At 64.2% G+C, this 54746-nt stretch carries 65 protein-coding genes and 1 pseudogene (1 of these 66 running past the window's edge); 21 read left to right on the top strand and 45 right to left on the bottom strand.

Going from position 1 to position 54746, the window contains the following annotated elements; genetic code table 11:
• Positions 1–331 carry the start of a dual-specificity RNA methyltransferase RlmN gene (gene rlmN / locus B4393_RS13015; RefSeq protein ID WP_078334516.1) on the bottom strand. Its footprint begins 800 nt before the window's first position, so only the first 331 of its 1131 coding nucleotides appear in the window; its start codon is at positions 329–331; its stop codon lies beyond the left edge, outside the window.
• Positions 332–354: 23 nt separating this feature from the next.
• Positions 355–933, bottom strand: a complete 579-nt coding sequence (locus B4393_RS13010) for a helix-turn-helix domain-containing protein (protein ID WP_078334692.1) — start codon at positions 931–933, stop codon at positions 355–357.
• Positions 934–1033: 100 nt separating this feature from the next.
• Between B4393_RS13010 and B4393_RS13005 the strand changes: the two genes are divergently transcribed.
• Both B4393_RS13005 and B4393_RS13000 read left to right on the top strand, forming a co-directional pair.
• Positions 1034–1972 (top strand): NAD(P)/FAD-dependent oxidoreductase, encoded by a 939-nt coding sequence (locus B4393_RS13005; RefSeq protein WP_078334691.1) that lies wholly within the window; start codon positions 1034–1036, stop codon positions 1970–1972.
• On the top strand, positions 1965–2618 hold the full coding sequence (locus tag B4393_RS13000) for a class I SAM-dependent methyltransferase (RefSeq protein WP_078334515.1): 654 nt from the start codon (positions 1965–1967) through the stop codon (positions 2616–2618). Before B4393_RS13005 ends, B4393_RS13000 begins: the two co-directional genes overlap by 8 nt.
• Here B4393_RS13000 and B4393_RS12995 read toward each other — a convergent pair.
• Complete coding sequence (locus B4393_RS12995) at positions 2615–3481, bottom strand: LysR family transcriptional regulator (protein WP_070940224.1); 867 nt, start codon at positions 3479–3481, stop codon at positions 2615–2617. The two genes, B4393_RS13000 and B4393_RS12995, sit on opposite strands and share 4 nt — an antisense overlap.
• A 166-nt stretch (positions 3482–3647) precedes the next feature.
• Between B4393_RS12995 and B4393_RS12990 the strand changes: the two genes are divergently transcribed.
• Complete coding sequence (locus tag B4393_RS12990) at positions 3648–4604, top strand: DMT family transporter (RefSeq protein ID WP_078334690.1); 957 nt, start codon at positions 3648–3650, stop codon at positions 4602–4604.
• Positions 4605–4613: 9 nt separating this feature from the next.
• Positions 4614–5318, top strand: a complete 705-nt coding sequence (locus B4393_RS12985; protein ID WP_078334514.1) for a hypothetical protein — start codon at positions 4614–4616, stop codon at positions 5316–5318.
• Here B4393_RS12985 and B4393_RS12980 read toward each other — a convergent pair.
• Positions 5315–5929, bottom strand: coding sequence for an ASCH domain-containing protein (locus B4393_RS12980; RefSeq protein ID WP_078334513.1), 615 nt, complete (start codon positions 5927–5929; stop codon positions 5315–5317). The two genes, B4393_RS12985 and B4393_RS12980, sit on opposite strands and share 4 nt — an antisense overlap.
• A 36-nt stretch (positions 5930–5965) precedes the next feature.
• Entirely contained in the window at positions 5966–6703 is a 738-nt protein-coding gene (locus B4393_RS12975) for a dienelactone hydrolase family protein (RefSeq protein WP_078334512.1), read from the bottom strand.
• A gap of 67 nt (positions 6704–6770) precedes the next feature.
• Between B4393_RS12975 and B4393_RS12970 the strand changes: the two genes are divergently transcribed.
• Complete coding sequence (locus B4393_RS12970) at positions 6771–7607, top strand: DUF6159 family protein (protein WP_078334511.1); 837 nt, start codon at positions 6771–6773, stop codon at positions 7605–7607.
• A gap of 121 nt (positions 7608–7728) precedes the next feature.
• Positions 7729–8517: a DUF6159 family protein gene (locus B4393_RS12965; RefSeq protein ID WP_078334510.1), complete on the top strand. Its 789-nt coding sequence runs from the start codon at positions 7729–7731 to the stop codon at positions 8515–8517.
• On the opposite strand, the gene B4393_RS12960 is transcribed toward B4393_RS12965, so the two are convergent.
• The 5 genes from B4393_RS12960 to pnuC all read right to left on the bottom strand — a co-directional run bounded on the left by B4393_RS12960 (position 8514) and on the right by pnuC (position 13849).
• Positions 8514–9392, bottom strand: a complete 879-nt coding sequence (locus tag B4393_RS12960) for a phosphatidate cytidylyltransferase (protein WP_078334689.1) — start codon at positions 9390–9392, stop codon at positions 8514–8516. The two genes, B4393_RS12965 and B4393_RS12960, sit on opposite strands and share 4 nt — an antisense overlap.
• Positions 9393–9412: 20 nt before the next feature.
• Positions 9413–9970 carry a ribosome recycling factor gene (gene frr, locus B4393_RS12955; protein WP_078278223.1) on the bottom strand — a complete coding sequence of 186 codons (558 nt, stop codon included), beginning with the start codon at positions 9968–9970 and terminating at the stop codon, positions 9413–9415.
• 79 nt (positions 9971–10049) lie between these two features.
• Positions 10050–10775, bottom strand: coding sequence for a UMP kinase (pyrH, locus tag B4393_RS12950; RefSeq protein WP_030094003.1), 726 nt, complete (start codon positions 10773–10775; stop codon positions 10050–10052).
• 109 nt (positions 10776–10884) lie between these two features.
• Positions 10885–13146, bottom strand: coding sequence for an RNA polymerase recycling motor ATPase HelR (helR, locus tag B4393_RS12945; protein WP_109558304.1), 2262 nt, complete (start codon positions 13144–13146; stop codon positions 10885–10887).
• 124 nt (positions 13147–13270) lie between these two features.
• Positions 13271–13849, bottom strand: coding sequence for a nicotinamide riboside transporter PnuC (pnuC, locus tag B4393_RS12940; RefSeq protein ID WP_078334509.1), 579 nt, complete (start codon positions 13847–13849; stop codon positions 13271–13273).
• A gap of 36 nt (positions 13850–13885) precedes the next feature.
• Between pnuC and B4393_RS12935 the strand changes: the two genes are divergently transcribed.
• Positions 13886–14515 carry a uridine kinase family protein gene (locus tag B4393_RS12935; RefSeq protein WP_078334508.1) on the top strand — a complete coding sequence of 210 codons (630 nt, stop codon included), beginning with the start codon at positions 13886–13888 and terminating at the stop codon, positions 14513–14515.
• A gap of 10 nt (positions 14516–14525) precedes the next feature.
• Here B4393_RS12935 and B4393_RS12930 read toward each other — a convergent pair whose 3' ends face one another.
• Positions 14526–15056 (bottom strand): MarR family winged helix-turn-helix transcriptional regulator, encoded by a 531-nt coding sequence (locus tag B4393_RS12930; protein WP_078278226.1) that lies wholly within the window; start codon positions 15054–15056, stop codon positions 14526–14528.
• 57 nt (positions 15057–15113) lie between these two features.
• On the opposite strand from B4393_RS12930, the gene B4393_RS12925 reads away from it, so the two are divergent.
• Positions 15114–15836, top strand: a complete 723-nt coding sequence (locus B4393_RS12925) for an SDR family NAD(P)-dependent oxidoreductase (protein ID WP_078334507.1) — start codon at positions 15114–15116, stop codon at positions 15834–15836.
• Between the two features lie 9 nt (positions 15837–15845).
• On the opposite strand, the gene B4393_RS12920 is transcribed toward B4393_RS12925, so the two are convergent.
• From B4393_RS12920 to rpsB, 4 genes are all read right to left on the bottom strand, one after another.
• Positions 15846–17228 carry a glycoside hydrolase family 1 protein gene (locus B4393_RS12920; RefSeq protein WP_078334506.1) on the bottom strand — a complete coding sequence of 461 codons (1383 nt, stop codon included), beginning with the start codon at positions 17226–17228 and terminating at the stop codon, positions 15846–15848.
• 26 nt (positions 17229–17254) lie between these two features.
• The gene (locus B4393_RS12915; protein ID WP_070940237.1) at positions 17255–17848 is read right to left on the bottom strand and encodes a TetR/AcrR family transcriptional regulator; all 594 of its coding nucleotides are present in this window, start codon (positions 17846–17848) and stop codon (positions 17255–17257) included.
• A 76-nt stretch (positions 17849–17924) separates the two neighbouring features.
• On the bottom strand, positions 17925–18743 hold the full coding sequence (tsf, locus tag B4393_RS12910; RefSeq protein WP_078334505.1) for a translation elongation factor Ts: 819 nt from the start codon (positions 18741–18743) through the stop codon (positions 17925–17927).
• The gene (gene rpsB, locus B4393_RS12905) at positions 18744–19592 is read right to left on the bottom strand and encodes a 30S ribosomal protein S2 (protein ID WP_078278231.1); all 849 of its coding nucleotides are present in this window, start codon (positions 19590–19592) and stop codon (positions 18744–18746) included.
• Between the two features lie 339 nt (positions 19593–19931).
• Between rpsB and B4393_RS12900 the strand changes: the two genes are divergently transcribed.
• Positions 19932–20381 (top strand): M23 family metallopeptidase, encoded by a 450-nt coding sequence (locus B4393_RS12900; RefSeq protein WP_078334687.1) that lies wholly within the window; start codon positions 19932–19934, stop codon positions 20379–20381.
• Here B4393_RS12900 and B4393_RS12895 read toward each other — a convergent pair.
• The gene (locus B4393_RS12895) at positions 20378–20611 is read right to left on the bottom strand and encodes a hypothetical protein (RefSeq protein WP_078334686.1); all 234 of its coding nucleotides are present in this window, start codon (positions 20609–20611) and stop codon (positions 20378–20380) included. The genes B4393_RS12900 and B4393_RS12895 overlap by 4 nt on opposite strands.
• Before the next feature lie 35 nt (positions 20612–20646).
• A complete protein-coding gene (locus B4393_RS12890) occupies positions 20647–21603 on the bottom strand; it encodes a TetR family transcriptional regulator (protein WP_078334685.1) in 957 nt (318 codons plus the stop codon).
• 158 nt (positions 21604–21761) lie between these two features.
• On the opposite strand from B4393_RS12890, the gene B4393_RS12885 reads away from it, so the two are divergent.
• The 3 genes from B4393_RS12885 to B4393_RS12870 all read left to right on the top strand — a co-directional run bounded on the left by B4393_RS12885 (position 21762) and on the right by B4393_RS12870 (position 25502).
• The gene (locus tag B4393_RS12885) at positions 21762–22169 is read left to right on the top strand and encodes an MmpS family transport accessory protein (RefSeq protein ID WP_078334504.1); all 408 of its coding nucleotides are present in this window, start codon (positions 21762–21764) and stop codon (positions 22167–22169) included.
• Complete coding sequence (locus tag B4393_RS12880; protein ID WP_078334503.1) at positions 22166–25105, top strand: MMPL/RND family transporter; 2940 nt, start codon at positions 22166–22168, stop codon at positions 25103–25105. The genes B4393_RS12885 and B4393_RS12880 overlap by 4 nt, the downstream gene beginning before the upstream one ends.
• Positions 25106–25268: 163 nt before the next feature.
• Positions 25269–25502, top strand: a complete 234-nt coding sequence (locus B4393_RS12870) for a hypothetical protein (RefSeq protein WP_078334502.1) — start codon at positions 25269–25271, stop codon at positions 25500–25502.
• A 3-nt stretch (positions 25503–25505) separates the two neighbouring features.
• Here the strand turns inward: B4393_RS12870 and B4393_RS12865 are convergent, their stop codons facing one another.
• From B4393_RS12865 to B4393_RS12855, 3 genes are all read right to left on the bottom strand, one after another.
• On the bottom strand, positions 25506–26420 hold the full coding sequence (locus B4393_RS12865) for a tyrosine recombinase XerC (RefSeq protein ID WP_109551287.1): 915 nt from the start codon (positions 26418–26420) through the stop codon (positions 25506–25508).
• Positions 26417–27247 (bottom strand): siderophore-interacting protein, encoded by an 831-nt coding sequence (locus tag B4393_RS12860; protein WP_078334501.1) that lies wholly within the window; start codon positions 27245–27247, stop codon positions 26417–26419. The genes B4393_RS12865 and B4393_RS12860 overlap by 4 nt, the downstream gene beginning before the upstream one ends.
• A gap of 74 nt (positions 27248–27321) precedes the next feature.
• Complete coding sequence (locus B4393_RS12855) at positions 27322–27909, bottom strand: TetR/AcrR family transcriptional regulator (protein WP_078334500.1); 588 nt, start codon at positions 27907–27909, stop codon at positions 27322–27324.
• 198 nt (positions 27910–28107) lie between these two features.
• Between B4393_RS12855 and B4393_RS12850 the strand changes: the two genes are divergently transcribed.
• Entirely contained in the window at positions 28108–28473 is a 366-nt protein-coding gene (locus tag B4393_RS12850; RefSeq protein WP_078334499.1) for a DoxX family protein, read from the top strand.
• A gap of 30 nt (positions 28474–28503) precedes the next feature.
• Here B4393_RS12850 and B4393_RS12845 read toward each other — a convergent pair whose 3' ends face one another.
• From B4393_RS12845 to B4393_RS12810, 9 genes are all read right to left on the bottom strand, one after another.
• Complete coding sequence (locus tag B4393_RS12845) at positions 28504–29397, bottom strand: LysR family transcriptional regulator (protein WP_078334498.1); 894 nt, start codon at positions 29395–29397, stop codon at positions 28504–28506.
• Between the two features lie 52 nt (positions 29398–29449).
• Positions 29450–29605: a hypothetical protein gene (locus tag B4393_RS27195; protein ID WP_109558316.1), complete on the bottom strand. Its 156-nt coding sequence runs from the start codon at positions 29603–29605 to the stop codon at positions 29450–29452.
• Positions 29606–29649: 44 nt separating this feature from the next.
• Positions 29650–30468, bottom strand: a complete 819-nt coding sequence (locus B4393_RS12840) for a YoaK family protein (RefSeq protein ID WP_078334497.1) — start codon at positions 30466–30468, stop codon at positions 29650–29652.
• A gap of 10 nt (positions 30469–30478) precedes the next feature.
• Positions 30479–31096: a carbonic anhydrase gene (locus B4393_RS12835; protein WP_078334496.1), complete on the bottom strand. Its 618-nt coding sequence runs from the start codon at positions 31094–31096 to the stop codon at positions 30479–30481.
• 516 nt (positions 31097–31612) lie between these two features.
• The gene (dprA, locus tag B4393_RS12830; protein WP_078334495.1) at positions 31613–32761 is read right to left on the bottom strand and encodes a DNA-processing protein DprA; all 1149 of its coding nucleotides are present in this window, start codon (positions 32759–32761) and stop codon (positions 31613–31615) included.
• Positions 32758–34257 carry a YifB family Mg chelatase-like AAA ATPase gene (locus B4393_RS12825; RefSeq protein WP_078334494.1) on the bottom strand — a complete coding sequence of 500 codons (1500 nt, stop codon included), beginning with the start codon at positions 34255–34257 and terminating at the stop codon, positions 32758–32760. The genes dprA and B4393_RS12825 overlap by 4 nt, the downstream gene beginning before the upstream one ends.
• 1 nt (position 34258) lies before the next feature.
• The gene (locus tag B4393_RS12820) at positions 34259–34621 is read right to left on the bottom strand and encodes a YraN family protein (RefSeq protein WP_078334493.1); all 363 of its coding nucleotides are present in this window, start codon (positions 34619–34621) and stop codon (positions 34259–34261) included.
• 103 nt (positions 34622–34724) lie between these two features.
• Positions 34725–34961, bottom strand: coding sequence for a hypothetical protein (locus B4393_RS12815; protein WP_078334684.1), 237 nt, complete (start codon positions 34959–34961; stop codon positions 34725–34727).
• Positions 34962–35110: 149 nt separating this feature from the next.
• Positions 35111–35863 carry a TetR/AcrR family transcriptional regulator gene (locus B4393_RS12810; RefSeq protein ID WP_078334492.1) on the bottom strand — a complete coding sequence of 251 codons (753 nt, stop codon included), beginning with the start codon at positions 35861–35863 and terminating at the stop codon, positions 35111–35113.
• A 189-nt stretch (positions 35864–36052) separates the two neighbouring features.
• Between B4393_RS12810 and mbp1 the strand changes: the two genes are divergently transcribed.
• The 4 genes from mbp1 to B4393_RS12790 are packed head-to-tail and all read left to right on the top strand — an operon-like array spanning position 36053 to position 37414.
• Positions 36053–36295, top strand: coding sequence for a microaggregate-binding protein 1 (mbp1, locus tag B4393_RS12805; protein ID WP_078334491.1), 243 nt, complete (start codon positions 36053–36055; stop codon positions 36293–36295).
• A 54-nt stretch (positions 36296–36349) separates the two neighbouring features.
• Positions 36350–36655, top strand: a complete 306-nt coding sequence (locus B4393_RS12800) for a GlsB/YeaQ/YmgE family stress response membrane protein (protein ID WP_070934968.1) — start codon at positions 36350–36352, stop codon at positions 36653–36655.
• Between the two features lie 41 nt (positions 36656–36696).
• Positions 36697–36984 carry a hypothetical protein gene (locus tag B4393_RS12795; RefSeq protein WP_078334683.1) on the top strand — a complete coding sequence of 96 codons (288 nt, stop codon included), beginning with the start codon at positions 36697–36699 and terminating at the stop codon, positions 36982–36984.
• A gap of 13 nt (positions 36985–36997) precedes the next feature.
• The gene (locus B4393_RS12790; protein WP_078334490.1) at positions 36998–37414 is read left to right on the top strand and encodes a hypothetical protein; all 417 of its coding nucleotides are present in this window, start codon (positions 36998–37000) and stop codon (positions 37412–37414) included.
• A 32-nt stretch (positions 37415–37446) separates the two neighbouring features.
• Here B4393_RS12790 and B4393_RS12785 read toward each other — a convergent pair whose 3' ends face one another.
• The 4 genes from B4393_RS12785 to rplS are packed head-to-tail and all read right to left on the bottom strand — an operon-like array spanning position 37447 to position 40063.
• Positions 37447–37752, bottom strand: a complete 306-nt coding sequence (locus B4393_RS12785) for a DUF2469 domain-containing protein (protein ID WP_005056986.1) — start codon at positions 37750–37752, stop codon at positions 37447–37449.
• 10 nt (positions 37753–37762) lie between these two features.
• Entirely contained in the window at positions 37763–38434 is a 672-nt protein-coding gene (locus B4393_RS12780) for a ribonuclease HII (protein WP_078334489.1), read from the bottom strand.
• 11 nt (positions 38435–38445) lie between these two features.
• Positions 38446–39678, bottom strand: coding sequence for a signal peptidase I (gene lepB / locus B4393_RS12775; protein WP_078334488.1), 1233 nt, complete (start codon positions 39676–39678; stop codon positions 38446–38448).
• A gap of 43 nt (positions 39679–39721) precedes the next feature.
• Complete coding sequence (gene rplS / locus B4393_RS12770; RefSeq protein WP_070935005.1) at positions 39722–40063, bottom strand: 50S ribosomal protein L19; 342 nt, start codon at positions 40061–40063, stop codon at positions 39722–39724.
• Positions 40064–40330: 267 nt separating this feature from the next.
• On the opposite strand from rplS, the gene B4393_RS12765 reads away from it, so the two are divergent.
• Positions 40331–41236: a serine hydrolase gene (locus tag B4393_RS12765; RefSeq protein WP_078334487.1), complete on the top strand. Its 906-nt coding sequence runs from the start codon at positions 40331–40333 to the stop codon at positions 41234–41236.
• On the opposite strand, the gene trmD is transcribed toward B4393_RS12765, so the two are convergent.
• The 5 genes from trmD to B4393_RS12740 all read right to left on the bottom strand — a co-directional run bounded on the left by trmD (position 41183) and on the right by B4393_RS12740 (position 43917).
• Positions 41183–41911 (bottom strand): tRNA (guanosine(37)-N1)-methyltransferase TrmD, encoded by a 729-nt coding sequence (gene trmD / locus B4393_RS12760; protein WP_078278255.1) that lies wholly within the window; start codon positions 41909–41911, stop codon positions 41183–41185. The genes B4393_RS12765 and trmD overlap by 54 nt on opposite strands.
• A gap of 10 nt (positions 41912–41921) precedes the next feature.
• Positions 41922–42443: a ribosome maturation factor RimM gene (gene rimM / locus B4393_RS12755; RefSeq protein ID WP_078334486.1), complete on the bottom strand. Its 522-nt coding sequence runs from the start codon at positions 42441–42443 to the stop codon at positions 41922–41924.
• 59 nt (positions 42444–42502) lie between these two features.
• Positions 42503–42745 (bottom strand): RNA-binding protein, encoded by a 243-nt coding sequence (locus B4393_RS12750; RefSeq protein ID WP_005081564.1) that lies wholly within the window; start codon positions 42743–42745, stop codon positions 42503–42505.
• 8 nt (positions 42746–42753) lie between these two features.
• Complete coding sequence (rpsP, locus tag B4393_RS12745; RefSeq protein ID WP_070934952.1) at positions 42754–43239, bottom strand: 30S ribosomal protein S16; 486 nt, start codon at positions 43237–43239, stop codon at positions 42754–42756.
• A 231-nt stretch (positions 43240–43470) separates the two neighbouring features.
• On the bottom strand, positions 43471–43917 hold the full coding sequence (locus B4393_RS12740; protein WP_070934950.1) for a nuclear transport factor 2 family protein: 447 nt from the start codon (positions 43915–43917) through the stop codon (positions 43471–43473).
• Positions 43918–43928: 11 nt separating this feature from the next.
• Between B4393_RS12740 and B4393_RS12735 the strand changes: the two genes are divergently transcribed.
• The gene (locus tag B4393_RS12735; protein ID WP_078334485.1) at positions 43929–44336 is read left to right on the top strand and encodes a PaaI family thioesterase; all 408 of its coding nucleotides are present in this window, start codon (positions 43929–43931) and stop codon (positions 44334–44336) included.
• Here the strand turns inward: B4393_RS12735 and B4393_RS12730 are convergent.
• Complete coding sequence (locus B4393_RS12730; RefSeq protein ID WP_078334682.1) at positions 44333–45352, bottom strand: LLM class flavin-dependent oxidoreductase; 1020 nt, start codon at positions 45350–45352, stop codon at positions 44333–44335. The two genes, B4393_RS12735 and B4393_RS12730, sit on opposite strands and share 4 nt — an antisense overlap.
• Positions 45353–45479: 127 nt before the next feature.
• Between B4393_RS12730 and B4393_RS12725 the strand changes: the two genes are divergently transcribed.
• Positions 45480–47663, top strand: coding sequence for a Nal1-like putative serine protease (locus B4393_RS12725; protein WP_078334484.1), 2184 nt, complete (start codon positions 45480–45482; stop codon positions 47661–47663).
• The gene (locus tag B4393_RS12720; RefSeq protein WP_109558306.1) at positions 47663–48538 is read left to right on the top strand and encodes a D-alanyl-D-alanine carboxypeptidase family protein; all 876 of its coding nucleotides are present in this window, start codon (positions 47663–47665) and stop codon (positions 48536–48538) included. Before B4393_RS12725 ends, B4393_RS12720 begins: the two co-directional genes overlap by 1 nt.
• Here B4393_RS12720 and B4393_RS12715 read toward each other — a convergent pair.
• The 6 genes and pseudogenes from B4393_RS12715 to B4393_RS12690 form a co-directional block, all read right to left on the bottom strand.
• Positions 48535–48798, bottom strand: a complete 264-nt coding sequence (locus B4393_RS12715) for a hypothetical protein (RefSeq protein WP_078278260.1) — start codon at positions 48796–48798, stop codon at positions 48535–48537. The genes B4393_RS12720 and B4393_RS12715 overlap by 4 nt on opposite strands.
• Position 48799: 1 nt before the next feature.
• Positions 48800–49867 carry an amidohydrolase family protein gene (locus tag B4393_RS12710; protein WP_078334483.1) on the bottom strand — a complete coding sequence of 356 codons (1068 nt, stop codon included), beginning with the start codon at positions 49865–49867 and terminating at the stop codon, positions 48800–48802.
• A gap of 5 nt (positions 49868–49872) precedes the next feature.
• Complete coding sequence (gene ffh / locus B4393_RS12705) at positions 49873–51444, bottom strand: signal recognition particle protein (RefSeq protein WP_078334482.1); 1572 nt, start codon at positions 51442–51444, stop codon at positions 49873–49875.
• Positions 51445–51552: 108 nt separating this feature from the next.
• Positions 51553–53934 (bottom strand): [protein-PII] uridylyltransferase, encoded by a 2382-nt coding sequence (locus B4393_RS12700; RefSeq protein WP_078334481.1) that lies wholly within the window; start codon positions 53932–53934, stop codon positions 51553–51555.
• A 36-nt stretch (positions 53935–53970) separates the two neighbouring features.
• Positions 53971–54309 (bottom strand): P-II family nitrogen regulator, encoded by a 339-nt coding sequence (locus B4393_RS12695; protein WP_005056967.1) that lies wholly within the window; start codon positions 54307–54309, stop codon positions 53971–53973.
• 16 nt (positions 54310–54325) lie between these two features.
• Positions 54326–54746: pseudogene (locus tag B4393_RS12690) on the bottom strand (ammonium transporter); the annotation flags it as partial.

Below are 54746 nucleotides of genomic sequence, written 5' to 3'. Positions count from 1 at the left end.
TGCCGTCATGCAAGCGCCACAAGGTCTTTCGGGTATCGCCGGAATCACACGCCACCTGACGCAGCGGATCAAGCAGGCGGGGAAACAGCGCTTCGCTCACGCCATCGCGTGCACCCGCCGGCAGGTCGGTCATCGTCGCGGGATCACCCACCAGCCGTCCGTAGTACTGGTTGGCGATCTGCTTGGCGCGAAATGCCGGAAGCCCCAATGCGGTCACCACATCGCGACTCTGCTCGAGGGTCATATCCGCCAGATGGCGCGGCGGCATGGCCCGGCGCGGCGCATCGAAGACCAGCGGCAACGGAGCAGCGGGACCCTCGGTGGCAGACATAGTGCTACCAGTATCTCAGCTGATCACTGGTCCCCGGAACCAGAACGTGCCCGCACATGCATTCGCTCCCCCTGCGGGCCGAAAATGTGCAATACCTCGACGGGTTTGTCGGTCGGATTACCGAACCAATGCGGGATATGAGTATCGAACTCGGCGGCCTCGCCCGCGGGCAGGATGAGATCAAGCTCACCGAGCAGCAGCCGCAACTTCCCCGACAGCACATACATCCACTCGTAGCCTTCGTGGACCTTCATATTCGGTTCCCCCTTCGGCGAATGGGGCGGGATGATCTGCTTGAAGCACTGCACGCCGCCCGGTCGGCGCGACAACGGCAGGTAGATCGATCCGTTCCGCTTGAACGGCTTGGGATGGACGCGCGGATCTCCCGTGGCGGGAGCGTTCACCAGTTCGTCGAGCGGAACCTGGTGCGCCTCGGCCAGTAGCAGCAGGAGCTCCAGGGTGGGGCGGCGCTGGCCGGATTCCAGACGCGACAACGTGCTCTCGGAGATACCCGTCGTCTCCGACAATTGCGCCAGAGTGACCTGACGATGCAGACGCAACGCCCGCAGCCGCGGCCCCAGGGCATCGAGCACCGCTTCCATGCGCTGATTTTGGTCGTCCATAGGGTCCATGGTGACCCTCGGGTTGCCACTTTGGCAAGAAAGCTTGCGTATCTCGCAAATCTGCGCCAATAGTGGTGCCATGAACAAACTCTGGGATGTCGCCATCATCGGTGGTGGGGCTGCAGGACTATCGGCCGCCATCACGCTCGCCCGGTCGCGGCGGTCGGTCGTCGTGATCGACGACCACCGCCCCCGCAACGCGCCTGCGGATCGAGTCCACAACTACCTGGGACGCGAATCGACACCCCCGGCCGAGCTATTTGGCATCGGTCGCGATGAGGCGGCGCAATACGGCGCGAGCTTCCTTGACGGGCGCGTCGCATCGATATCCCACGCGGACAACCATTTCAACGTATCGCTCGATGGTGAGCCCACCGTGCTCGCACGGCGGGTACTGGTGGCCACCGGAGCGGTGGATGAACTGCCCGATGTCGAGGGATTGGCGCAGCGCTGGGGCCGCGACGTTCTGCACTGCGCATACTGCCACGGGTGGGAAGTGCGAGATCGTGCGATCGCCGTGCTGGGCACCGGCCCCCTGGCAGTCCACCACGCACTGATCTTCCGTCAGGTCAGTGACGACGTCACCTTGGTGCGGCACAACGATTTCCCGTTATCGCGTGATGAGGCCGCCCAGTTGGCTCGCAGGGATATCGGCGTCGTCGACGGGCCGGTGGCACGGCTGCGAATCACCGATGACGCACTCTCCGGGCTCGAACTGGAAACCGGCGACACGGTTCCGTGTCAAGCACTGGTCGTGGCAACCGTGGTCTCGGCGCGCATCGACATGCTGGCCCCCGTGCGCCTTACCGCGCAGGAGATGCGACTCGGCGACCATCTCCTAGGGACCTACCTTCCGGTCACCAGGGGCGCCACCGCGGTTCCCGGTATCTACGCCGCCGGAAACGTGACAGACATCAAGGCACAGGTCATCACATCGGCGGCGGCCGGAAACGAAGCCGCCGCCGCCATCAACGCCGACCTTGCGGTCGCCGACGCCAGGGAGCTACAACATGCATGATCACAACAACCCGCCGTCCGACGAGAAGTCGTGGGACGAGTTCTACCAATCGCACGATGCGCTGTGGAGCGGGAACGCCAATCCGCAACTAGTGACTGAGATCTCGTCGCTGCCTCCGCGGACCGCACTGGACGCCGGTTGCGGTGAAGGCGGCGATGCGATCTGGCTCGCACAGCGGGGCTGGCAGGTCACCGGCATGGATTTCGCAGAGACCGCGCTACGCCGTGCCGCCGATAACGCCGTGAAGACCGATCCCGAGCTGGCCAACCGGATCGCGTGGGCCCAGGCCGACCTGACCACATGGCAGCCCAGTCGACAATTCGATTTGGTGACATCGCATTTCATGCACCTGCCAACAAAACTTCGTGAGCCGGTGTTCGCGGCGCTGGCCGCCGCCGTGGCCCCCGGGGGCACGCTGTTGATCGTGGGGCACCATCCGTCGGACATGCAAGCAGCGATAGGACGACCGGACTTACCCGACTGGTACTTCACGGCGGAGGACATCGCCGACACCCTTGACCCGGACCAGTGGAACGTCCTCGTCGCCGAATCACGGAACCGGACCTTCACACGAGACGACGAGGAGTTCGATATCGCCGACACGGTACTCCGAGCCGAACGCAAACCCTCAGCGGGAACGAGCTAGGCGATAGCCGCCGCTGCTCCCGAAAGAGCTTCGCGGGCAGCTTGTTCAACAGCGCTAAACACCACGGGGTCCAGCCCGCGGCGGCCGACGACCGATAGCGTCGCCAGGTTCGCCGCGGGCATGGAGTCCACGGGCGCAATGCCGTCGGGCAACCAACCGATGATGGGCAGCAGCGCCATGCCGAGTCCCGACCGCAGGCCCGCGTACAGCCCCGACAAATCCGGTGATTCACCGACGATCTGATACTGGCGACCCAGCGTGTGCAACGCACTGAACATGGGAGCGCGCAGGGTGCACGGTTCGGTGAAGGTCATGACAGCCAGGGGCCCACCGGAACTCACCCGGTAACCGCGCGCCGCCACCCATTGCAGACGAACGGTGCCCACCGCGTTGGCGCGGTCCAGGCCCGAACCGTCGAGTATGACTGCCAGGTCCATGGTTCCCCGGTCCACCGATTCGGCGAGATACAGATTGCGGTCGAACCGCACGCGCACCGACCAGTCCGGAAGATGGCTCCGCAAGGCCGTGGTGATGCTCGGCAAGATCAAGTCCGCACCGTGTTCGGTGACACCCAAAACCAGGGGACGCTCCCGGCCCGTCACCAGATCATCGACCGCAATGTCATGTGCGGCCAAGATTCGGCGGCCATGTGCCAACAACTGCGCACCTTTGTCGGTGAACACCACGCCGCGCCCGGAACGCCGGACCACCGGCTCCCCGATCGCCGCCTCCAGCTTGCGCACATGCTGACTGACCGCGGACTGGGTCAGGTGCAGCACCGCGGCGGCGCGGTGGAATCCGCCACAGTCCGCAACCGCGACAAGCGACCGCAGCGGCGCGATATCGAGCGTGGAACTCGCCATATCGACACCGTAGCCCGATCACAAGACCTGATCAATATTTCAATCTTCAGCAGTAGAGCATCGAGCTGGCACATATTTCGCTTCTTAATCGATAAGCATCAGCGATTGATTTTGATTGGTAATCATCGTTGGACACCGGCCACCTCGAGCCACCACCATGGCAGTCATGCAGAAGATGACCGTGCCCATGACGAGGTCCTCCGCCGCGGCACTCACGTTTCTGTACGCGCTCGGCTACCCGATCGGGGCGCTCTCGGTGTCCGCCATGACGCCGATGCTGGTGTTGGTCGCCCGCTTCGCGCTCGCCGGAACCATCCTGGCCGGCTGGGCGCTCGTGGCGAGGTCGGTCTGGCCAACCGGCCGGCAACTCGGCCACGTCATCATCACCGGACTACTCATGCAGGCCGTGCAGTTCTGCGCGCTGTACGAGGCCCTCGATCATGGGGCGCCGGCGGTATTGGGCGCGGTCGTCATCTCGATGAATCCCGTTGTCACCGCGGTGCTGGCCGCGATATTCCTGGGTGAGCGCCTCAACGGCCGGCGACTTGTTGCCCTCGCACTGGGCGTGGTGGCTGTCCTTGCCGCATGCGTGCACCGGCTGCTCGCCACCGGCGGAGTCGACACCGTGCTGGTGCTGCTCCTGGTCGCATTGTTGGGCCTGGCCGCGGGCGGTGTCTATCAACAACGCTTTTGCGCCGATGTCGACTTTCGCGTCAACAGCGCTATCCAGAACCTCGCCGGGCTGCTCCCGGCGGGCGCCTTGGCCCTCCTGACCCCCAGCGTCGTTCACGATGCATGGCAGGCGGCCGGCGCCGTGGCGGCGGTGGTGTTGCTCAACGCCACCCTGTGCACATCGCTGTATGTGCGGTCGGTGAGCAAGTTCGGTGCGGCCGCGGTGGCAATGCTGTTCTGCATCATCCCTGCCGTGGCCGGGTTGTTGTCCTGGATTCTGCTTGGCCAGCGGCTGGATGTCGGTATGGGAATAGGGCTGGTGATCGGTGCTCTCGCATGCTGGCTCAATGCTCGGGCAAGCCGGCCCGCCCAGGCCGCCGATGCTCCGCCCCGGCCGACAATCGAGGTAGCGACCGCCGCGCCTACCCCTGCGCCCGCGGCGGCCAGCTAGCCTGGCTGCATGCGTGCCCTGTTACGTGACGGTCTGACCCTGCTGGGAACACTGCTCCTGGTCGCCGGATGCTCCCAAGGAGCATCGGTTTCGCCGACCACTCCCCCATCAAGTCAATCTCCATCCAGCAGCACCACCAGCAAGGCGCCCACCACAACCACCACCAAGACTCCCGTCGACTTACCAGAGCCTGTGGCAGGTGCGCCGTATGACGCTGTGGCCCAGTGGATTTCCAAGGGCGCGCCGGTGAACGTCGCAAACTTCCACGCGGCCACCAGCCAGGATGGGCAAAAGACCGATCTCGGCGACAACGTCGCGTTCAAGACCCCGTCGGGCAAGACACGCTGCATGACCGACAACATCCAGCCGGGCACGCTGTCTTGCCTGGTCAACTTGACGAACCCGCCGAAAAAGCCTGCCGACACCGAGGGCAACTGGGTCCCGGGCTGGACCGATTTCAGCGGCCACCAGGTCACGGTGGGCGGACTACACGGCGACCCGGGCCCCTTCCAGAGCGGTGACGGCAATCCGCTCGACTACGGCGGCCGTCTGTCGTTCGGGGAGTTCAGTTGCCGCAGCGAGACTTCCGGGTTGTTCTGCGCCAACACCCAGGCCAAGTCCGCCATTCGGATCAGCGACGCCGGAATCGAGCCCTTCGGCTGCCTGAAGGAAGCCACCCCCACCGAAGGTAACGGAAGCGAATTCAGCTGCTAGCGCGACGACCGGGCCAGGTACTCCACACCGCGCGGTGAAAGCCGGTAGCCCACCGGCAAACTGAGCGTCAGACCCAAGTTCTTGAGCTTGCGCACGTGCACCTTGAAGGTCGCCAAATCGGGCCAGCGCGAGCAAGATTCGAGGTCCTTCGCACGCACTTCCGGGCGGTCGGCAATCTCTCGGAGCACCTCCCGGGTCCACGGACCGGGCTTGGCACTGCGATCCATCCGATCCAATCGGGCATCTATCTCGGCGAGATCTTCGACCGAGAGCGCCGCCGAAGAAGCCAGCTCCGCCCGCGGATCTGCCATATCGATCTTGCGAAATGCCAAGCGATACAATCGATCATCCCCATTTGCGCCGACATCACTTCGCGCCGCCGCGGCGGACGGGTACCCGGCCAATAACGCATCGGCATCGTCGATATCGCGTGCGATGATCGCGCCAACAGCATCAATTTCGATGAAGTCGAACTCGGCCATGGAGCGGATTCGGTCGGAGCCGACGCGATAGCGCCCGCCCACCTTCACCTGGGGGCGTTTCCAACGCCGATAGGCCACCGAGATGGTGCCGTCGCGGATTCCGGCCCGCAGCCTCGGTTCGAACAGCACCAGATCTCCTTGTCGCTCCGCTCCGACCGGGCCGGCCTACGAACCCAGGTGAGCGCCGTAGAGCTCTTCGAGGGCCTTCCAGTGTCGTTCCGCGGCGGCCTCGTCATAGGTGGCGTTGTCCGCGACGGCGAATCCGTGTTTGGCCGGGTACGTCTCGATGGTGTGGCGCACCCCGGCGTCGCTCAGTACCTGTGCCAGCAGCTGCTCCTGCTCGGGCGGGAAGGAGGCGTCCTCCTCGGCGGCCGCGACCAGCACAACGCCGGCGATGCGGTCGGCCAGGTGGTGTGGGCTGTTGGGGTCGTCGGCGTTGGCGAGATTGCCGCCGTGAAACGACGCCACCGCACCCACCCGATTCGCGTGAGTCGCCGCGATCCGCAACGAGATTCGACCACCCATGCAGTAACCGGTCAGGCCCACGGTGTGGCCGGTCACCTCAGGCTGGAGGGCAAGGAAGTCCAGAAAAGCGCCCGCGTCGGCGTCGATCCGGTCCGGGGTGAGCGTCCCCATTGTCGCGAACAGGCGGCCGCGCTCTTCCGGGTCGCCGAACGCGGTCGCCAAATCGAATGGCTTCCACGTGCCTTCGCGGTAATACACATCGGGCACCAACGCCACATACCCCAAGGCCGCGAGCCGATCGCCCATCTCGCGCATGACTTCGCGGGCGCCGCCGGCGTCGGGATAGAGGATCACCGCCGGGCCGGGCTGGTCGGGCAGGTGCAGGGTTGCCGGGCATTGCCCATCCGGTGTGGGGATCTGAACGTCGCGGCGAGGCATCTTTCCATCAAACCAGCCACCCGACCCGGTAGCTAGCGCACTGGTATCTTGGCCTGACTATCCGTCAATGACCAGGGGGAATCCGATGGCCTTTGCCAGCACACTGTCGACATCGTGGCGAATCTTCAAGACGTCGGCGAAGGTGTTGAGTTCGCGCAAGGAGCTCGCGGTTTTTCCCCTGCTGTCCGGCCTTAGCTCGTTGCTGGTACTGGTCGGGATGGTGACCCTGGGAGTCCTGCTATTGCCCGCGACGACCGGCGATTCGGTTCCGCCGCTCTTCTACCCCGTCTTCGCCATCGGTTTCTTCATCGTGATGTACGTCGCGACCTTCTGGCAGGCGGCACTGATCTCGCAGGCGAACGTCGCACTGGAGGGCAGAGATCCAAGCGTTGCCGCCGGCATCTCGGCGGCAAGCCAACGCGGAGGTCGTCTCCTCCCCTGGGTTCTCATCACCGGTGTTGTCTCATGGATCATCAGCGCCATCGAGGAACGGGTGCCCTTCATCGGGAGATTCCTCGATGTCGCGTGGCGCGTGGTCTCCTTCCAGGTGCTGCCCACCATCGTGCTGGAGAACCTCGGGGCGATCGACGCCATCAAGAAGACCAAGGAAACCCTCAAGCACGCCTGGGGGCAAAACGTCGTCGGCATTGTGGGCCTGAACTTTTTCACCGCGATGCTCTCACTACCCGGAATCGGCCTGATCTACCTGGGAGTGGCAGCGAACATAGCCGCCGTGACCGGCGTTTTGGCGGTGCTCGGTGTGCTCTGGATCCTGGTGGCCTCCGTGGTCGGTGCCGCACTCACCGGGATTTTCCAGACGGCGTTGTACCGATTCACGGTCGACGGCCAGGTACCGGGGCCGTTCGCTGGGGTGGATCTGCGCCAGGCGCTCAAAACGCGCTAAAAGTAGACAGGCGCGCGTGCGCAATCCCCGATCCGCGGGGCGCGCTGCCCGCATCCCTAAACCTCAGTTGTCACACTGGTAACTTATGTAACAAGAGTAACTAATTGCCAGGGGAATCGGTGTGGCTTCTTTCCATGCGCTGTCAGCATCGTGGGACATATTCAGATCAGCGACACGTCTCCCGTGTCGCCGCAAGGCACTCATGTACTTCCCTATCGCGGCCGCGATCAGCATCGCCGTGTTCATCGTCGCCCTCATCGCGCTGGGTCTGCTGCTACCGCCGAACATTGACAAGACCTCGCCGCAGTTCGTCCGGACCGCCTTGGCCATCGACTACGTCATCCTGTTGTATCTCGCGATGTTCTGGCAGACGGCCCTCATCACACAGACGAACGCCGCTCTCGAGGGTGAAGTGCCAAGCTTCGCCCGCGGCCTGGCCGCCGCGCGCCGCTACCGCACACGCCTGCTGCCCTGGGTGCTCATCGACACCGCTGTCACATGGGGCTTCGGCATCATCGACGAGAAGCTGCTGTACGTCGGCAGCCTCGTCCACGTCCTGTTCATCGGACGGTTCTTGGACCTGATGTGGCGGGCGGTCTCGTTTCAGGTGCTGCCGACAATCGTCGTGCGAGACGTCGGCGCCGTGGAGGCCACCAAAGCCTGCGCGAGGGCGCTGCGGCGCATGCTGTCCAAGAACATCCTTGCCCAGTTCGGCCTGCGAATCTTCATCCTGATACTGGTGTCGCCCGGGGTGGGCATGCTCTTCGCCGCCGCTGCGGTGGGACATGGAGTGTTGTCCGGAGTGCTCGGGCTGTCCGGAGGGCTGTGGATCGCGATCGCAGTGCTGTACGGAGCCACCGTCAGCGGCATCTATCAAACAGCGTTGTACCGAAGCGCCGACATCACCTAAATAAAGAGCGTCAACACGATCCAGGTAGCGACTGCCGATGGCAGCAGGGAATCAAGACGATCCATGATGCCGCCGTGACCGGGCAGTAGTGTGCCCATGTCCTTGATCCCCAAGTCGCGCTTGACCTGCGACTCCACCAGATCCCCCAGTGTCCCGGTGATGACGAGCATGACGCCCAGAGCGATACCCACGAACGGGTGATGTCCGAGGAGGAACGTCACCGCGAGCGTCGAGGCCGTGGTACCCACCAGCAGTGAACCCGCCAAGCCCTCCCATGACTTTTTCGGGCTGATCGCGGGTGCCATCGGATGCTTACCGAACAGGACGCCCGCCGCATATCCGCCGATGTCGGAGAACGTGACACCGAGCATCAGGCAGAACACCTGCTCCGCCCCGTTGTGTGGATAGACCAGCAGCGCGCCGAAGGACGCGAACAGTGGAATCCATGCGGCGACGAAAACCGTGACGGCGACATCACGCAGATAATTCACCGGCTGACTGCCCAGCCCCTGACTCAACAGTCGCCAAATCATGCAGACCACGACGGTCGCGGCGAAGGCACCGACCGAGCCCGCGGTTCCCCATGGCCAGGTCAGCCAGATCATGGCCTGTCCGCCGATGAACAGCGGGATGAACGGAACCAAGATATCGGCCTGCCGCAGCCGCTTGGTCACCTCCCACATCGCGATCCCCAGGAAGACCGAGATGATGCCGACCCAGATTTCCTTCTGGTACAGCAACGAAAAAATGATCAGGGCGGCCAGCGCAACCCCGACCCCGATAGCGGCCGGTAGGTTGCGTCCGGCCCGGGACTTCGCTCCCGAAGGGGGCGCAGGGCTGCTGCCAGGGGCCGGAGCCGCGTCGGTGTCTCCCATGGTCGTCATTACCGGCGGCCCTAGACCTCCAGTAGCTCGCCTTCTTTGTGTTTCACCAGCTCATCGATCTGGTTCACGTACTGGGCGGTGGTCTTGTCCAGATCCTTTTCCGCGCGGCCTACCTCGTCCTCGCCGGCCTCGCCGTCCTTCTTGATCCGGTTGAGCTCGTCATTGGCCTTGCGCCGGACGTTGCGCAAGGTCACCTTGGCGTCCTCGCCCTTGCCCTTGGCCTGCTTGACGAGCTCGCGACGGCGTTCCTCGGTGAGCTGCGGGATCGCAACACGAATGATGCTGCCGTCGTTACTCGGGTTCAAGCCCAGATCCGAGTTACGGATGGCCTCTTCGATGGCCCGAAGCTGGTTGGCCTCGTACGGCTTGATGACGACCATGCGTGCCTCGGGCACGTTGATGCCGGCCACCTGCGTGATCGGGGTCGGGGTGCCGTAGTAGTCGATGACCACCCGCTGAAACATGCCCGGGTTGGCACGCCCGGTCCGAATCGTCGCGAAGTCGTCACGGGCGACCGTTACGGCCTTTTCCATCTTCTCCTCAGCATCGAGAAGAACCTCGTCAATCACGATTGATCTCCCATCTGTGCGTGATGTTCGTCGCGCGAGCGGCTCATCAGTATTTGACGATCTTCGCGCAAGCGGCTCATCACGGTGTCACCAGCGTTCCGATCTTCTCACCTGCGACCGCCCTGGCGATATTCCCTTCGGTAAGCAGGTTGAACACCAGGATCGGCATGCGGTTGTCCATACACAGGCTGAAGGCGGTGGCATCGGCAACCTGCAGCCCGCGGTCGATGACCTCGCGGTGCGTGATCTCCGGCAGGAATTCGGCATCGGGGTTGGCGCGCGGGTCATCGGTGAAGATGCCGTCAACCGCCTTGGCCATGAGCACCACCTCGGCGCCGATCTCCAGTGCGCGCTGCGCGGCAGTGGTGTCGGTGGAGAAATACGGCAGGCCCATGCCTGCACCGAAGATGACGACGCGCCCCTTCTCCAAATGCCTCCTGGCCCGTAACGGGATGTACGGCTCGGCGACCTGCCCCATGGTGATGGCTGTCTGCACGCGTGTCACGATGCCTTCCTTCTCCAGGAAGTCTTGCAGCGCAAGGCTGTTCATGACGGTGCCGAGCATGCCCATATAGTCCGAGCGGGTGCGTTCCATACCGCGCTGCTGTAGCTGCGCACCGCGGAAGAAGTTGCCGCCGCCGATCACGACCGCAACCTCGGCACCGCTGCGAACCACTTCAGCGATCTGGCTGGCCACCCTGTGAACCACATCAGGGTCCAAGCCGACGGCTCCCCCGCCGAACATTTCGCCGCCGAGCTTGAGCAGCACCCGCTTATATCCGGTGCGGCTCACATCGCGAGTCATCACGCCTCCTCGGTACAGGCTCGACAAAGCCGTTGCACAAGCAAAGCCATCGGGCCCCGGATCCACCGAGTGCCGCGACGGCTCCATCTATCTCGCGGACCATCCTGCCCTATCGAGCGACGCTCGTTGGCACGACCCGGCGATCCGAACCTGGGCCGGTTGTGCTTTCGGTGAGACCGACAAGCGGCTGAGGCAGCGGCGCCACGTGCAGCACGCCCAGTCGCTGGGTGGCGCGAGTGAGCGCCACATAGAGCTCAGCGGCGCCGCGCGGACCGTCCGCCAGGATCCGTTCCGGTTGCACGACCAGCACCGCATCGAACTCCAGTCCCTTGGTCTCCGACGCCGGGACGGTGCCCGGCACACCCGGCGGCCCGATCACCACGCTGGTGCCCTCCCGACCCTCCTCGTCGAGCACGAATTCTTCTATGGCTTTTGGCAATTCGCCCTCGGCGAGATGCCTGGACCACGGCAGGACTCCGCAGGAACGGACGGATTCGGGCGGCTGAGTACCCGGCGCGAACTCGGCCAGCAGCGCCGCCGCGACGGCCATGATCTCGGCGGGAGTGCGATAGTTCACCGATAGCGGCCGGTACAGCCAGCGCCCGGGCACATACGGCTGCAGCACCACGTCCCACGACGTGGCACCGGCTACCGATCGGCGCTGAGCCAGATCGCCGACAACGGTGAACGAACGACTTGGGCAGCGGCGCATCAACACTCGCCAGTCCATTTCGGACAGTTCCTGGGCTTCGTCGATCACGATGTGACCGTAGGTCCAATCCCGGTCTGCCGAGGCACGCTCGACGAGGTCACGGGTGTCACGTTCGGTGAATCGTTCCGCGAGATCCTCGGCACCCAGCAGATCGGTGGCGAAAAGGTGGTCCTCGTCGTCCATCATGTCTTCGCGACCGGTCATCAGATCGAGAACACCCGCGGCGTACTCGGCTTCTGCCCTGCGCTCGCGTTCGGCGGCCTCTTCGGCCGCCTTGTCGCGGCCCACCAGGTCGACCAGCTCGTCGAGCAGCGGAACGTCTGAGACCGTCCATGCGTCGCCGACGACACGCGCCAGCGCCGGGTCCGCACCCGCAGCCCGTAACCGCTCAGGCACGGTGTAGAGCTCCGCTAAGAGGGTCTCAGGTGTCAGCATGGGCCACAGCTGGTCGAGGGCGGCGGCGAATCCCTCGTGGTCACCCAGTTCGTCGAGCAACTCGGCGCGCAGATGCTCCCAGGCCTTACGGTCCTCGCGGGTCAGCCACCCCTTACCGATGCGCGGGATGGCCCGCTCGGTGATCGCCCAGGTAAGCACATCCGTGAAGACCGTTCGGGCCTCGTTGTGCGGAAGCTTGCTCGCGCGCGCCTCTTCGATGGCCCACTGCGCGATATCGGCATCGATGCGCACCGTGACATCGGCGAGCTGAATAGGCAGCGGGCTCTCGGGCACCCGCTGCCGGTCTGCGATCGCCGCCGCGAGCACGTCCAGGATCTGCAGCGAGCCCTTGAGCCGCGCGGGCTCCGCCTCGTCCTCTGCCGTGACCTTGAGCCCCGGCACCAGATCGCCCGCCGTGGTGAACACCACGTTCGTCTCACCCAACGAGGGCAATACGCGCGAGATATGGCTCAGGAAAGCAGCATTCGGACCAACAACCAGCACTCCGTGGCGTTCCATCCGCTTGCGCTGGGTGTACAGCAGATAGGCCACGCGGTGCAGCGCCACCACGGTCTTGCCTGTACCGGGACCGCCCTCGATGACCAGCACGCCCGGATGATCGAGCCGAATGATCCGATCCTGTTCGGCCTGGATGGTCGCCACGATGTCGCGCATCCCGGCACCACGGGGCGCGTTGACCGCGGCCAGCAGCGCCGCATCACTCATGCTCCCGCGTTCCCCGTCGACATCTTCGCCCTCCGAGCGGCCGTCCGAACCGACCACAAGGACTTCGTCGATGAAGTCGTCGACGTGGCGTCCCCGGGTCCGGAACTGGCGCCGACGCCGGGTGTTCTCCGGGTTGGCACCGGTAGCGATGTAGAACGCTTCCGCAGCGGGCGCCCGCCAATCGATCAGCAGCGGTTCGTAGTCGTTGTGCTGATCCAGGAGTCCGATGCGCCCAACGTAGGAGCGCTCGCCGGTGACGGCGTCCAGCCGGCCGAAGCACAGCCCGTCATCTGCGACATCGAGGCGCTGCGCCAGGCTGGCCAGTGCGCGCACTTCGTCGTCGCGCTCGACCATCGCGGCACCGTTCTGCTGATCGACGGGCCCGCGCAGAGCGCTGCGGTACCTGCCCTTCACGCGTGCGCGTTCAGCGTCGAGCAGCTCATACAGTCCAGCGATGTACTCCCGCTCGGCCTGCAGTTCTTCTTCGTGCGTCGTCAACTCCGATTTGCCCCATTTTCCTTGTAGTCCATGGCATCTGACATTCAGCTCAGCGATTGTGCGGCATGACCCGGGCCTTGCCGCAAGCCCCCTTATGCGTTATATGTTGAAAGGGGCAGGTTATTCATACTGATTCGGCGGTCGCCACTGTGCGCAACTCTTTTCGCCAACTCCACAGGCCGACCGCGGCCATGATGCTCAGGAAAGCATAGAAGCCCGCCGTCAGGTTCAGCCCTTTGTAGAGGTAGACGCCCACCGAGAAGGTGTCGGTGACGATCCACAGCACCCAGTTCTCTATCCACTTCCGATTCATCATGAACTGGGAAACCACACTGAGTCCTGTGATAACCGAATCAAGCTGCGGGACATTGGAATCGGTGAAGGCAACCAGAAACGCGTAGAGACCCGCAATCAGGGCGGCCACGCACAGCGCCAACGGCAGCCACGCCGCTCGCGGCGTGCGCCGGACCACGACCCCCTGCCGGTCCTGACTACCACGCAGCCATAGATACCACCCCTGCAGCGCCAAAGCGATGAACATGATCTGCAGGGCCGCGTCGGCGTACAGGGTCTGTCGGCTGAAGACCACCATGTAGAACAGCGAGCTGACGATGGCCACCGGAAAGGTCCAAATATTTTGCCGGACCGCAAGGATGACGAACAGCACACCGGCCGCGCTGCCGATTAGCTCAGTCCAGTCCACGGCAACAGGTTAGCCGAGCACCAGTAAGCTCGCGCCATGACGACCCCGGACCAGCAGCGGAGCTTCTCGTGGCTGGCCGGGCTCATCAACAGAAGCGAGCCACGATGCGGCAACGTGCGTGTCGTCGCCATCGACGGTAGGGGCGCGGCCGGTAAGAGCACCTTTGCTGCGCGATTGCACACCGCACTGTCGGCGACAACCTTGGCCACGGCGGTCCTGCACACCGACGACTTTGCGTCCTGGGACACATTCTTCGGGTGGTGGCCCCGGCTTGAGGAGCAGGTGCTGGCGCCCTGGGCGCGCGGCGAGCAGGCACGATACCGACGCTACGACTGGGCGGCGCGCGAGTTCGGCCCGTGGGAGTGCAGCCCACCGCCATCGGTGCTGATTCTCGAGGGCGTCGGGTCGGGCCGCGCAGCCGCCGCCGACCAGTTGAGCACGCTGATCTGGGTGCAGACCGACCAACCAACGCGTCGTCGCCGTGCCGAGGATCGCGATGGCCAACAGCTCCGGGAGTTCTGGCAGTTATGGATTGCCGCGGAGGAGGAGCACTTCCGATCGGACGACACCGCCGGACGCGCCGACATCCTCGTCAACGGCGACCCCGTGGTCTCTCCGCAGGACCCCGAACGCGACTTCGTGATCGCCTCCGACCGGACACCGTAAGGCCGGAGAATCAGACAGAGCCGACATGGGTCGGCGCCGTCGGCCCAACCCGCGTATGCACATCGGCGAGCAACAGTTTCAGCAGTTGCGCCAATTGCGTGCGTTGCGCCGTGCTCAGCCCTGAGATCAACTCCAGCTCATCGGTGAGCAGTTGATCGACGGTGGATTCAACCAAGTGGTGCCCGTCCTTCGTGAGGGACACCGTCACACTGCGCGGCAACGATCCGGGCTCACGTGTCACCAGCCCCTCGCGTTCAGCCCTGGCCACCCGTTGAGATACCGCCCCGGCCGTGACCATCGTCCGCTGGGCGATCTCGCGAGTGGTCAGGCAGTAGGGCGCCCCACTGCGCCGCAGGGTGCTGAGCAAGTCCAACGTGGCCATATCCACCCCGAGCCCGGACAGAAGCTTTCTCCGCTGGGCACCGAACAGCGTGGCCAGATGCCAAATCCTGGTCACCACATCGATAGAATCAGTTGGCGCGCTTGGCCTCTCGCGCTGCCATGCCAGTGCGATCTCATCGGCGGCGTCTTGACACTCCATGCGGATGACCCTACCGTTTAGATCTAAATGTTTAGACCTAAACGAATGGAGTGTCGTATGCGCACAGCATTGGTCACCGGCGGCGGCACCGGTATCGGACTAGCGGTCGCCGCGGCACTCATCGACTCCGGCGCCCACGTGTTCATCACCGGACGGCGCGCAGATGCCCTCGATGCGGCCGTCGCGGCACTGGGCCCGAACAGTCGCGCACTGCCCTGCGACCACACCAGCCCAGATCAGGTGAAAGACCTCGCTACGCGATTCACCGGACCCATCGACCTGTTGGTGAACAACGCCGGCGGCAACACCGACTTCGATACCGACGCGCCCGTCGGCCTCCATGAGCTGGCCGGCCAGTGGCGCGCCAACCTGGAGGCCAACCTCATCAGCGCCGTCCTCACCACCGCGGCCGTCAGCGATCAACTAGCGGGCGGCGGCGCGGTTGTTCACATCGGCTCCATCGCGGCACACCATGGTGCCGGGTCATATGGGGCGGCCAAGGCGGCCCTCGCCTCGTGGAATGTGCAGCTGGCCGCACAGCTCGGACCCCGCGATGTCACCGCGAATGTCGTTGCGCCCGGCTACATCGCCGACACCGAGTTCTTTCGCGACAAGCTCGCCGACAGCCGCCGTAACACCCTCGTCGCCTCGACCCACACCGGGCGCGCCGGCACCCCGGCCGATATCGCGGGCACCGTCAGCTTTCTCGCCTCATCGAGCGCCCGCCACATCACCGGGCAGGTTATCAACGTCAACGGCGGTGCGCTGACGACGATTTGACCGGGAGGATCAGCGCAGCGGAACCGTCGGCCCCTTGGGATCCAGCGGGGCGCAGCTGTCCTGCCCCACTGTGGTGGAGCATTTCGCCGCCGGGATCACCGGGCGGTAACCGGGCGTGGTCCCGGCATCGCGGGTGATCTGGGTGTACGTCGAGACAGCATCGGTGGGCACCCGCTTCAGCGCCGGATCACCCAACGCGTCGACTGTGTACAAGCCGAAACGTGGCCGGTAGCTTCCCCATTCATAGTTATCGACGAGCGACCAGTAGTTGTATCCGATGATCGGGATCCCGTCTGCCTTGGCCCGTTGCAACCAGAAGACGGTGTCCTCGAGGTACTGCGATCGCGTCACCCCGTCCGCCCGGGGCTTGCCGTTGTCGGTGACCATCCCGTTCTCGACGATGTAGATCGGCAGCCCGGGATAGCGCTGCGCATAGTGCCGCGACACGTAGTAGATGTCTTCGGGCTGCAGTTTGATGTTCCAGCGCTCCCTCATGCTCTGCGCCGAGGCGAGGTTGTCCCCCGCAGTGCCCGTGTAGTAGTCGAAACCGAGATAGTCGAGACTGTCGGCAACCCGGTCAAAGAACGATCCCTCGATACCCTTCACGCCGAAACCTGCGAACTGCGCCAGCACATCTGGCGGTATGTAGGCCTCGTTGGTCGTCACCTTCGCCTTGGGGTCGGCATCGTGAGCGGCACGGTACACCGCGCGGTGCGCCTGGGCGACGCTGTCCAGGAACCCGCCGAACTGATCGGGCTTGATCGCGCCGGTGCGCACCTCCATTGCCCCGAAGGCCAGTGGCTCGTTGACACTGACCCACAACACCCCTTGTCCGGCATAACGTTTGGTGATCGCCTTGGCGAAGTCCTCAAACGCTCCGACGTTGTTCATGAACCCGCCGTTGTCGGCAACCCAACCCGGATACACCCAGTGCATGAGCGTGATCATCGGCGTGATGCCGTTCTCACGCAGTGTGGCGACGATGGAGTCGTAGTACGCCAGCTCCTTCTCGTCCCACTTGCCCGGCTCCGGCATGACGCGCGACCACTCCACGCCGAAACGAAATGTGTTGACGCCCATGGCATGCGCGTTGGCGATGTCTTCGGCGTATCGATGGCGGAAATCATCGGCCTGCCGGTACGGGTCGACCGGGCCAGCCCCCAATGGATCAGCCCCGGGCTCTACCGGCCTACCGGCGGTGCGATCGACATAGCGTCGCCAATTGCTGTCGGGAGCACTGCCCTCCACCTGGTAGCCCGCGGTTGCAGTACCCCAGTAGAACCCGCGATCCCAGGCGGAGTCGTCCTTCGAACTCTCCTGCCGCGGGCTGCAGGCGGCCAATCCCAATGCCACGACGACTGCCGATGCCACTACGGAGACGATCCATTTCATACGAAAACCATACACTGTATGGTTTTCTAGGCCAGTAGCCGCTCCCACACCCGCCGCATGTGATCCCCCATGTCGATGGATGGATCCGACATCCACTGGATCTGAATGCCGTCCGCGGCCGCGATCAGCGCCGCCGCAGCGAATTCAGCATCGACATGCTCGGGGACCTCGCCCGCGGCTTGGCGCCCTCGCACATACTCGGCGATGAGGGTGCGCATCCTCTCGTACCTCTCCCGCAGGTAAGCACCGGCAGGATGGCCCGGGTCGACGGCCGCGGCGGCCGCCAGTGAGAGATACACCGTCCCGGAGCCGGGCTTGCTCGCCTTGTCGAGCATCGCTTGTGCGAGCACCTCGCCGGGGTCGATCTCGGAGTCCGAATTGCCATACCAATGTTCAAATCTGGCATCGGCATCGCGCTGGATCTCAGTGAGGATCACATCGCGCGTCGGGAAGTAGTGCATGAGCCCGGCCAGGCTGATGTTGGCTTCCTTTGCGATCACGCGCATCGAGGCGCCGGCCTCGCCGTCGCGCTCCAACACCCTCAACGCGGCGCCGAGGATCTCCCGGCGCTTGGCTTCCCCTTTGGGATACCGCTTTGCATCAGGCCCAACAGCTGGCATTGCCCGAGGCTAGCGCACAAACAGTTCGGCCCCGCACAGGAACGAATCCTGGCGGGGCCGAATTGTTTTGAGAAACCTAGGCTTGGCCGACCTCGAACCGCGCAAAGCGGGTCACGGTGACACCGGCCTCATCGAGCAGAGCCTTGACGGACTTCTTGTTGTCGGACACCGACGGCTGATCCAGCAGCACGACATCCTTGTAGTAGCCAGTCACGCGTCCCTCGACGATCTTGGGCAGCGCGGCCTCGGGCTTGCCCTCGGCCTTGGCGGTCTCCTCGGCGATGCGACGCTCGTTCTCGACCACGTCGGCCGGAACGTCTTCGCGCGTCAGGTACTTGGCCTTGAGCGCAGCGATCTGAAGCGCCACGGAGTGCGCGGCACCCTCGTCCGAACCGGTGTACTCGACCAGCACGCCCACGGCCGGCGGTAGGTCCGCGGCGCGCTTGTGCAGGTATGCCTCGACAGTTCCATCGAAGTACGCCACCCGGCGCAGCTCCAACTTCTCGCCGATCTTGGCGGCCAGGTCGGCGATCGCCTGCTCAACGGTCCGGCCGTCCTCGACCTCGGCGGCCAGGAGGGCGTCGACCTCGCCGATCTTGCCGGCAGCGGCCGCACCGACGATGGCGTCGGCCAGGCCCTGGAACTCGGCGTTCTTGGCGACGAAGTCCGTCTCGGAGTTCAGCTCGACAAGTGCGCCGTCACGCGCGACAACCAGGCCCTCGGCGGTCGCACGCTCGGCGCGCTTGCCAACGTCCTTGGCGCCCTTGATGCGCAGCACCTCGACGGCCTTGTCGAAATCACCGTCGGACTCGGCCAGGGCGTTCTTGCAGTCGAGCATCCCGGCACCGGTCAGTTCCCGGAGCCGCTTCACATCGGCAGCGGTGAAATTCGCCATTTAGCCTTCCTCAGTTGCGTTTTCAGTGGTTTCGGTGGCAGCAGCCTCAGCGGCCGGAGCGTCAGTGGCCGGAGCCTCTGCGACGGCGGAGGCAAGCAGTTCCTGCTCCCATTCGGCCAGCGGCTCGGCGGCCTCGGGCTTCTCGTCGGCACCGGACAGACCGGAGCGGGCCTGCAGGCCCTCGGCGATCGCGGAGGCGACGACCTTGGTGAGCAGCGCGGCACTGCGGATGGCGTCGTCGTTGCCCGGGATCGGGTAGTCGACGACATCGGGATCGCAGTTGGTGTCCAGGATCGCAATGATCGGGATGTTCAGCTTGCGGGCCTCGGCAACCGCGAGGTGCTCCTTGTTGGTGTCCACCACGAAGATTGCCGAAGGCACCTTCTGCATGTCCCGGATACCGCCGAGGCTGCGCTCGAGCTTGTTCTTCTCACGCGTGAGCATGAGGATTTCCTTCTTGGTGCGTCCCTCGAAGCCACCGGTCTGCTCCATCGACTCCAGCTCCTTCAGGCGCTGCAGACGCTTGTGAACGGTGGAGAAGTTGGTGAGCATGCCGCCCAGCCAGCGCTGGTTCACGTAGGGCATGCCGACACGGGTCGCCTCTTCGGCGATCGGCTCCTGAGCCTGCTTCTTGGTGCCGACGAACATGACCGAACCACCGTGGGCGACGGTCTCCTTGACGAACTCGTACGCCTTGTCGATGTAGGTCAGCGTCTGCTGCAAGTCGATGATGTAGATGCCGTTGCGGTCGGTGAAGATGAACCGCTTCATCTTGGGATTCCAACGACGGGTCTGGTGCCCGAAGTGCGCGCCGCTGTCAAGCAGCTGCTTCATTGTTACTACAGCCATGATTCCATGGTTCCTTTATGTCGGTTGTCGCCCGGGATCGGGTGATCCTGGGCCCTGGCGCCTGCTGATGCCGGAACCCACCTGAGTGGGACCGCCCGGCATGTTGCTCACGAACTCGTGTGCAGACGCGCGAAGTCAACCCGCTGGGCGAGTTGCGGTACTGAGTTTACATGCTGCGACGAGTGCTTTTCGCCATGCATCGTGGTGGTGGAGGCTTATCCACAGGAGCGGGAATGACTCTTCCCCACCGCGTCATCTCCCGGCCACTATGACGGCGTGCGGTTACGCGGGCTCGGCTGTCCTTCCTTGATCCTCACGCTGACGGTGGCCACCTCCCCCATAGCGGCCACCGCTCCCGCGGATACCGGAGACCGATTCGGCTGGCCACTACAACCTCGACCTGCGGTAACCCGGCAATTCGACAAACCTCAGGAGCGCTGGAACCGGGGACATCGCGGCGTTGACCTGGCGGGCGTCATCGACCAGCAGGTCATCGCAGCCGGGCCGGGCATCGTGGTGTTCGCGGGATCACTCGCGGGCCGGCCACTGGTGTCGATCGAGCACGAGGGCGGCCTGCGCACCACCTATGAACCCGTCACCCCGTTGGTCAGACCGGGCCAGCGGGTAGCGGAGGGAGCGCTGGTCGGGACGCTGATGCGGGGACATCCCGGCTGCGCCGCACCGGCCTGCCTGCATTGGGGAGCCCTGCGCGGGCCTGCCTCGGCCGCCCACTACCTGGATCCGCTGGCGCTATTGGCCTCGACGCCGCTGCGGCTCAAACCGCTCTAGGCGGGCTGACACACGTCGACATGCGCCGGCTTGCCGGTGGTCTGCGATAGCCGCGCAACCGCATCGTGGAAACGGTCGAGGGCATCCTGCTCGGTGACCACTTGGTAGAACGCACGCATCTCACCGCCGTTGGCCACGCACACCCACCACGGCGGGTACACATCGGCGGCCGCCGTTCCCGGGGTGACAATTCCGAGACTCAGGGCCAGTACGCCGGTGGCGACGGTCATGGCAGGAATTCCGGCGCGCATGCTTGGCACTTTAGTCACCGGACCGATGCAGACCAGGCTTTTGCCCACAGGTGCAGCGGCGCCAGCGCGACCAACAGACCCTTGCCCACCGTCGTCAGCGAGTACAGACCGTCCTGGTTGCGCACGATGTGGGCCTCGGTGAGCTCCTTGAGACGAGTGGTGAGCACACTGCTGGACGCATCACTTATCTCGGCCCTAAGTTCCGACAAAGTTCTTGTGCCCGAACGTAGTTCCCATATAACGAGGATGGCCCAACGCCGACCGAAAAGGTCGAATGCCGCGTTGAGCGGCTGCCCGGACCCGGATCCGCGCACGGGACTTCCCGGGCGCGGCACGACAGCCCCCTCCGGCGACTCCGCCTCGGATATCCCGGCGCTGGCAATGATGGTGATGAGCCGGCTCGCGCGCTCGACCATCTGCTCCGCGCTCTGATCGGGGTGCCGAATCCACCAGGTGATCATGGCGCCGACCATCCCCATCCAGCCCTGGGTGAGCACGCCGAGATCCTGTGGGTCACGCAGTTGGGTGGCCGCACTGCCCACCGCGGCCACGCCCTGACCGGCCAGCGCAGCAAGCCGGGCCCTGGCCACCCGGGCCGCGGCCAGCGCTTCGCTGCCATCGGGCACGGTCTGATCCCAGATCACCAACCAATCGGATGGGCGAGGCGCCAACGCCTGAAAGATGGCCTGTAGCACCGCGCGTGGCAATGCCAGCGTGGGTGGGGCGGCTGCCATCGCCGCCTCGATGTGGTCACCGACGGTCGCCCCGGCACGCTCGACGCACGCGATGTACAGCTGCTCCTTGGAACCGAAGTACGCCAGCACCATGGGCTTGGACACCCCGACGGCAGCGGCCACGTCCGCCAGCGACATCCCGGCGTATCCGCTGCGCCCGAACTCCTGGCATGCGGCATCGAGGATCTGCTGTTCCCGCTCCGCGCGGGGCATCCCCTTGGTGCCTGCCCTTGTCATGAATCCCTTGTACCAGCTCGCGGTCCACTGGCAGCACATATCGATGTGGCACGCATCACAGTAGACCGATCGGTGTGACGTTGATATGACCGACTGTTAAATTAACGATCGGCCAGTTAACGTCAACGCTCACCAACCGGATCAACGAGGAGCTCCGAATGCGTGGTGCGTGGGTGTATCTGGTGTCGATAGCGACACTCTGTATCGCGGGGGCGTACATCGCCCATCTGCGCTTGAGCGCGATCCCGGACCCCGCGATCGGCCATTCGGCCAAGCCACCCGTGACCGGCAAGCCACGCGACAAGGTCGTCGAGTATCGGGTCGACGGGCCAGCGGGTAGTACCGTCAAGGCGTCCTATCTGGATGTGGACGGTGCGGTACGCGAAGTTTCGGGCACACTGCCCTGGCAGACCACCCTGCACGCCAAGCAACTCGTGGTTCCCGTGGGCCTTGTTGCCCAGTCGAATTCGGGACAACTGTCCTGCCGCATCACGATCAACGGGCTGACACGCGATCAAAGCGCTGCCAGTGCGTCAGCCGTCTCTTGCCAGGTGACCGTCGCATGAGCCTCATGGTCAACCTGCGGGTCCGGATACTGGACAAATTGTGGGCAAAACCTGCCGATGTGGTAGCCGCGCCTGGGCGGCCGCTCCTGGCCCGGTTGCTCTACCGCTTCTCCATACCCATTCTCGTGCTGTGGCTCGGCGCGGCCGGCCTCCTCAATCTCGCTGTACCCCAGCTGGAAACAGTGATCAAGCAACATGCCCGTTCGTTCCTTCCCGATGACGCCGCCTCGGTTCAAGCCATCTCGAAGATGGGCGACTACTTCGGCGGCGCCGGGACGAACAACTTCGTCTACCTGCTCATCGAAGGTGAGTCGCCTCTCGGAGCCGAAGCGCACCAGTACTATTCGTCGATCCTCGGCCGGATCAACGAGGACAGGAAGCACGTCAACTCGTCCATGGACCTGTGGTCGGACCCCCAATTCGCACCCGCCAACGAGAGCGCCGACGGGAAGGCCGCCTACGTCCTGATCAATCTCAAGGGCAACATGGGGACCGCCCTGGCCATGGAGTCCACCGCTCAGATCCGTGAGCTCATCGCACAGTACCCACCGCCCCAGGGCATCACGGCGCATCTGACTGGTCCGTCCGCCGTGGTGAACGACGAACTGGTTTCCATCAACGACTCGATCTTGATCCTGCTGGTCGCGTGTGCGGGGCTCGTGGGCGTCATCTTGCTGGTGGTGTATCGCTCACCGATCACCATCGCGTTGCCGCTCCTGGTGGCAGGAGCAGGTCTTGGTGTCGGGCGCCCGATCGTGGCATTCCTCGGCGAGCACCAAATCATCGGAGTCTCGATCTTCGCGTCGGCCCTGCTGGCGGTAATCGTGCTGGGAGCCGGAATCGACTACGGCATATTCCTTTTGGGCAGATACCAGGAGGCGCGCCGGGCAGGTGAAGACCCTGTGACCGCGTACTACACGGCGCTTGCCGGGGTGCAGCACATCATCATCGCCTCGGGCCTCACGGTCGCCGGCGCGACGGCCTGCATGGTGTTCACACGCTTGGCCATCTTCAGTACCTCCGGACTGCCCTGCACCGTCGCGGTCGTGGTCACCCTTGCCGCGGCACTGACTCTGGCGCCCGCTGCGCTGGCGGCCGGCAGCCGATTCGGGTTCTTCGAACCGCGCGAGGAGAAGTCACAGCGCCGTTGGCGGCGCATCGCCACGTATGTGGTGCGCTGGCCGGGTCCGGTGCTGGCCGGCAGCCTGGCCGTGCTCGCGATTGCCTTTCTAGCAGTGCCCGGGTTCCAGCCCAGTTACAACGAGCGGCAGGCCCAGCCCAGTGACTCCCCCGCCAACGTGGGCTTCGCCGCATCGGATCGCCACTTGCCGCCAAACATCATGTCCCCCAGCGTGTTCATCGTGGAGTCAGACCACGATATGCGTAACTCTGGCGACCTGATCGCCCTCGCGAAAATGAGCAGCGCGATATTGAACATTCCTGGCGTCAGCAATGTGCAAGGCATCACCCGGCCATTGGCCGCCCCGCTGGAACTGGGGACACTGCCCGCACAGGCTGGTTATGTCGGTGGACGACTGACCCAGATGACAAACCTGCTCAAACAGCGCATCGAGGACCTCACCGCCCTCAGTGGCCGAGTGGGCCAACTGTCACTGACGGTGCGGGGCCTTGAGCAGGCGCTGCAGACCGGAACCGTAGGAGCAACCCAGATCCATTCGGGTGCAGCCGAATTACGCACAAGCCTGGCGGCCGTCGTGCAAAAGGTTGACTCACTGCGCGGAACCGTCAAGCCTGCCGAGGACTTCATCGGCGGCATCCCCAACTGCCGCGACAACGACTACTGCCAAGCCGCACTCACCGGTTTCTCGCTCTTCGACGACCTGCACCGTTTCGACGGGCTCGTCGGCAATCTGGTGAACGGAACCGGAACGCTGGCACAGACCCTGCCGGCACTCGGTGCCCAGCTGCCGGGCCTGAAGGATTTCATCAGCCAGGTCAACGCCGTTGTCGCACCGCTGCAGAGCACCCTGCAGGTGCTGTTGCCACAGGTCTCCGATATCACGCAATTCACCGACGACCTGAGCAAGAGCTTCACCGACGGTGACCCGAACAACTCATTCTTCATACCCACGCAGGCATTTGAGAACCCACTGTTCAAAAGCGCTATGCCGTACTTCTTCTCAAGCGACGGCAAGGTCACGCGGATGGTCATCACCCCAGAACAGGAGGGATTCAGCCAGGAAGCGATGGAGCTGAGCTCCAAGATCATCCCGACTGCACTACAGGCCATCAAGGGCACGTCGTTGGCGGGCAGCACGGTCAGCATCGGCGGACCGGGCGGCACGCTGCTGAACATCGAGGCGTTCACGCGCGAGGACTTCATCACCAGCGCTGTGGCCGCGTTCGCCTTCGTGTTCTGCGTGATACTGATTCTCCTGCGCAGCCTGGTTGCCGCGATCGTGGTGATCGGGACCGTCGCACTGTCCTATGTCTCGGCGCTGGGCGTCACGGTGTTCGTCTGGCAAAACCTCATCGGCATACCACTGCACTGGTCGGTGGCACCACTGTCCTTCGTGTTCTTGGTCGCCGTCGGGGCCGACTACAACATGCTGCTGGTGGCCAGGTTCCGCGAAGAACTACATGCCGGTATCAAGACGGGCATCATCCGTTCCATGGCCAATACCGGTGGCGTGGTGACGACCGCAGGCCTGGTGTTCGGGTTCACGATGTTCGCGATGATCGTCGCTCCCGCGCGGAACATCGCCCAACTCGGTACCGCCGTCGGTCTGGGTCTACTGATGGACACCCTGATTGTGCGATCGTTTGTCGTCCCGGCAATCGCTACCCTGTTGGGCCGGTGGTTCTGGTGGCCGGTGGTGGTGCACGACAGAGCCTCCAGTCGGGATGCCATCCCCCACACTGTGACGCCCGGGGACGCGCCCGATCGTGGCCGGCTGGTAGGCGCGTCCCGATGACGTGGGCAAACTGGTGCGGGATATCCGCAACCGACAAGCCCCGGACCGCACTGGAGATGCACTTTGGCACAGGACATCTCGAAAGCAACACGTACGAGCTGAACCTCGGCTCTCTGCGGATTCGCATCGGCACATGGCACGCGCCGAATCGCAGGTATACGCCGTGCCCACGGTAGCCGGAGTGATCGCACTGCTGCTGCTGGTCACGCTGGCGCTGTGGGCCACGGGCGGCAACGACTCAATGAGCTACTACCAGCGCGAGGTGAGCCGCGCGATGCGCAAGCAATCCCGGCAAGAGAAGACAGACCTGGCGACGAAGGCCCAACGTCATCGCTTGCGACGCTGCGCCAACCGCATCAGTGCCGCACTCCTGCGGAGAACCAAGCCTGATCACTGACCGTCACGCCCGTGGATGCGCCTGGTCGTGGACGGCGCGCAGGCGCGCCACGGTGACGTGGGTGTAGAGCTGTGTGGTGGCCAGCGTCGAGTGCCCCAGCAGCTCCTGAACGACGCGCAGGTCCGCGCCGCCTTCCAGCAGATGGGTTGCGGCACTGTGCCGCAACCCATGCGGGCCAATATCCGGGGCACCAGGAACAGCGGACATGGTCTGGTGCACCACCGTGCGGACCTGACGCGGATCGATGCGCCGGCCGCGGGCACCGAGAAGCAACGCAGACCCCGATGCCGGAACGGCCAGATGTGGTCTACCGCGATCCAGCCAGGCCGTCAGGGCATCAGCGGCGGGACCACCGAAGGGCACCGTGCGCTCCTTGTCGCCCTTACCCAAGACGCGCAACACCTTTCGCGACCGGTCAATATCGTCGATGTCCAACCCGCACAGCTCGCTGACCCGGATTCCGGTGGCGTAGAGCATTTCGACGATCAACCGATCGCGCAACGCCATCGGATCATCTTGCTCCGCACCAGAATGCGCCGCTTCCATCGCCGCGACGGCTTGGTCTTGTCGCAGCACCGCAGGAAGAGTTCGACGAGACTTAGGCTGCTGCAGGCGAATCGCGGGATCTGTCGGCATCAAACCGCGGCGGGTCGCCCATGCGGTGAAGATCTTCACCGCAGACGTACGCCGGGCGACGGTGGAACGTGCCGCACCTTGCCTGGCTTGAACCCCTAGCCAAGACCGCAGCGCCGGCAGTGACAGGTCCGCCAGGGTCGCATCGGGGTTGGATGCCGACAGATGGTCGAACAGCAGCGTGAGGTCGCCACGATAAGCACGCTGGGTGTGTACTGACCGCCCGCGCTCCAGCGCAAGATGCTCGGCGAATTCGTCGAGGATCGCGGTCAGCTGCGGCGTCACTCCCTCACGGTAGCTTCGGCAGCCGCCAGCTCTTGTTTCCACACGCGGAAAGTCTCCTCCGTGCGGCCGCGGCGCCAGTATCCCGAGATCGACGCGGCCCATGTGGGCGACACTCCACGCTCCTTACGGATATACGGTCGCAGCTTGTGCATGACGGTCTGCGCCTCGCCGTGGATGAACACCTGTACCTGACCCGGCAACCATTCCGCCGAGCGCACCGCCTCTACCAGCGGGGCGTTGTCCCCGGCGTGTTCCTCGTCGACCTCATCGGCTCCGGCGCCGCGGTGAACCCAGACCACCTCGACATCGCCGCGGGTGTCGAAATCGATCTCGTCCTGCGGACCTGCCACCTCAATGAACACCTTGGCACGTGCGTTCTGTGGAAGAGCCTGTAGCGCCACGCTGATCGCCGGGACGGCCGCCTCGTCACCGGCGAGCAGATGCCAGTCGGCAGCGGGATCGGGCGAGTACGCGCCGTGCGAGTCGGTGACATACAGCTTGTCTCCGGCCTTCGCCCGGGAGGCCCATGGACCTGCGACGCCGGCGTCTCCGTGCACCACGAAATCGATGGCGATCTCGCGGCTGTCGGTGTCGACAGAACGAATGGTGTAGGTACGCACGGTGGCCTGCATATCGCGCGCCTGATCGATATCCCGCGGACCCGGCCCAGCGTGGTCCTCCGGAAGGAAAATCAGCTTGGCGTAGCTGTCGGTGAACTCGCTCACCTCGAAACCGTCAAATCCGTTACCACCGAGCACCACCCGGGTGATGTGCGGGGTCACCTGCTCGGTCCGAACCACCTGCAACTCGTGGAGTGGGCGTGTCATATCGCCTCCTGCGTCGATCTTCTATGTCAATTGCCTTGACTATACGGAGAAATCGCAGCCGACGGGCACCTACGTCAGGGCAGCAGACCCCGGATGATCAGCTCGGCGGCCGCCTCGGCATGGGCCTTGACCTGATCAGGGTCGAGCACGTTATCGCCGAACACGGTGCGCGCCATGGCGGCGCTGCTGAACAGGGCAGCGGTGCCCGAGGTGATGAGGAAGAAACTCGTCTGCAGCGGCACTTGACGTAGTTCTCCGGCGGCCACGGCCTCCTCATATACCGGCCCCAATCTGTCCTGCATGGGCAGTACGTATGCCTTGCAGATGTGCTGCAGTCGGTCGCTGTCCTGGCCCGCCTCGATGTCCATGATCCGGATCAGATCCGGATGCTCGGCGGCAAACATGACAAAAATCTTGATGAATCGCTTGATGCGGGCGGACGGGCCCAGGCTTTCGTCATCATCGGCCAGAACCTTGTCGATGATCGCCTGAAACCCCCAGTCGACGGCCGCGTACCACAGCTGTTCCTTGGACGAAAAGCGTTGATGCAGCAGGTTATGACTGACGCCCAGTTCGCGATTGAGCGTGCGCATCGACACACCCTGATAGCCGTGAGTCGCGAATGCCCGCAACGCAGCGGTGAAAATGGCGTCTGCCGACACTCCTTCCCCACCCTTGCGCGGTCTGCCACGAGGGCGCCGCGTCAGCTCACCCGCTTCAGTCACGAAATCCGTCACATCCTTCCTCCTCAGCCATCATCCCCCCACTCGCCGGCAATTGCCCCGAGGACGTCCGCACAGTGGTCATGATCTTTATCGGGTTCGCCGAACACCGTCGTTACGGCCGGTCATACTGGCGCGATGGATACCTGGTTATGGATTTGCGCCGGCGTACTGGCCGTCGTGCACCTGGGTGCTGGCGTGTTCAAGCTGATCACCCCGTACGAGAAAATCGTTGCCAATCCCAACCTGGCCTGGGCCAACGATTTCTCACCCAATGTCGTCAAAGCGATCGGCGGATTAGAGGTGCTGGGGGCGATCGGCGTCGTGGTTCCGCACGCGACGGGGATCGCACCGGTCCTGAGCCCACTCGCCGCTGCCGGGCTGGCAGTGTTGCAGGCAGGTGCCTTCGGTGTCCACGTCCGTCGCAACGAATGGAAACTCGCCCCGGTCAACGTGGTCCTCATCGTGCTTGCGGTATTCGTAGCATTTGAGTGGTACGGCTGACCGATCCACGAACTGCAGCGACCACGCCCGTCACGAAACGAGGTTGGCCTCCTTGCGGCACAATTCGTCAACACATGCCGCAAACGCGACCACCTCAGGCGTGGCACCCTTTCCGCGCCAAATCAGGGAAAGCTGTCCACTCATCGTCCGGTCGGAGAGGTCGATCTGACGAAGCCCGCCCAGCTGGTCGGGGGCCAATTTCGGTGTCACCGCGACGCCGAGATCGCGGGCGACGAGATGCCTCATCATATCCGCCGAGCTTGTTTCGAAGACTATGCGCGGCGTGAATCCTGTTGCTAGGCAGGCCCGGTCGAGTGTCTCCCGTATCTCACACCCTTGCGGGTGACTGATGAGCGCACTGTTCCGCAACTCTGCAAGGGCTACCGAATCCCGTGCCGCCAAGGGATCGTCGCGATGAACTAGCGCCACGATGTTCTCCTTGGCCACAATCTGCTCTCGGAGTTGAGGCGGCGGCTGGGCAACCCAACCCATGACCGCCATATGAAGCTGGCGTTCGAGCACTGCCGTAGTGAGTTGGTCGGATCTGGCCTCGGTCAACGTCACCGCCACCGCCGGGTGCGCCCTACGGAACACCGCCAAAGCTTCCGCGAGCAAGGGCGGCGAGTGTGGCACGGTCCCTATCGACAACTGTCCGGCCAGCACGCCCGCCACGGCATCGGCCGCTGACCGTATTTCGCCTACGGTTCCCAGCGCTGCTCCGGCAAGCGGCAATAGCGTCTTGCCGAACTCGGTCAGTCTGAGCACCCTGCTGGAACGATCGAACAGCTCGTTGCCCAGCTCGCGCTCCAGTCGCCGAACCTGAGCACTCACCCATGGTTGAGCAACGTGCAGCGCTTCCGCGGCTCGGGTGAAATTCGCGTGCTCGGCCACCGCGAGAAAGTACTCGAGCTGCCTCAGCTCCATGGCGGATCACCCGGACGCCCAACGAACGCGACAGCCCTCACCAAGGCAACAGTCAGTAGTTGATGAGCCAGAATGGCCCGAATTTGGCAATCCCCAGCGAGATGAACAGGGCCGCAATGATCAACGCCATGAACAGGTCATTCGTATGCTCAATCGGACTGGCCGCCTCAGCCTTGTGCGACTCATATATCTGGAATCCAGGCTCCATAACATGCATCCTTTCGTGAGTGTTTTGACTAGCCGTAGTACTGATCAACCGAGAATGGTCTTACGGTCGGAATGAAAGAATGTGACGAGTGTTGTTGCGCCACATATTATTCCGACGGTGAGTATCACCTTGGATCCGCTGTACAGCGAGGCGATCACGCCGCCGGTCGCGGCCCCCAAAGTGAACGACAAGTAGAGCATCGCGTATCCCAGCCATTCGAAGACCGAGCCCCGGCCGAACAGGTGCCGCTCGATGCCCTGCCCCAATTTGACGACGGTCCCCGTGACATAGCTCAGGGGAATGGCCGTTTCACCCTTCTTGACGAATGATGTGTTCAAGGCACCAATCGAGAAGGCCAACAACAGTATCGGCGTGAAGTGTACGTCGATGTTCGCGTTGAAGCCCCGGTCCTGAAAGAAGTCGACCGCCGCGGCGGCCAGCAGGCCAAAGGTGGTCAGGACCGTGGCTCCGTGCGGGTGGTTCTTCCAGAACTTTCGTCTGCAGTAGGACGCCACGATGACGCCGAACAGGAAGGCGCCGATCATCGAGATAGCAGCAATCGGGCCCGCACCTGCCACTTGCTGCTTGTCGGTGACTTTGAACCACGTCAGTACGGCGCGCTCGGTGTTTCCGGTCATGAACGTGACGAAGTAGCCCGCGCTGTGCAAGAAGGCAACCGCCCCAACCATTCCCGCTAGCCCGGAAAGCAGCCAGGACAGTCGGGCCTCGGAGCCGATCGCAGCCTCACGGGTTATCACCACATCAGCAGCTTTCGATGCGGCGGCCGCATCCTTATCCTCGCCGATTTCGACGTCGTCTCTAGATCCGCTCTCCAAAGTCGCGGACCGGCCCTTCCAATTCATGTCCGTCTCCTTAGGGGCTATCGATATCGCCGACGTGGCCGTGCAGCACGACGCGTCCGTCGGCCAGTTTGTAAGTCAGATACACCAGCGCGAGCTTGTTGGCCTTGACCGCATCGGCCACCACCTGCGAGCGCTGCAACAGCTTGATCCCCGTCTCTTCGACATGACGGGCCTCGAACTCATCAATGCGCGACAACCCGTCCTTACGGCCGCCCAGGATCGAAGGCATCACCCGCACCACCAAGTCCCGGATGTACCCATCCGGCACTTCTCCGGTGTCCAGGGCCGCCACCGTGGCGCCCACCGCACCACAGGAGTCATGCCCCAAGATCGCAATCAACGGCACACCCAAGACCGCGACCGCATACTCGATCGAACCCAGCACCGCCGAGTCGATCACCTGACCGGCCGTACGCACGATGAACATGTCACCCAGGCCCTGATCGAAAATGATCTCCGCGGCCACCCGGCTATCGGAGCAACCGAACAACAACACATTGGGGTTCTGACCACTGGCCAACTCGGCCCGACGCGCAACCCCCTGGCTCGGATGCTGCGGAAAACCACCCACAAAACGCTGGTTACCCTCTTTGAGTGCTGCCCACGAGGACTTCGGATCAGATCCCATATCTCCTTCATACCCTACCGGGGTATGGTTCGCATGTGACGCTCGACACAAGGCGAGAAGATGAGCCCAGTCACGAGGCTCTCTGATATCTATTGAAATGCCATCTGCTGCAGACGAATTTGAAAATTCGCGTCACCTCAGCGCCGAGGCCAACAGTCCCTGCAGATCTCCCCGACATGCATAGACCATTCAGGACACTTCCATTCAAATATGCCTGGAATACGTCCATGACGCAACGAACATCAGCATATTCACAGGAATCATCCACCGCCGCAAGGCAATAGACGCCGAGTACGACGCATGCTCAACCTATCCGAAAGGCTTTCTGCGCCTGGGAAGTTGGGATGATCTGGATCTTCCGACTCTGACGTCAAAACTGAGCCCGCATCAGAATGGATTGATCTAATTGTCTGAGAAACTAGATGAAGACACAGTTGGCAAACAGTGCCGCAGCGCTGGAAGCACACGGATGGGTGTGGTATTGCCGAGCATGAATTCATCTGTACACCAAGGGGACTAAGCACTGGCTCTGCGAACCAAGCTGGTGCGCCTGATTTTCCAGTCCCCCGCGGCCTCGACCACCAACTGCTCGAGCTCCAGAATCGCCAGCGCACCCCGAACCCGCCCAGTGCTCAATCCCGACTCACGAACCAACTCCTGCACCGTCGTGCTGCCGCGGCCGGGTAAGGACTCGTAGACACGTTTCTCGTCCTCGCCGAGGCCGTCGACCATGCTGGTGGGGCGGTCCGGATCGGCCGCGAACTCACCCAACCTGCCCGCAAGAGCAACCACATCCTGTGCGCAGACCACGAGCTGGGCTCCCCGTTCGGCAATCTCAATGTGGGTACCTGCCGAGACGGCAGAGGTGATCGGCCCCGGTACCGCGCCGACCGGTCGCCCCAACGCCCGCGCCCAGGCCGCGGTATTGGCAGCTCCACTGCGCACACCCGCCTCCACCACGACGGTCGCCCCGGAGAGAGCCGCCACCAGCCGATTGCGCGTCAGGAATCGATATCGAGCGGGCCGCACCCCTGGCGGGTACTCACTGATCACCAGCCCATGCCTGGAGATTCGATAGAGCAACCCGGAGTGCCCCGACGGATACGGCACGTCCACTCCGCCCGCGAGCACAGCGACCGTCATTCCGTCGCAGGCCAGGGCGGCGCGATGCGCGACCCCGTCGATCCCGAATGCGGCACCCGAGACCACTGTCACATCCCGGGCCACCAGACCCGCGGACAGGTCCGCCGCGACGTGTTCGCCGTATCCGCTGCATGCCCTGGTCCCGACGAGCGCCGCAGCGCGCGACGTAACCTCTGAAAGCGAGTGCTCCCCCACTACCCACAATGCGAGCGGGGCACGCCCACTCGGCATCCGCGTGGTATCCACCGATCCGAAAGCCTGGAACTGCCACTGCGGCCATTCCGCGTCCGTGGGCGTCACCAAGCGCCCGCCGAGACGCGACAGAATCTCCAGATCCTCACGGCTGCGGTCAACATCGTGCCTAGCCCGCACAATTGACCGCACGCGTTCGGGGACGTCCAGCCGCCGGACCCGCGCCGCGGTCTCCTGTGGCCCGAACACCGACACCATGGCCGCAAGTTCCGCGCTGGGCGCCTCGCTGACACGTGACAGGTAGGCCCAATCGGCCGTCTCATCGCTCATCGCTTGTCACGAAACGTCAATGCGAGCTTGACGTCCTCGGCGTTCGGTAGATCGCGTCCGCCGAGGTCCGCCAGGGTCCACGCGACACGTAAGCATCGATCCAGTGCCCGAACACTGATGAGACCACGCTCCATCGCGTTGCGCAGCGGCTCCATGACCGCCCGCGATGGTCGAAACTCCCTGCGCAGCAGCGGCCCCGGTGCGTCCGCATTCACGCGAAACCCATAGTCGGACCACCGGCGCGAGGCCCGGTCCCGAGCCAGTAGGACGCGCTCGCGAACCAGCGCCGTGCCCTCGGCAGCGTCGTTGAGCGCGGTCTCGCTGATCGGGTGCATCCGGACCCGAAGATCCACCCGATCAAGAAGAGGTCCCGATAACTTACCGAGGTACCGGCGACGCAGCGGGGCCGGGCAGGTGCAATCACGCGGATTAGCGGGAGCACACGGGCACGGGTTAGCCGCCAGCACCAGTTGAAATCGGGCTGGGTAGGCGACGACTCCGTCGCGCCGTGCCAGTCGAATCTCCCCGTCCTCCAACGGGGTCCGCAATGCCTCCAGCGCGGGAGTGGACAGTTCGGCACATTCGTCGAGGAACAACACCCCGCGATGGGCCATGCTGACCGCACCGGGTTTCGCAGTACCGGAGCCGCCGCCGACGAGCGCCGCGACACTCGAGGTGTGGTGCGGCGCCACAAACGGCGGTTCGGTGATCAACGGCTGCTGGGCCGTCAATAGACCCGCTACCGAATGGACCGCCGTCACCTCGAGCGCCTCATCGTCGGTCAGCGGCGGCAGTAGACCCGGTAGGCGTTGCGCCAGCATCGTTTTCCCTATCCCGGGCGGCCCGGTCAACATTAGGTGATGCGCACCGGCCGCTGCCAGCTCGACAGCGAAGCGCGCGTCGGTATGACCGACGACGTCCGCCATATCCGGAATGTCGGCCTCTTGCCGAAAGTCCGACGGCAGCACCGGATCCAGCTCGCCCTCGGTGCACAGCCATGCCGTCAGCTGACGTAGGGTCCGGACGCCCAATACTTCGATACCCTCGACCAGCCCCGCCTCGCCCAGATTCGCCTGAGGAACCACCGCGGTTGGCCACCCATCGCGCTTGGCCGCCAACACCGCCGGCAGCACCCCTCGGATCGGGCGGACTCGCCCGTCAAGCGCCAACTCCCCCAGAAGCAACGTCTTTTCCAGTCGTGTCGGCGGAATTGCCTTGTTGGCCGACAACACCGCAGTGGCCAGCGCGAGGTCGTACACCGACCCCATCTTCGGCAGCGTGGCCGGCGACAGAGCCAACGTGAGCCGCGATGCCGGCCAGGTGAACCCGCAGTTGGTGATCGCCGCACGCACGCGGTCGCGAGATTCCTGCAGTGCGGCATCGGGCAGACCGACCAGGTGCACTCCGGGTAGTCCCGCACTGATATCGGCCTCGATCTCCACGGTCTGGCCAGTCACTGCCTTGACCGCGACGGAATACGCCCTCCCCAATGCCATCTCAGCTCACCCCGTGAATATGAGTGATCTCCGGTGCCGTCCGTCCCAACCGGACCTCGATCACATCGATGCGCACCGCCGACCACGAACCACTCTGCGTAGCCAGCCAGATACCCGCAAGCCTGCGCAATCTACGCAGCTTGGTGTACGTGACCGCTTCCGCCGGCGTTCCGAATCTGTGGCCGGTTCGGGTCTTCACCTCGACAAAAACCAACAACTCGTCGCGAGCCGCGATGATGTCGATCTCCCCGTGCCGGCAGCGCCAATTGCGGTCGAGGACCGTATACCCGTCCCCCCGTAGGTAGTCGGCGGCGAGATCCTCTCCGCGGGTACCGATCTGAGATCTGCTCAGGGAATGTGTCATGGACCCAACCATTCCGATGAGCCCTGACGTCAACGCACGGTTCGGCTACGCCAGACGACAGTTATCCACAGAGTCGAATTCATCCACAAGTAGCGGACATCCACTAGTTCCACATCTTGACCGGGTGAACCACCGGCGCCACCTTGCCGATCGCGCCCGACGCGGGTCCTGGAAGGTCCTTTGAGTTGGGCGCTGACTTGATCTCCGCATCGTGGTTCGCGGTGCAGACGTCCTTACTCGTCTTCGACGGCGCACAATGCACCGGATTCGCAGACACGGCTGGGGGTGACGAGCCCAGCGGCAGGGCTACCACAATTACCGGCGCAATCATGGCCGTCACCCTCATCAGCAAATTGCCCATCGGCTGAGAATGGGCTACAAGCCGCGGGTGCGCAACTCGAACGATGCTCCGTTGGGCAGTAATTCCCATCACAGGAGCCCAGAATCTGCCCGATCCGAACGGATCTCAGCAAGCCAATGCTCGGACTGTTACCGCGGTGCGCCGTTCTCCAGCCGGTCCAGTAGGGATTCCAGCGCCTCTTCGAATTCGGTTGCGCCGTGATCCTCGCTGAGTTGTTTCTGCATCCGCTGCAGGTTCGGATAGTTCGACAGACTGCGCAGTGTTCTCTCCGGCAGCTCGTCTTCGACGGGACTCAACGAGGCCCCGCGCGCGGATACCTCCAGCAGCAGCTGACCGAGCAGGAACGTCGTATACGCGCGGTACGCGGACACCGCGGTCCGATCGTCAAAGCCGTAGGAGATCAGCGTGTCCAGGAACGTCTCCATCCACTTCATGCTGCGCAGCGGTGGCCGGACCCACGGGGCCTCCGGTGGCCGCGTCGCCAGTGTCGGAAACAGGTGCGGATGCTCGATCGCAATCGCACGCACGCCATGAGCGAGCCTGACCAGATAGTCCTGCCAGCCGTCCTCTTGACGACGGGCCGCCAATTGATCGTCGTACAGCTTCTCCACCAAGTGGTCCACGATGCCGCCGAGCAAGTCCTGGCGGCCGTGCACGTGGCGGTACAAGGCCATCGCCTCGACCCCACACGCGGAACCAAGGCGCCGCATGGTCAGCTGATCCAACCCTTCACGGTCCACCAACTCGATCGCGGTATCGAGAATCTCGGCACGGGTCAGTGACCTCGGTCGGCGCCCCTCGGGGTTGCCGGCAACCGCTGTGCTTTCCGTCTCATCCAATGCGTCCGTCACTCCCACCGTGCATGTCTGGGCTCGGGCCATGACGGCGTTCCCGTGGCGGCTTCGCCGTCCACAAGACGGTACCTCGGCCAGTTAAACGCCTGGCCAGCACCTGTTTGTTTACGAAGTAGTTTACGTAGTACACAACCCTTGCTACGGTGGATTTGTTACCTCACGACGAGGTGACACCAGGCGGTTGCACCGCACACACGCACTGAAAAGGAGCGAGACATGAGCGATGACAACAGGGACAACGGAATCGAAGCCGGAATCAAGGGCATCGTCGAAGACGTCAAGGGCAAGGCCAAGGAGGCCTTCGGCAAGCTCACCGACGACGAGTCACTGGAGCGCGAAGGCCAGGCGCAGCAGGACAAGGCCGAGGCCCAGCGTGAGGTAGCCACCAAGGAAGCGGAAGCAGAGAAGGCCCGCGCCGAGGCTGCCGTGCACGAGGCTCGCGAAGACGCCGAGAAGTAGCACCGGCCGCCGCAGCGGTCCGCCCCCACCCCTACAAAGACCAGGAACCTACACATGATCACATCTCTGGCTGCCAATGTTGCGGCAGCACACCTCGGCTTCGGCATCGGCTGGATCGCATGGATCGTGATCGGCGGGCTCGCCGGTTGGGTAGCCAGCAAGATCATGGGCACCGATGCTCAGCAGGGGCTTCTGCTCAACATTGTGGTGGGCATCGTGGGCGGACTGCTGGGCGGATTCCTACTGAGCCTGCTCGACGTCGGCACCTACGGTTTCGGCTGGATTCTGACCTTCATCACCGCGCTGGTTGGCGCATGCATTCTTTTGTTCCTCCTGCGCCTCGTCAGCGGCAGACGTTGACCAACAACACATTCCAGCAATCCACAACAGAAGGGGCCGTAGTGATTCCGTCCATGTCCAAGAAGTTCGCAACGGTCATATGTGCGGCGGCCGCGGTCTCGCTGGCGGGTTGTTCCAGCGTGATCAATCAGGGTGGTGACACCACATGCAAGGAATATCTCACCCAGGACGAGAACACACAGAACGACGCGGTCACCAAGTGGCTCAAGGACGAGAACACACAAGATCCCAGCGGTCTGCAGACCACGGCAGCACGGAACTCCGCCTTGGCCTACTGCAAGACGTTGGGCAATGAGAACAGCAAGATCAAAGAAGCCCCACACATCTAATCGGGAGCATCAGATGAAGACGCGAACAGTCAAGTCCGCCAAGGTTTTTGCCGGATGTGCCATTGCTTTGAGCGCAACCCTGGCCGGATGCGGCACAAGCAATGACAATAGCCCCACAAGTACCAGCACGACGACCACAACCACCACGACTACGACGACCACCCCCGCGCCCAGCGGTGCGCCCGAAGGCACGCCGGCTCCCGGCGTGACGGGAGGCGGTGGACCCAATGGTGGCTCGGGCGCCATTCCGGGTGGCCCGACCGGAGGCGGCGGACCCGACGGCGGCAGCGGGAGCATTCCGGGCGGCCCCACGGGCGGCGGCGGACCCGGCGGCGGCGGAGGCAGCATTCCGGGTGTCGGCGGCGGTCACGGCGGACCCGGCGGCGGCGGTGGATGCGTCGACAACGTGGGATGCGTGAGCATCCCGTAAATCACATGGGCCGAGCTGCGTCTGCCGGAGATCTACTCCGGTAGGCGCAGTTCTGGCTTGTCGACCTCTTCGATGTTGACGTCCTTGAACGTGATGACACGCACGTGCTTGACGAAGCGTGCCGGCCGGAACAGGTCCCAGACCCACGCATCGGAGAGTCGCAGCTCGAAGTACACCTCGGAATCGGTGTTCCGGGGAATCACCTCGACGCTATTGGCCAGGTAGAACCGTCGCTCGGTCTCCACCACATAGCTGAACTGCCCGACGATGTCCTTGTACTCGCGATACAGCGAGAGTTCCATCTCGGTTTCGTATTTTTCGAGGTCTTCAGCGCTCATAGGTCTTCCATTATCCCCCCTGTGAACTTCCCAGCGCTGCATTGCGCACGTTCACAAACGATTGTCGATGCTGAGCTGAGGGTCCCAGACGCTGCAACGCCTCGGTGTGGACGGCCGTGCTGTAGCCCTTGTGTATCGCAAATCCATATCCGGGGTGCTCGGAATCCATGGCCACCATCACCCGATCCCGGCTGACCTTGGCCAACACGCTCGCCGCCGCGATGCACGCGGCCGAGGCGTCACCACCGATCACCGGCAGGGACGGCACCGGCAATCCCGGCACCCGGAACCCGTCCGTCAATACATATCCGGGCTTGACGCCCAGGCCGGCCACCGCCCGGCGCATTCCTTCGATGTTCGCCACATGCACGCCGATCCGATCCACCTCGTCGGCGGGCACCGACACGACGTGATATGCCTCGGCGTACCGGCAGATCAGGGGAAACAGCGTCTCGCGCATCTTCTCGGTGAGCTTCTTCGAGTCATTGAGCGCGGCAAGGCTTTTGCGCTGATTGGAACCAAGCACACAAGCGGCGATCACCAACGGACCCGCGCAGGCTCCCCGCCCCGCCTCGTCGACACCGGCGACTGGGCCCAATCCCACTCTGTCGAGGGTCAATTCGAGGGTTCGCAATCCGGATGCCTTGCGAATCACCGTACGTGGCGGCCAGCTGGTACTCATACCCGCAAGAACTAGGTCTGGGGATTCACCGTTTTGACGGCGCCCCAGCGACCGGGTGGCCATGCGATGAAACGTGCCTTGCCGATGACGTTGGCCACGGGCACCGTGCCGATGTTGGGGTCACCGGTGCAGTAGATCTTGCGCTCGATATCGACGTCGAGTCCGGCGTCGCGATCCCGGCTTTGGCAGTGCGCGCGGGAATCTCCGCTATGTGTGCGGTTGTCCCCCATCATCCAAAGCTTGCCTTCCGGCACCGTGATCGGGCCGAACGGAAAGCCCCAGCACCCATCGATATTCGGTCCGATGGTCTCCGGGTCCAAGTAGGGCTCGTTGAGCTTCTTGCCGTTGACGGTCAGCCCCGTGTTCGGGCGGCATTCCACCGTCTGCCCACCCGTGGCAATGACGCGCTTCACCAAATCGTTCTCGTCGGGCGGGACCACGCCGATGAAGGAAAGGGCGTTCTGCACGTACCTGACGGCGGTGTTCGACGAGCGGATCGACTTGTAGTTGCCGTTCCACTCCGGCGGGCCCTTGAAGACCACCACTTCACCGGGCTCGGGGTCAGAAAGCCGGAACACCACTTTGTCGACCATGATCCGGTCACCGGTGCATCCACGGCAGCCGTGCAGCGTCGGTTCCATCGACTCCGATGGGATGAGGTACGGCCGGGCGATGAAGTTCTGCGTGATGCAGTAGAGCACCAAGGCGATCAGCAGGAGAACGCCGACCTCTCGGAGCATTCCGGATCCGCTGTCTTCAGCATTGGATTCGTCTTTGGAACCCTCAGCGGGACCCTCCGACTGCTCCGACTGCTCCGACTGCTCCGACTCGACATCGTCGCGAACGCTCTCGAACTCACCGAACGCCCGACGGGATTGGTCCAAGGTCACATCAGAGAAAACGGCATCCGCCTGCGGATCCCACGCGGTGAGTCCGGTCTCTTCTTCGATGATCTTCGCCAGCCGCTTCAAATGCTCGACGCGTGTGTCGAATTCGTCCGATGTCGCAGCGCCGTAGGAAACACCGATACCCACGCCGTCGGGTGCGTAGTTCACCTGCACGCTGGTGAGCGAATCGGTGAGTTCCCACTTGCCGTCCGAACCCTCGAAAACCTCGGGGGTGTTCATCTCGGCAGTGAGCCGGGAACGTAGATCCGGCGATTGCTTCAGCGGATGTTCGTTCTCCGAAACGTCCTCGAAGTTCTCGGGAGGGTGCTGACGTACGAAGTAGACGTCATAGGACACTATGGACGTCCTTCTACCGGGGCCGGGCCGTGTCCCGACTCGGTCAGCGCTTCTCCTTGATCTTGGCCTTCTTACCGCGCAGCTCGCGCAGGTAGTACAGCTTGGCGCGACGGACCGCACCGCGGGTGACGATCTCGATGTGGTCGATGTTGGGCGAGTGCACCGGGAAGGTGCGCTCGACGCCGACGCCATTGCTCTCCTTGCGGACCGTGAAGGTGGCGCTCACGCCACCACCGGAGCGGCGAAGCACGGCACCCTTGAAGACCTGGATGCGCTCCTTGGAGCCCTCGATCACCTTGACGTGCACGTTGACGGTGTCGCCGGGACGGAAGTCAGGCACATCCTGGCGCAGCGACGCCTGATCGACAAAGTCCAGCGTGTTCATCGGTGATACATCCTCGCGGTCGCGCGGCCGGGTGGCATGCGAAAATGCACCTCGGCCGATCATTAGTTGCTTAGTTCTGTCCGGGTTCGCCGACATAGCGGTAGACAGCTAGTCAATTGTGCCAGACAGAGGCCCTTCCAGTGAAATCGCCCACCTGAGCACCCCTTGGGCAGGAGCTTTCCGGAAACTACTAGTAGGCTACCGTGACCGGAACCACCCGTCACATGGGTAACAAAGTCAGAGTCTGACCGCAGAGGGGGTCTACGCATGCGCGGCCAGTATCTGTTTGCGGGCTTGATGCTCGCCGGAGCCACCTCACTGACCTCCGGATGTGTGGCATCGGTACGCAGCGACCCGGCCACCCCGGTACTGGCGGTGGTGAGCGCCCCCGCAGAAACTCCTCCCGTCTTCGAGGTCGACAGCCCGACATCCTTCGAGTCGCTGCCTGATCGCACCAAGACAGCAACCATCCAGGCCAAGAGCGTCGGCGCCACATTGACCGCGGTGATCAAGGACCGCGCCTCGGGCGCAGTCGTGTCCAACGGCAACAACAGCACCATCGCCATCGCCTCGGTAGCCAAGCTGTTCATTGCCGATGACCTGCTGATGCGCGAATCGCAGGGCGAGGTCACCCTCACCGCCGACGACCGCGCCGCCTTCGACCGGATGCTGCAGTCCTCGGACGACAGCGCAGCCGAGATCTTCTGGCAGCGCGGGGGCGGCAACTCGATCATCACCCGTGTGGCCGCACGCTACGGGCTCGCCTCCACCACCGTGCCCTCGGACGGGATGTGGTGGAACACCATCAGCACTGCCAACGACCTGGTCCAGTACTACGACATGCTGCTCTCCGGCACGGGCGGGCTGCCTCCCGAGCGGGCAAACATCATCGTCGACGATCTGAGCCGCTCGACACCCAACGGCATCGACGGGTACCCCCAGCGTTTCGGAATCCCGGACGGCATTCCCGGCGAACCTGTCGCGGTGAAGCAGGGCTGGATGTGCTGCGTCGGGTCGGCGTGGATGCATCTTTCGACAGGTGTCGTGGGCCCCGACCGGCGATTCATCGTGGTGGTGTCGTCACTGCAGACCGCCAACGACGTGACGGCGCGCAACACGCTAACTCAGGCCGTCGCCACCATGTTCCCCGGCGGACGAATCGAAACCGAGTAGGTCCGGGCGCCGCTCGGCCGTGCGCTGACGCGACTGTTCGGTCCGCCAGGCCGCAATCTTCGCGTGGTCACCGGAGAGCAGTACCGGCGGAACATCTATCCCCCGCCAACTCGGCGGCCTGGTGTATGACGGCCCTTCCAGAAGACTCGCCAACCCTGCGGAATGCGAATCTTCTTGCGCGGAAAGCGCATTGCCCAACACACCGGGAACGAGCCGCAGTACCGCTTCGATGATCACCAAAGCGGCAGCCTCGCCGCCGTTGAGCACGTAGTCACCGATCGACACCTCGCGCACCCGCATCCGCGTCGCGGCGTCATCGGCGACGCGCTGGTCGATTCCCTCGTATCGCCCACACGCGATCACCAGATGATCTTCGGTGGCCCACTGACGGGCGGTGTCCTGGGTGAACGGGTAGCCTGCGGGTGTCGGCACCACCAGAAGCGTTTCCGGCGTGCAGATCTCATCCAGGGCGTCTCCCCAGACCGTCGGCTTCATCACCATGCCGGGTCCGCCGCCGTACGGCGAATCGTCGACCGACTTGTGCACATCGTGGGTCCAGCGCCGCAGATCATGCACCGCGACATCGACCAACCCGGAGTCAATAGCCTTGCCCGGCAAGGACTGCCGTACCGGTTGCAGATAGTCCGGGAAAATCGTGACAACGTCTATTTTCATGCCGGGATACTCACGACAGATCCAGCAGTCCTTCGGGCGGATCGATCTCGATCACCTTGTCCGCCAGTGAGATCGAGGTGACGATCGCGGAGACGAACGGCACCAGAATCTCCCGGCGCTCGGCACCGCGTACCGAAAGCAACTCCCCACCGGGAGTGTGCAAAACCTCGGAAACGGTGCCGACAGCGGCACCGTCCACGGTTCGCACCGCGAGTCCTTCGAGCTGGTGATCGTAGAACTCGTCGGGGTCCTCGATGGGCGGCAGATCAGTGGTGTCCACCGTGAAAAGGGTGCCGCGCAACGCATCTGCCGCGTCACGATCGGATACCCCGGCGAACCTGACCAGCAACCGGCCGCTGTGCTCGCGCACTGATTCAACGGTGAACTGGCGGCTGCCACCTCCACGGGGCAGCCGCCCGCTCAACACAGAACCAACCGCGAAGCGCCCGTCGGGATCGTCGGTACGGATCTCCACCGACAGTTCGCCGGTAACACCATGCGCCTTGGCAATACGCCCGATGACTAGCTCCATGAACGAAGCCCCCACAGCTGGGAGGTGTCCCTAGCTCGCGCGAAAATCATGATGCGGAACTAACGGTCGGTGTCCACCACGTCGACCCGGATGCCGCGGCCGCCCACGCCCGCGACGAGGGTGCGCAGGGCGGTGGCGGTGCGCCCGCCCCGACCGATCACTTTTCCGAGATCGTCGGGGTGGACGTGGACCTCTACGGTGCGGCCACGACGGTTCGTCACCAGGTCAACGCGGACATCATCGGGGTTATCGACGATTCCTCGTACCAGATGCTCGACGGCGTCGACCACGACGGAACTCATCTGAGGTCCTATTCGCTTGCGGCGTCAGTGGATTCAGCAGGAGCCTCGGCGGCTTCCGCGGGGGCTTCGGCAGCTTCAGCGGCCTCGTCCTGCTCGGCCTTCTTCGGGGCCTTCTTCTTTTTCTGCTGGATGGCCTCGCCGGTGGGGGCGCCATCAGCCTCGGCCAGGGCGGCGTTGAACAGGTCCAGCTTGCTCGGCTTGGGCTCCTTGACCTTCAGGGTGCCCTCGGCGCCGGGCAGGCCCTTGAACTTCTGCCAGTCACCGGTGATCTTCAGCAGAGCCAGCACCGGATCGGTCGGCTGCGCACCGACGGACAGCCAGTACTGTGCGCGCTCGGAATCGATCTCGATCAGGCTGGGCTCTTCCTTCGGGTGGTACCGGCCGATCACCTCGATGGCACGGCCTTCGCGGCGGGTGCGGGCATCGGCGATCTGGATGCGGTACTGCGGGTTGCGGATCTTCCCGAGGCGGGTGAGCTTGATCTTGACAGCCATGACTACAACTTCTCCTTGAGTATCACGCGGCAATTCGGCGATACGTGCGGACGTGCACGATCCGGTTTTGCCTCGCGTGGGTCTGACCGCCGCTGGCCATGGCCAGCACGACGGACGGTTGCTCATTGTGCCAGAGCGTGGCCTACCAGCTCAAATCCCGCCGACACGCCGCACCGCGGCGGGTCCGTATCGCACCTGTCCACCACGAGACGGCGTGTCGGCGAACTGGACCTAGACCAGCCGGTTGAAGCACTTCGTCTCGACCCGGCGCGTCAGCCTCCACCCGTGCCGGGTGCGGACCACCACATCGTCGTACCAAAGCCCCAGAAAGAGCACCTGTTCGGTGTCGCCGCCCGGCACCATCGGGTTGAAACACAGGCTGCGCACCACCGCGGAGGACCGCTCCGCGCCACCTTCGTCGTCGAAACGGATCGAGATGTTTCCCAGCATGTGCGCATACATCGGAAATGCCGGAAGCACCTGCGCCAACCAGGCCTTGACGTCCGGGTAATCCCCGTCGATGCCACCCATCGCGCGGTAGTCGATGTACGCGTCGTTGGTGAACACCTCATCCAGATCGTCGAACTGGCGGGTATCGATGGCGGTCGCGTAGTCGACCAGGAGCTGCTGAATCTGCAGGCGGTCGGAAACTTCGTCGAGAGTCCAAGCGGATGTCATAACTTGTGAGCATGCCCACTCGGACCGAAATCATCACGCAATTCGTCCCGAACTCGCCGCTGTGTCAGCATCTGGGAATCACACTCACCGAGATCGGCAACGATCGCGCGGTGCTCGCCATGCCGTTCAAACCCGAGCTGGCGACCATGGGCCACACCGGCCACGGCGGCGCGATCGCAACCCTCGCCGATACGGCGGCCATGGCAGCGGCGTGGGCCGATGACACGGTGCCCGAGAAGTTCGGTGGCTCAACGGCTTCATTGACCGTCAACTACGTCTCCGCAGCCGACGCCACCGACCTTACCGCGGTGGGCCAGGTGGTCCGCCGCGGTAAGCGGCTCTCGAACATCGAGGTCACGGTCGCCGATCCGGCCGGCAGGGTGGTCGCAAAAGCGTTGGCCACCTACAACTTTGCCTAAGCCGCTCCGGCCTCACCGAGAGCGAGCAACTCACGCACTCGCGGTATCACCTGGGTCCCGTACAGCTCGACGTTCTGCATGCCCAGCCCCGGCTGCGACGCCTGGTACACCAGGCTGAACCTGTCCGCGCCGAGGCCGCGGATGGTCTTGGCCATCTTGGCCGCCACGGTGTCCGGTGAACCCACATATAGCGAGCCCGACTTCACCTCGGCCAGATACTCCTCGTACCGCGGGGCGGGCCAGCCGCGCTCACGCCCGATGGTGGTGCGCAACTCCCGGAACCCCGGCCAGTACTGCGCGATCGCCTCCTCGTCGGACTCGGCGATATGCCCGGGACTGTGCACGCCCAGCGGCATCGGCTCGGTGACCCCAAGCTGGTCCTGAGCACGGCGGTACAGGTCCACGTAGGGCTCAAATCGCATCGGGTTGCCGCCGATGATCGCCAGGATCATCGGTATCCGGTATCGCACGCTCCGAACCACCGAGTCCGGCGATCCGCCCACCCCCACCCAGGCCCGCAGACCATCGGCGGTTTTCGGGAACACATCCACGCCGTCCAAGGACGATCGCAGCTTCCCCGACCAGGTCACCGGATCCCCCGGCAGCAGCTTGGCCAAGAGATCGAACTTCTCCTCGAAGAGTTCGTCGTAGTCGGCCAGGTCGTAGCCGAACAGCGGGAAGGAATCGGTGAACGATCCCCGACCCAACACCACCTCGGCCCGGCCATTGGAGATTCCATCGAGAGTCGCGAACCGTTGGTAGACCCGCACCGGATCGTCGGTGCTGAGCACCGTGACAGCGGTCGCGAGCGTGATCCGCTCGGTCCGGGCGGCGATCGCGGCCAGCATCATCTCGGGAGACTCCCCCACGAATTCGGTGCGATGGTGCTCTCCGATGGCGAAGATGTCGACGCCCACCTGATCGGCACGCACCCCTTCCTCAACGACCGCACGGATCGCTTCCGGGTTGGTCATACCTGCGGGGACGTCGGCGAAGGTGTCCAAACCAAACAGCACACGATTTGTCATACCCCTTTAACGGACTGCAGTCCGCTTATGTTCCCGGGGTGTTCCCAGCAGCGGTTCATCCGGTGTTCATCCGATACGCACCGGCATCTGGTTCGCGAACGCTACGAATCTAAGGATGAGCCGTGCGCGCGAGAACAACCAAACAACGGTGGACAACCTGCAAGCACTGTCGGTCACCGACCTGTTGGCAGCCCGTGACCTCTACCACCACCACCTGACCAACAAACCCAATGTGGTGGGCACCGCGATCGGCCGATATCTGATCCGCGAGCAGCCGGGCGGTGCTCGCACGCTGGTCAATTCCCGGGTGGAACAAGGATTTTCCTGGCCGTGCGTGATGGTCTTCATCAGCGACTGGGCCGCACCCAAGTCCCTTACCCCGTACGACTACGTGCCCAAGCAACTGTTCATGCCCGACGGCCGCGTCGTCCCGGTCTGCAAGGTGCAGGTGGATCCGGCCCCCGTGTCCACCACCCCGCAACGCCCGACGCAGACACGCTGGCCCACCACACTTCTCGGTGGCGGACTCCCCATCGTGGTCGATGTCCAGAATCAGTCACACACCGCGACCGCGGGTTGTCTTGTCACGGACGGGCACACGCTGTACGCACTGACCAACCGGCACGTGTGCGGACCGGCCGGACAAGAGATCGATATGGTGCGCGGACTGGCCCGCTCACGGATCGGGGTATCCAGCGGGCAGCAGCTCACCCGGTTGCCGTTCGACGAGGTGTACCCCTTCTCGATGACGAACACCTATCTCACGCTGGACATCGGACTCGTCGACGTCGACGACGCCGGGGAATGGACGTCAACCGCCTACGGGATCGGCGATATCGGTCCGATGGTCGACACCGGCGACATGACCAATGGTCTCGATCTGATCGACCAGCCCGTGGTGGCGCACGGCGCGGGCTCCGGCCTGGTGGCCGGCAAGGTCATGGCGCTGTTCTACCGATACAAGTCGGTGGGTGGCTCCGAATACGTGTCGGACTTTCTCATCGCACCGGATCCGCAAGGACCGCAAACGGTTCCCGGCGATTCGGGAATGATCTGGCACCTCACCGCAGACCGGGCGCGGCCCGCACCGTTGGCCGTGGAGTGGGGCGGGCAGGCATTCCTGGACGGCGCTACCCGGTGCACGATGAACTTCGCACTCGCGACGAGCTTGAGCACGGTATGCAATCTCCTTGACGTGGAACCGGTCGTCGGACAGCAAGAGGGCGCGCAACCGTTTTGGGGTCAGACCGGCCACTACAGCATCGCGACCTTCACCCCCGACGCGATCCGGTCGCCGAACCTCAAGACGCTGATGCAGGCCAACCTGGACGCGATCAGCTTCGCGCTGTCCGAGCTGGACCCCAAGACCATTGCCCAGCGCCTCAAGGAGGCCCGCAGCAATCCGGACAGCATCATCCCCCTTGCCGACGTGCCGGATCTGGTCTGGAAGAACCTACCGAGCAAAGTGGTGGGCGGCCGCGACGACCACATGGTCGGATATCGGTCGCAGGGCCCCGAGCACCCATGCCACTACGCCGATATCGATGAGCCCGGCCCGGACGGTTCAATCGTGCGCGACGTGTGCCTGCAGGACATCGCCAACCTCACCGTGGCCAAGTGGCAGCAGTTCTATGACGAACGCGGTCACACCACGCAGGACAAGCGCGGCTTGCTGCCCTTTCGGGTCTGGCAGTTCTACGACGCGATGGTTGGCTTTGTCAAGAACAAGCAGATCGGCCAGTTCGTCTGCGCGGCAGGCCTATTGGCGCACTACGTGGGCGACGCCTCGCAACCGCTGCACGGAAGCTACCTGGCGGACGGATACCCGGACGGTACGGGTGCCGGGGTGCACGCGTGCTACGAGTCCAAGATGATCGACCGGCATGCCGCGGAGTTGGTGGCCGCGATACCCACCGCCCTGACCTCGCTCGGCGACGTAGATCTGGTCGACGACGGACAGCACGCGGCGCTGGCGACCGTCGAATTGATGGACAGATCGGCGAAGCGGCTGGCGCCGACCCAGCTGATCGACGCGTTCGTCGCGCTGGGCGGCAAACCCGTGGTGGCAACCCAGGACGGGCTGTGGGCACAATTCGGCGAGCAAACCGGGATCCTGATGGCCGACAGCGCCCGCACGCTCGCCATGATCTGGGACAGCGCATGGGCGGCCGGCGGTGGAGACAAGATCAAAAAGTCTGCGCTGCAAGCCATTCCGCAAGATCAGCTGCGCGAGTTGTATCAGCAGCCGAAGTTCGTGGAATCGCTGGACCTGGACCACGTGGCATCGACCCTGCGCTAGTGTCGGACCCGATGTCTTCCTCAGTGGTCCTACGTAGAAACCGTTCCTTGGCGGTGCTCAGCGCCCTGTTCCTGTCGGTGATGTCCGTCGGCGTCGCGCATGCTGACATGGCTCCGCCGCCGCCCGAGGGGCCCGCGCAGGCATGGTTGGTCGCGGATCTGGACTCTGGTCAGATCCTGGCCGCACGCGACCCCTATGCCGTGCACCCCCCTGCCAGCACCATCAAGGTGCTGCTGGCCCTGGTCGCGCTCGACGAGCTGCCGCTGGACGCCACCGTGGTTGCCGATGCCGCCGACTCCCATGCCGAATGCAACTGTGTGGGCATCAAGGCCGGACAGACCTACACCACCCACGACCTGCTCGAGGGTGCGCTGCTGGAATCCGGTAACGACGCCGCGAACACGTTGGCCCACATGCTGGGCGGCCGTGAGGCGGCCGTGGACAAGATGAACGCGAAGGCAGCGGCACTCGGTGCCACCGCCACGCACACCGCCTCCCCGTCCGGACTGGACGCGCCGGGCATGGACATGCGCACCAGCCCGCACGATCTGGCCGTGATCTTCCGGGCGGCGCTGGCCAATCCGGTGTTCGCGGATATCACCCGGCAGCCAGCCGCCGAGTTCCCGGGCCGCGTGCTGCACAATCAGAACGAGCTGATGTACCGCTATCCAGGAGTCATCGGCGGCAAGACCGGGTTCACCGACTTGGCCCGCAAGACCTACGTGGCGGCCGCCGAGCATGACGGCAAACGGCTGGTCGTGGTGATGATGTACGGCCTCATCCACGAGGGTGGCCCGACCTATTGGGATCAGGCCGCGAGCCTGTTCGACTGGGGCTTTCTCAATGACGGTTCGACCAGCGTCGGTTCGCTCTAGACCTTGGTATTAAGCACCTGGAGCACGGTTTCACCGGTGCGAACCCGGCACATCGCAATGGCCAAGGACACAGCGTCCCCGGGCGAGATCTGTGCCACCGCGTTGCCGCCCGCGGCCGCCTCCTGAACAGCGGCCAGCTTTCCTGCGTCGTCCATCGTGTTGAAGTCTCGGCAGAGCGTCTCGGCATGCGCCGACGCCGGCATCGCGACCGCCAGGCCCCAGCTCATCACCACCGCCATCGCGAAACGCATGACGGGCACTCTATCGAATCTGGCCGCGCAGCATGACGAGGTCTGGACGCGACAGCACACCTGGTCCGGTGCGTGGGTCCGCACGGTAAGCGACGAGATCGGCCGGTGCGCCGTGCTCCAGGCCGGGCCGGCCCAGCCAGTCCCGAGCCCGCCACGACGCAGCGCCCAACGCATCGGTGGCGCTCATGCCGATCCGCGTGAGCGCGGCGACCTCGTCGGCGATACGTCCGTGCGCGATCCCACCACCGGCATCGGTACCCGCGTAGATCGGGATGCCCGCGTCATACGCGTTCCCGAAGGTCGTGTGCAGGCCGGCATACAGATCGCGCATGTGCTGGGCATAGATCGGGTACTTCGCTGCGGAGTCTGCGATTCCCGGGAAGTTCTCGATGTTGATGACAGTCGGGACGAGCGCGGTGCCATGTTCGACCATCAGGGCGGTGGTGTCATCGGTGAGACCGGTGCCGTGCTCGATGCAGTCGATTCCGGCGCGAATCAGACCCGGCAGCGCGTCCTCGCCGAAGACATGGGCGGTGACCCGCGCACCGTTGGCATGCGCGGCATCGACGGCCTCTTTGAGGATCTCGTCTGACCACAGCGGAGCCAAGTCGCCGACGGAGCGATCAATCCAGTCCCCCACCAACTTCACCCAGCCATCGCCCCAACGCGCTTGGAGGGCAACGGCTTCGGGAAGCTGCGAGTCATCCTCGATGTCGATGGGCAACCCGGGGATGTAACGCTTGGGCTTGGCCAAGTGCCTGCCCGCGCGGATGATCCGTGGCAGGTCTTCGCGCTCATCGAAGCCGCGGGTATCCACCGGGGATCCGGCGTCGCGCAGGAGCAGTGCACCCACCTCGCGCTCGGCCTCGGCCTGCGCAATCGCTTCCCCGAGCGAGGTCGGGCCGTGCGGTCCGACTCCGACGTGGCAGTGCGCGTCGACAAGTCCGGGCAGCAGCCAGCCGCCGTCAAAAACGGTGTCGGCGCCCGCTATCGCTTCAAGGCTGATGACGCCGTCATGCACCCACAGATCGATGGACTCTTCGGACGGAAGAGTTCGTCCACGCAAATGCACGGGCATCTGGCTCAGTTCTTGGGGAACTTCAGCTTCGAGATGTCGATATCGGCCAGACCGGGCGGCAGTTCGCCCAGACCTTCCGGCATACCGGACAGGTCAGGGAATCCCGCCGGCATTCCCCCGGGCAGCCCAGCCATGCCCGGGAATCCACCCCGGATCTTCGGCGCAGTGGGGCCCCGTGAGCCCTTCTTGCCCTTCTTGGTGTTCTTACCGCCCTTGCGGTTGCTCTTGCGGTTGATGGCGCCCATGCCCATGCGGCCCGCCATCGAGGCCATCATCTTGCGCGCCTCGAAGAAGCGGTCCACAAGCTGATTGACCTCGGAGACCGCCACCCCGGAGCCATTGGCGATGCGCAGCCTGCGGGAGGCATTGATGATCTTCGGATCGGCCCGCTCGGTGGGCGTCATGCCACGGATGATGGCCTGTACCCGGTCGAGCTGCTTGTCGTCGACGGCAGCCAGCGCGTCCTTCATCTGGCCGGCCCCGGGCAACATGCCCAGCAGGTTGCCGATCGGCCCCATCTTGCGGATCGCGAGCATCTGCTCCAGGAAGTCCTCGAGCGTGAGTTCCCCCGAGGTGATCTTCTCGGCGGCAGCCAGCGACTGTTCGGCATCGAAGTGTTGTTCGGCCTGTTCGATCAGGGACAGCAGGTCGCCCATACCCAGGATTCGGCTGGCCATCCGGTCGGGGTGGAAGACATCGAAGTCCTCCAGCTTTTCGCCGGTGGACGCGAACAGGATCGGGGTGCCGGTGATCTCACGCACCGACAGCGCGGCACCACCGCGGGCGTCGCCGTCGAGCTTGGTCAGGACGACGCCGGTGAATCCGACCCCCGCGCGGAAGGCCTCTGCGGTGCTCACCGCGTCCTGGCCGATCATGGCGTCGAGGACGAACAGCACCTCGTCGGGGTCGACGGCATCGCGGATGCGTGCCGCCTGGTCCATCAGCTCGGCGTCGATACCGAGGCGGCCGGCGGTGTCCACGAGCACCACGTCGAAGTGCTGGGCCTTGGCATGGGCCAGGCCGTCGCGGGCCACCGCCACCGGGTCGCCGACCAGCGAGCCAACTTCCAGGCCGCCGTCGGCGGTGCCCGGGTGCGGGGCGTAGACGGATACGCCGGCGCGCTCACCGACCACCTGTAGCTGATTCACCGCGCCCGGACGCTGCAGGTCGCAGGCCACCAGAAGCGGGGTATGCCCTTGTCCCTTAAGCCATTTGGCCAGCTTTCCGGCGAGTGTCGTCTTACCGGCACCCTGCAGACCGGCCAGCATGATCACGGTCGGCGGGGTCTTGGCGAAAGCCAGCTGACGGGTTTCCCCGCCGAGGATGCCGATCAGCTCCTCGTTGACGATCTTGACGACCTGTTGCGCGGGGTTCAGCGCGCCGGAGACCTCGGCGCCCTTGGCGCGTTCCTTGATGCGGCCGATGAAGGTGCGCACAACGGGCAGCGCCACATCGGCCTCAAGCAACGCGAGCCGAATGGTCCGGCAGGTCGCGTCGATATCGGCGTCGGACAGACGGCCCTTGCCCCGTAGGCCGGCAAGGGCATCGGTCAACCGGTCAGACAGCGATTCAAACACGTGGACCAGCCTAGCTGGCTGGGATATCGACTCTGTCGAACCACCGACACGCCGCATGGCGGCGGGCTCGTATCGCACGTGTCCGCCAGGAGACGGCGTGTCGACGCGCTACGAGGCGGCAGCCTTCTTCGGCTCCGGTGCCACCGTGGGCAGCACCGACGCAATCGCCGCCTCGAGCACTGCCTGCTCAGGCCCGGTGCTCAGACAGAACGTGTCCACCACTGAGGAACCAAGGGTGTTCACCCTGGCCCACGCGATATCCACACCGTGGCGCTCGAGCGTTGCGGCAATGCGTGCCAGCAGGCCCGGCGCGTCCGAGGTGCGGATCTCCACGATCTGCTGATCGGGGTTCCCCGCCGGCTCGAACCATCGGATCCGGGGCGGCGCGGGCGCGTAATTGGTGGGCACAGCGGGTGTCGGATCGCCGACGACACCGGTGGCGAACTGTGCGGACTCACGTTCGCGCTCGTCGAGTGTCGCGATGATGTCGGTGTCCCCGTCGAGGGCGGAGATCAGCTGCTGACGCAGCAACCCGGCCGCCGGGGGTGAGCCGAATCGCGGCGATACCTCGAAGGTGTTGATGGCCGACCCCGCATGACTGGCCACCGAGGCCGAGAACACCCGCAACGAATTCAGCGACAGCACCCCCGCTGCCTTGAAGAGCAGGCCGCGCTGATCGGGCGCGATCATGCTCACGCTGTACATATGGGGAGATCCCCCAGGCGTCAACCGCACCTGGACTCCCCCGTCGGCAGCCAGCGAAAGTAGTTCCGGATCAATGGGATCGGGCTCGGGCAGCTGCTCACCGCGCATCACCATCCGGCATTTGCGCACCAATTCCCCGATCAGTGATGCCTTCCAGTCACCCCACACGCCAGGACCGGTGGCCAGCGAATCGGCCTCGGCGAGCTGTTGCAGCAGCTCCAGGAGTAGTAGATCACCGCCGAGCGTATTGACCACGGTCTCAATGGTTTCCGGGTCCGCAAGATCGCGCCGCGTCGCGGTGTTGGGCAGCAGCAGGTGATACCGCACGATCTTCGACAGCAGGTCCACATCGGAAGGCCATAGCCCCAACCGAGTGCCGATCTGCACGGCGAGCTCCGCTCCGACGACGCTGTGGTCACCGCCGCGTCCCTTGCCGATGTCGTGAACCAACGCTCCGAGAACCAACAGATCCGGCCGGGAGACTCGGGTGGTGAAGGCACTCGCCTGGACTACTGCCTCGACCAGATGCCGATCTACGGTCCAGATGTGGACGATATCGCGCGGCGGCAGGTCCCGGACCGGACCCCATTCGGGAAACAGCCTGCTCCACAATCCAGTTCGATCCAACGCTTCGATGGTGGCCAGCGCCGGACGGCCGGCCTCCAGCAGCACCAGCAGATCCTTGAGGGCCTCCCGTGGCCAGGGCGTGCGCAGCTCGGGTGCCGATTCGGCCAGATGGCCCAATGTGGACGCGGAAATCGGCAGGCCGGTCGTCGCCGAGGCCGCCGCCACCCGCAGGATCAGCGACGGGTCACGCTCCGGGCGGGCGTCACGAGCCAGCACCACTTCACCGGCATGCTCCACCACTCCCTCGTCGAGTGGACGCCGGACGGTTCGCCGCAGCGCCGAAATACCTCGTCGAGGAATGGAATTCGCGGCAGTACGCAGCCCCACGTCCACCGAGTAGCTGATGGTGCGGGCGGCGTCCGACAGCAGCCTGGCCAGGTCGAACCGGTCACCGATGCGCAACGCCGCACCAATTTCGTCGGCGAACTGGGCCAACAGCTGGTCGCGGTCGCGCCCGGCGACTCGATGCAATTCGGTGCGGACGTCCAAGATCACCGAATGCGCACCGTCGAAGGATTTCTCCAGCCCGCTATCGGTGAGTTGGGCAATGGCCAACGCGCGTAACAACTGAACATCGCGCAGGCCCCCGCGGCCGGACTTCAGATCGGGCTCGGCACGGTGTGCGATCTCGCCGCTGCGCCGCCACCGGGCCTTGGTGTACTCGATCAGTTCATCGAGCCGGGTCCGGATCTGTGAACGCCATTGCTGGCGTACCCCACCGATCATCAAGCTGGACAACTGCGCATCGCCCGCGATATGCCTGGCGTCGAGCAGTGCCAGCGCCGCCGACATCTCCTGTCCGGCCACGTGCAAGGTGTCGGCAACCGTGCGCACACTATGATCCAGTCGAATGTTGGCGTCCCACAATGGGTACCACAATCCGTTCGCGACCTCACTAAGCGTTTCCGGTGCGATGTTGTCGTCGTGCAGCAGCACCAGATCCAGATCCGAATGCGGCAGCATTTCCCGTCGGCCGAGGCCGCCGAGTGCCACAATGGCGAATCCACTGGAGTCGGTGATGCCGACCTCGGCGGCCTTTGTCGTCAGCCACAGCTCATTGAGGTCGGTCATCGCTTCCCGAATCGCGCCGGCGTTCAGCCGAGCACTATCACCGAGCAGCTGCGCCCTAGCGGCCACGAGGTCCGTTGCGGCGCCCATGTGATTACCGTCCTAAGCGGTCAGAGGGCCCAAGCCCTACAGAGCGTCGGCCCCCCGCTCGCCGGTGCGTACCCGCACCACCGAGTCAACGGGGCTCACCCATACCTTGCCGTCGCCGATTTTGCCGGTGCGTGCGGCGGTCACGATGACCTCCACCACCTTGTCGACGGCACTGTCGTCCACCACTACCTCGACGCGAACCTTCGGCACGAAGTCCACCGAGTATTCGGCACCGCGGTATACCTCGGTGTGGCCCTTCTGCCGGCCGTAGCCCTGCACCTCGCTGACCGTCATGCCGAGGATGCCGGCCTGTTCCAGACCAGTCTTGACATCTTCCAGCGTGAACGGTTTGACGATCGCGGTGACCAGCTTCATGTCTTCCTCTTTCTCCCTAGTCCAAGCTGCCAGAGCTGACGTGGCGGCCGATTACCGAACCACTTCCCAACGCGGCAAAGTCGTATGCGCCTTCTGCGTGTTGGGATTCGTCGGCGCCTGCCGCTTCTCCCTCGTCGCTGATGCGTAGGCCGATGGTGTACTTCACGATGAGAGCCACGATAGCGGTGCCGATTGCCGAGTAGAGCAGAACCGAACCCGCGCCGATCGCTTGGCGTGTCAGTTGTTCGAGTCCGCCGCCGTAGAACAGACCGAGTTTGACTTCCTTGACCGCTGAAGCCCCGGTGCCCGGGGCCAGGAAGAACCCGATGAGCAGGGTGCCCACGATGCCACCGACCAGGTGAACACCGACCACGTCCAGGGAGTCATCGAACCCGAACTTGTATTTCAAGCCCACGGCCAGCGCACACACGATGCCT

Source organism: Mycobacteroides franklinii, assembly GCF_002013895.1.
In the GTDB taxonomy this organism is placed as follows: domain Bacteria; phylum Actinomycetota; class Actinomycetes; order Mycobacteriales; family Mycobacteriaceae; genus Mycobacterium; species Mycobacterium franklinii.
This window is presented reverse-complemented; position numbering and strand designations above follow the sequence as displayed.

Bases quoted from the DNA above. Each gene is read 5' to 3' on its own strand.
- B4393_RS13010 (WP_078334692.1), bottom strand. From the start codon at position 933: ATGGAAGCGGTGCTCGATGCCCTGGGGCCGCGGCTGCGGGCGTTGCGT.
- B4393_RS13005 (WP_078334691.1), top strand. From the start codon at position 1,034: ATGAACAAACTCTGGGATGTCGCCATCATCGGTGGTGGGGCTGCAGGA.
- B4393_RS13000 (WP_078334515.1), top strand. From the start codon at position 1,965: ATGCATGATCACAACAACCCGCCGTCCGACGAGAAGTCGTGGGACGAG.
- B4393_RS12995 (WP_070940224.1), bottom strand. From the start codon at position 3,481: ATGGCGAGTTCCACGCTCGATATCGCGCCGCTGCGGTCGCTTGTCGCG.
- B4393_RS12990 (WP_078334690.1), top strand. From the start codon at position 3,648: ATGCAGAAGATGACCGTGCCCATGACGAGGTCCTCCGCCGCGGCACTC.
- B4393_RS12985 (WP_078334514.1), top strand. From the start codon at position 4,614: ATGCGTGCCCTGTTACGTGACGGTCTGACCCTGCTGGGAACACTGCTC.
- B4393_RS12975 (WP_078334512.1), bottom strand. From the start codon at position 6,703: ATGCCTCGCCGCGACGTTCAGATCCCCACACCGGATGGGCAATGCCCG.
- B4393_RS12970 (WP_078334511.1), top strand. From the start codon at position 6,771: ATGACCAGGGGGAATCCGATGGCCTTTGCCAGCACACTGTCGACATCG.
- B4393_RS12960 (WP_078334689.1), bottom strand. From the start codon at position 9,392: ATGGGAGACACCGACGCGGCTCCGGCCCCTGGCAGCAGCCCTGCGCCC.
- pyrH (WP_030094003.1), bottom strand. From the start codon at position 10,775: ATGACTCGCGATGTGAGCCGCACCGGATATAAGCGGGTGCTGCTCAAG.
- B4393_RS12935 (WP_078334508.1), top strand. From the start codon at position 13,886: ATGACGACCCCGGACCAGCAGCGGAGCTTCTCGTGGCTGGCCGGGCTC.
- B4393_RS12930 (WP_078278226.1), bottom strand. From the start codon at position 15,056: ATGGAGTGTCAAGACGCCGCCGATGAGATCGCACTGGCATGGCAGCGC.
- B4393_RS12925 (WP_078334507.1), top strand. From the start codon at position 15,114: ATGCGCACAGCATTGGTCACCGGCGGCGGCACCGGTATCGGACTAGCG.
- B4393_RS12920 (WP_078334506.1), bottom strand. From the start codon at position 17,228: ATGAAATGGATCGTCTCCGTAGTGGCATCGGCAGTCGTCGTGGCATTG.
- B4393_RS12915 (WP_070940237.1), bottom strand. From the start codon at position 17,848: ATGCCAGCTGTTGGGCCTGATGCAAAGCGGTATCCCAAAGGGGAAGCC.
- tsf (WP_078334505.1), bottom strand. From the start codon at position 18,743: ATGGCGAATTTCACCGCTGCCGATGTGAAGCGGCTCCGGGAACTGACC.
- rpsB (WP_078278231.1), bottom strand. From the start codon at position 19,592: ATGGCTGTAGTAACAATGAAGCAGCTGCTTGACAGCGGCGCGCACTTC.
- B4393_RS12895 (WP_078334686.1), bottom strand. From the start codon at position 20,611: ATGACCGTCGCCACCGGCGTACTGGCCCTGAGTCTCGGAATTGTCACC.
- B4393_RS12890 (WP_078334685.1), bottom strand. From the start codon at position 21,603: ATGACAAGGGCAGGCACCAAGGGGATGCCCCGCGCGGAGCGGGAACAG.
- B4393_RS12885 (WP_078334504.1), top strand. From the start codon at position 21,762: ATGCGTGGTGCGTGGGTGTATCTGGTGTCGATAGCGACACTCTGTATC.
- B4393_RS12880 (WP_078334503.1), top strand. From the start codon at position 22,166: ATGAGCCTCATGGTCAACCTGCGGGTCCGGATACTGGACAAATTGTGG.
- B4393_RS12860 (WP_078334501.1), bottom strand. From the start codon at position 27,247: ATGACACGCCCACTCCACGAGTTGCAGGTGGTTCGGACCGAGCAGGTG.
- B4393_RS12850 (WP_078334499.1), top strand. From the start codon at position 28,108: ATGGATACCTGGTTATGGATTTGCGCCGGCGTACTGGCCGTCGTGCAC.
- B4393_RS12845 (WP_078334498.1), bottom strand. From the start codon at position 29,397: ATGGAGCTGAGGCAGCTCGAGTACTTTCTCGCGGTGGCCGAGCACGCG.
- B4393_RS27195 (WP_109558316.1), bottom strand. From the start codon at position 29,605: ATGGAGCCTGGATTCCAGATATATGAGTCGCACAAGGCTGAGGCGGCC.
- B4393_RS12840 (WP_078334497.1), bottom strand. From the start codon at position 30,468: ATGAATTGGAAGGGCCGGTCCGCGACTTTGGAGAGCGGATCTAGAGAC.
- B4393_RS12835 (WP_078334496.1), bottom strand. From the start codon at position 31,096: ATGGGATCTGATCCGAAGTCCTCGTGGGCAGCACTCAAAGAGGGTAAC.
- dprA (WP_078334495.1), bottom strand. From the start codon at position 32,761: ATGAGCGATGAGACGGCCGATTGGGCCTACCTGTCACGTGTCAGCGAG.
- B4393_RS12825 (WP_078334494.1), bottom strand. From the start codon at position 34,257: ATGGCATTGGGGAGGGCGTATTCCGTCGCGGTCAAGGCAGTGACTGGC.
- B4393_RS12820 (WP_078334493.1), bottom strand. From the start codon at position 34,621: ATGACACATTCCCTGAGCAGATCTCAGATCGGTACCCGCGGAGAGGAT.
- B4393_RS12810 (WP_078334492.1), bottom strand. From the start codon at position 35,863: ATGGCCCGAGCCCAGACATGCACGGTGGGAGTGACGGACGCATTGGAT.
- mbp1 (WP_078334491.1), top strand. From the start codon at position 36,053: ATGAGCGATGACAACAGGGACAACGGAATCGAAGCCGGAATCAAGGGC.
- B4393_RS12800 (WP_070934968.1), top strand. From the start codon at position 36,350: ATGATCACATCTCTGGCTGCCAATGTTGCGGCAGCACACCTCGGCTTC.
- B4393_RS12790 (WP_078334490.1), top strand. From the start codon at position 36,998: ATGAAGACGCGAACAGTCAAGTCCGCCAAGGTTTTTGCCGGATGTGCC.
- B4393_RS12785 (WP_005056986.1), bottom strand. From the start codon at position 37,752: ATGAGCGCTGAAGACCTCGAAAAATACGAAACCGAGATGGAACTCTCG.
- B4393_RS12780 (WP_078334489.1), bottom strand. From the start codon at position 38,434: ATGAGTACCAGCTGGCCGCCACGTACGGTGATTCGCAAGGCATCCGGA.
- rplS (WP_070935005.1), bottom strand. From the start codon at position 40,063: ATGAACACGCTGGACTTTGTCGATCAGGCGTCGCTGCGCCAGGATGTG.
- B4393_RS12765 (WP_078334487.1), top strand. From the start codon at position 40,331: ATGCGCGGCCAGTATCTGTTTGCGGGCTTGATGCTCGCCGGAGCCACC.
- trmD (WP_078278255.1), bottom strand. From the start codon at position 41,911: ATGAAAATAGACGTTGTCACGATTTTCCCGGACTATCTGCAACCGGTA.
- rimM (WP_078334486.1), bottom strand. From the start codon at position 42,443: ATGGAGCTAGTCATCGGGCGTATTGCCAAGGCGCATGGTGTTACCGGC.
- B4393_RS12750 (WP_005081564.1), bottom strand. From the start codon at position 42,745: ATGAGTTCCGTCGTGGTCGACGCCGTCGAGCATCTGGTACGAGGAATC.
- rpsP (WP_070934952.1), bottom strand. From the start codon at position 43,239: ATGGCTGTCAAGATCAAGCTCACCCGCCTCGGGAAGATCCGCAACCCG.
- B4393_RS12740 (WP_070934950.1), bottom strand. From the start codon at position 43,917: ATGACATCCGCTTGGACTCTCGACGAAGTTTCCGACCGCCTGCAGATT.
- B4393_RS12735 (WP_078334485.1), top strand. From the start codon at position 43,929: ATGCCCACTCGGACCGAAATCATCACGCAATTCGTCCCGAACTCGCCG.
- B4393_RS12725 (WP_078334484.1), top strand. From the start codon at position 45,480: ATGAGCCGTGCGCGCGAGAACAACCAAACAACGGTGGACAACCTGCAA.
- B4393_RS12710 (WP_078334483.1), bottom strand. From the start codon at position 49,867: ATGCCCGTGCATTTGCGTGGACGAACTCTTCCGTCCGAAGAGTCCATC.
- B4393_RS12700 (WP_078334481.1), bottom strand. From the start codon at position 53,934: ATGGGCGCCGCAACGGACCTCGTGGCCGCTAGGGCGCAGCTGCTCGGT.
- B4393_RS12695 (WP_005056967.1), bottom strand. From the start codon at position 54,309: ATGAAGCTGGTCACCGCGATCGTCAAACCGTTCACGCTGGAAGATGTC.